Origin of the sequence: Caballeronia sp. BR00000012568055, from assembly GCF_029439455.1 — a bacterium.
Classification (GTDB): domain Bacteria; phylum Pseudomonadota; class Gammaproteobacteria; order Burkholderiales; family Burkholderiaceae; genus Caballeronia.
Genome location: NZ_JAQFVG010000301.1, coordinates 57,672 through 113,515 on the forward strand (window position 1 = coordinate 57,672; position 55,844 = coordinate 113,515).

A 55,844-nucleotide genomic window follows, 5' to 3' on the forward strand; every position below is an offset into this window, starting at 1 on the left:
CAACAAGCAGGATGGCACGGTACTGGAGCGGCAAGAGCAGAAGCTCAAGAAGCCGGCCATGTACAAAGTGGTGCTGCTGAATGACGACTTCACGCCGATGGAATTCGTCGTGATGGTCGTGCAGGAATACTTCAATAAGGATCGTGAGACTGCGACGCAGATCATGCTGAAGGTTCATCGCGAAGGCAGGGGAGTTTGTGGGGTCTACACGCGTGACATTGCGTCGACCAAAGTTGAGCAAGTCGTTAGCCATGCACGGCAGGCGGGGCATCCGCTGCAGTGCGTGATGGAGGAAGCATGATTGCCCAGGAACTGGAAGTCAGTCTGCACATGGCGTTTATGGAAGCACGTCAGGCGCGGCACGAGTTCATAACGGTTGAGCACTTGCTGCTCGCCCTGTTGGACAATCCGACCGCGGCTGAAGTGCTACGCGCCTGCGCAGCCAACATTGAAGATTTGCGTCAGAACCTGCGCAATTTCATTCATGACAACACGCCGACCGTGCCCGGCACGGACGACGTCGATACTCAGCCGACGCTTGGTTTCCAACGCGTGATTCAGCGCGCGATCATGCACGTGCAATCGACGTCCAATGGCAAGAAGGAAGTGACCGGCGCGAACGTGCTGGTCGCGATCTTCGGCGAGAAGGATTCGCACGCGGTGTACTACCTGCAGCAGCAGGGCGTGACGCGTCTGGATGTCGTGAATTTCATTTCGCATGGCATTGCGAAGACCAGCGGTGGCGACGCCGCCAAGGCGAGCAGCGAAGCGAATCCGGAATCGGAAGACGCCGCTGCGCAGAAGGAAACGCCGCTTGCGCAATTCACGCAGAACCTGAACCAGCTCGCCAAGGACGGCAAGATCGATCCTCTGATCGGCCGCGAACTGGAAGTCGAGCGCGTGGTGCAGGTACTGTGCCGTCGCCGCAAGAACAATCCGCTGCTCGTCGGTGAAGCCGGCGTGGGTAAGACGGCAATTGCCGAAGGCCTCGCATGGCGCATCACACGCGGCGAAGTGCCGGACATTCTCGCGGACGCGCAAGTGTATTCGCTGGATATGGGCGCGTTGCTCGCAGGCACGAAGTATCGCGGTGACTTCGAGCAGCGTCTGAAGACGGTGCTGAAGGAACTGAAAGAGCGTCCGCACGCCATTCTGTTCATCGACGAAATTCATACGCTGATCGGCGCGGGTGCAGCTTCGGGCGGTACGCTCGATGCCTCGAATCTGCTGAAGCCGGCGTTGTCGTCGGGTCAGTTGAAGTGTATCGGCGCGACCACGTTCACGGAATATCGCGGCATCTTCGAAAAGGACGCGGCGCTTTCGCGTCGTTTCCAAAAGGTCGATGTCACCGAGCCTTCGGTCGAGCAGACCGTTGCGATTCTGCGTGGCTTGAAGACGCGTTTCGAAGAGCATCACGGCGTGAAGTATTCGTCGGGTGCGCTGTCGGCGGCGGCTGAACTCTCGGCGCGCTTCATCACGGATCGTCATTTGCCGGACAAGGCGATCGACGTGATCGATGAAGCGGGCGCGGCGCAACGCATTCTGCCGAAGTCGAAGCAGAAGAAGACCATCGGCAAGGGCGAGATCGAAGAGATCATTTCGAAGATCGCGCGCGTGCCGGCGCAGAGCGTGTCGCAGGACGATCGCAGCAAGTTGCAGACGCTGGATCGCGATCTGAAGGCGGTCGTGTTCGGGCAAGATCCGGCCATCGACGCGCTGTCGGCATCGATAAAGATGGCGCGCGCGGGTCTGGGCAAGACGGACAAGCCGATCGGCGCGTTCCTGTTCTCGGGTCCGACGGGCGTCGGCAAGACCGAAGTGGCCAAGCAGCTTGCGTTCACGCTGGGCATCGAACTGTTGCGCTTCGATATGTCCGAGTACATGGAGCGTCACGCGGTGAGCCGGCTGATCGGCGCGCCGCCGGGATACGTCGGGTTCGACCAGGGCGGTCTCTTGACTGAAGCCGTCACCAAGAAGCCGCACTGCGTGCTGCTGATGGATGAAATCGAGAAGGCGCATCCGGATATTTACAACGTGCTGCTGCAGGTGATGGACCACGGCACGCTGACGGATAACAACGGACGCAAGGCCGACTTCCGCAACGTCATCATCATCATGACGACGAACGCGGGTGCGGAAGCGATGGGCAAGGCGGTGATCGGTTTCACGGCGAAGCGCGAGTCGGGCGATGAAATGGCCGACATCAAGCGCATGTTCACGCCGGAGTTCCGCAATCGTCTGGACGCGATCATCAGCTTCCGTTCGCTGGACGAGGAAATCATCCTGCGCGTGGTCGACAAGTTCCTCATGCAGCTGGAAGATCAACTGCACGAGAAGAAGGTCGATGCCGTCTTCACCGACGCGCTGCGCAAGCATCTCGCCAAGCACGGTTTCGATCCGCTGATGGGCGCACGTCCGATGCAGCGTCTGATCCAGGACACGATCCGTCGTGCACTGGCCGACGAACTGCTGTTTGGCAAGCTGCTGAATGGCGGTCGCGTGACCGTCGATGTGGATGCCGAAGACAAGGTTCAACTGACGTTCGACGAGAATCCCTCGCCGCCGCGTTCACCGAACCCTGAGACGATCGAAGTAGATTGATGCATCAATAGGTAGTCACAAAAACGGCGCGAACTTTCTGGTTCGCGCCGTTTTCTTTTGTGCGCGCCGCTCGCAAGCGGCGCGCATTGCACGCTCAACCAGTTCGTTTCGGCACGGTCGCGCCGAGCGGAATCGGCGCGTTCATATACGCATTGAGCTTATTGCGCACCCACGGTGACGGATCGCCGATCGACGAGACGATGCCGGTCGTCGAACCGCCGCCGAGCAGCATCGAGAAGATGCCGCGTAACGGGAAGTCGCCGTAGAGCGGCTGAGAGATGTCGAACGGCGTATCGCGGATAAACATGTCCTGCACCGTTGCTCCGCCGTAATACGGTTGCCAGTTCGTCGGGAACGTAAAGGCCAGCAGCGTCGGATTGACGTTGCGATAGTCCGTGCCGATCGCGCTATCGCCGAGAATGCAACTGCCGCCTGTGCCCCAATGCTGGCTGTCGAAGTCGGCGTTCACCTGATCCGATGTGGTCGGAATGTGGCTCGCCGGAATCTGCCACGGCATCACCGGCAGCTTCAGCGCGCGGCTCAGACCTTGCACGAAGTCGAAAAAGCGCTGCCATTCGCGCGGGCCATAGCAATAGCCGTTGAGGTATCCGCGCTGGGTGAAGTCATCGGCTTCGTAGCGGTCGATCGCCAGAAAATCGGGCTTGTTGTCGCCGCTGTAGACGCCCAGGCTGGTGATGTAGTCGGCGGTCAATTTGGCGTTGTCGGCGGGTTCGGTGCCGCTGTTGTAAATCCATTCGGACGCGCCAACGCCCCACAGATTGACCTGCCATCCGAACGTCACGCTGGGCGCGACCGTGCGCGTGAGCCAGTTGACCGCCGCGACATAGCCCTTGATATCTTCTGTGATCGAGTTGGGGATCGTGTTCTTCACGCTCCAGTGATCGAGCGCAGTCTGCAAGGGCGCGCGCACCGGCATCTTGTAGGTCGCGCCGAAGCCGCCTTGCTGACACGCGCCCAGAAAATCCGGATTCACGATGAAACCTGCCGGCACCGGATGGCCCGCCGAATTCGAGTTCGCGATGTTCAACGCGAGAATGTAGTTGGCGAAACTGTGCGCGTGCGCGTCGGCGTTGGCGAGGATGGTCGGTGTATCGCCGAGTGAGAGGTTGCAGGTGTACGAGATCGGTACGGGCAGCACCGTTTGCCCCGGCAGACTCGTCTCCACCGAGCGCGCCAGCGCGATCAGCGACCGGGTGTTGGTGTCATCGGTCAGATACTGGTTCGCGTCGCCTGCGCCGTCGAATCCCGCATAAACGAAGATGGCCGATGCACGCGCGGCGATCACATCGGCGCCATTGTTGGGCGTGAGATCCACGCATCCGCCGAACGACATGAACGAGGGAAATCCCTTCACGTTGAGATTGGCGGATTTTTCGATAGCGACACTAAGCGTCGCGCCGCCACCGGTCGGCACCGTGAATTGCGCAGGCGCGTTAGGCACGTAGACCGTGCCGCTCACGAGGAACGGCGGCGCGGACACCGAATAGTTGCCGGGCTTGACCGGCATGCCGAAGTCCGTCTTATACGTTTCGACGGAAATGGTCCGCGCGTAACTCATCGCGCTGCTCGAAAGCGTCACAGTGATCTGTTGAGGCAAGGTGGTATCCGTGCTGACGGAGATCGGCACGGATACGAAGCCGGTCGTGTTGGCCGGCGTGCGCGTGACTTGCGCGTCCGAGACCGTCACCGTTTGGAGCGTGCCTTCGAGCTTGACGTTCGGCACGTTGAACGCGTAAGTGTTGTTGTTCAGATTGATCGGATCGATCTTGATCGATGCCGTGCCACTGGCGGGGAGTTGCCGCAGTTTCGTCGTCTTATTAGTCGGACTGCTGAACGATGCCAGCGTCTTGCCGCTGCTCGTATCCGTGACTGCGACGTTGAGCGTCGCCGTTTCGAGGCCGCTCAGATTGCCGATGGCGATATCGAGCGCGCTGCTGCGCTGAACCGTGCCGAAAGTGACGTTCACTGTCGTGCTTCCTCCCGTCGCCAGCGAGAACGTAGTGGGCGCGATGACGAGCGGCGCGATCACGGTCAGATCGCTTGTCTGCACGTTACTGCCGGTAACCTGATAGTCACCCTGCGGAAGCGTCACGGAAGTTGCTTTCCCGTAGGTCAATGGAACTACGGTTTGCTGTGAACCGCGAATGAACGTGATCTGCGGCGCGATACTCTGCAAGGCCGGATCGGGCGCAGCGGCGCAGTTGACGGTCACTGTGCCGTTGACGTTCGGTTCCTGATCGGCCGCGATGACGAAAGACTGAAGGTACGTGTTCGCGTTCTGCGTCAGATCGCCGTTTATGCCAATGGTGATGTTGTCGGTCGAGCCCATCGTATGCGGTGAAGCGAATGTGATCGTGGCCGTGACCGAATACAGATTCGTGCCGATGGCCGTCGACTCCGCCGTCGCGCTCGTCCCGACCCAGGGTTGGACGGTCGCGTAGATATCAGTCCCCGTTACCGCTGCGGGCGCATTGAAGGTCATCTTCAGATAGCTTTTTACGCTGACCTTGCTGCCGTCGTCATAGCGAAGATTGGAAACAACCATGTCACCGTAATACTGGGTCGCACCGGCTGCGACAACGGCATCGTATTTGATATTCATACATCCTCCGAAATCGGTTTTCGAGATTCAATTCACGAGCGATTTAAAACATCAGGATAACGAAATGAATGGGCGAGCCAACGACTCACGCTTTCCAAGCGAGACTGGACTAGATGGAAGATGCCGCGTGGATGCGGCAGACCGCGTGATGCATGTGGTGCGAACCTTCAAAAGGCGCGCGTTTCATGCATCACGTGATTCAAGTATTAGCCGGGCAATTGGAAAATAAAAGGGCGCGTCCTCATTTTCAGAGCGTTTGATTTGGATTTTAAGAACCGCTCAGAAGAAGGCCTAACTATTATTGCGCGCCTCAATTACGCAAAAGTTTATCGTTGATCGGATATGGCACGTGAGCGCTTCATTCACTATCGATCAATGCTTGCCGGTACTTCCAAACCCACCCGCGCCACGCTCGCTCGCCTCGAAGTCATCGACGATATTGAACTGCGCCTGCACCACCGGCACGATCACCATTTGCGCGAGCCGTTCCATCGGGTTCAGCGTGAACGCGGTCTCGCCGCGATTCCACGTCGAGACCATCAGTTGCCCTTGATAATCCGAATCGATCAATCCGACCAGATTGCCGAGCACGATGCCGTGCTTGTGGCCGAGGCCCGAGCGCGGCAGGATCAGCGCGGCATAGCCGGGATCGGCGAGGTGGATGGCGAGGCCCGTCGGCACGAGCACGGTCTTGCCGGGTTCGATCACCAGCGCTTCGTCCAGGCACGCGCGCAGGTCGAGGCCCGCGCTGCCGGGCGTGGCGTAGGCGGGCATAAAGTCGCGCATGCGCGCATCGAGAATCTTGACGTCGAGTTTCATGGTTGAGATGTCATTGGCCGAGTTCGAAGGCTTCGGCCAGCAGTTGATAAGAGCGCGTACGCGCGGTGTAGCTGCCGGCGACCGAAATCACGATCAGTTCGTCGGCTTGAAATTGTTCCTGTAGCGCGTGCATCTGCGCGGTCACACGCTCCGGCGTGCCGATGATGCTGCGCGCCTTCTCATGCGCAATCACCGCGAGTTCACGCTCGCCGTACGTGCGATGAATGCTTTGCTCGACCGATGGAATCGGCTTGTTCAAGCCGTATGCCATCTGCACGCGACGCAGATCGACCGCGCGTTCCAGCGCTTCGGCTTCTTGATCGGTATCTGCGCAGATCACGAACACGGCTGCCGCGAGATACGGCTTCTCTTCGTGCCCAGCCACGAACCGTTCACGATACGCCTCCGCCACCCGATGCCCGTACTGTGCGTTGATAAAATGCGCAAACGCGAATCGAATGCCGAGTTGCGCGGCGAGCAGGCCGCCGAAGTCGCTGGAGCCGAGCATCCACAGTTCGGGGCGCGTATCGATTTGCGGCTGAAGGAGCACGCCGCGCGCGAGGGAATCGTCGGGAAGCTTGCCGTCGAACAGGGCGATGAGTTCGGCCACTTGCTGCGGAAACATATCGCCGCGATTGTACGAACCCGCCGCGACCGCCTGCGCCGTGCGCATATCGCCGCCCGGCGCGCGTCCGACTCCCAGATCGACGCGATTCGGAAACAGCGCTTCGAGCATCAGAAACTGCTCGGCGACTTTGAACGACGAGTAGTACGGCAGCATCACGCCGCCCGAGCCGATTCGAATGCGCTTCGTCAGACTGCCGATGCGCGCGAGCATCACCTCAGGACACGGATTCGACACGCCGTACAAGCCGTGATGCTCCGCGCACCAGTAGCGCGTGTAGCCGAGATCATCGGCGAGTTGGGCGAGATCGAGCGTCGCGGCGATGGCGTCCGCCGTCGTGTGGCCGTGGATGACCGGCGTCTGATCGAGAACGGATAGCTTGGTCATGAGAGCAGCGTGCCGCCGGTTTTCGGCGCCCGTTTGGCGATTTCCGCGATCAACACGCGCGCCAATTCCAGCTTGTCGGCGCGCGGCAGCGACGTGCTGCCCGAGGCTTCGAACAGCACGACTTCGTTATCGTCCTGACCGAAGGTGAGTGGGCCGAGATTGCCGATCAACAGCGGCACGTTCTTGCGCTTGCGTTTCTCTTCGCCGTGTACATCGAGGTCGCCGCTTTCCGCCGCGAAGCCGACGCAATACGGCGGATTCGGCAGCTTCGCGACGCTCGCCAGAATGTCCGGATTCTCGACGAAGCTGAAAGTCGGCAGCGAGCCGTCGCCGGTCTTCTTGATCTTGTGCTCGGCGACGTAATCCACGCGCCAGTCCGCGACCGCCGCGACGGCGATGAAGATATCGGCATCGGGCGTGGCGGCCATGACGGCATCGTGCATCTGCTGCGCGGTTTGAACGTCATCGCGATACACGCCCCACGGCGTCTCCAGCGCGACTGGACCGGCGATCAGATGCACGTCCGCGCCGGCCTGCGCCGCTGCACGCGCCAGCGCAAAGCCCATCTTTCCCGACGAACGATTGGTGATGCCGCGCACCGGATCAAGCGGTTCGAAAGTCGGGCCTGCGGTAATCAATACGCGCTGTCCGCGCAGCAGCTTCGGCGAGAAGAACGCGCAGATCGCTTCGAACGCGGCTTCCGGTTCGATCATGCGGCCATCGCCGACTTCGCCGCACGCCTGCGATCCCGAATCCGGCCCGAGCACTTCGACGCCGTCTGCGCGAAGCTGTGTCACGTTGCGTTGCGTCGCCGGGTTCTGCCACATCTGGCGGTTCATCGCGGGCACCACGAGCAGCGGACAATCGCGCGCGATACACAACGTGGAGAGCAGATCGTCGCATCGGCCTTGCGCGAGCTTGGCCATGAAGTCCGTCGATGCCGGCGCGATCACGATGGCATCCGCCTCGCGCGACAAATCGATATGCGGCATGTTGTTCGGCATGCGCGCATCCCACTGCGACGTGTAGACCGGACGCCCGGACAGCGCCTGCATGGTCACGGGCGTGATGAACTGCGTGGCCGCTTCGGTCATCACGATCTGCACGGTCGCGCCTGCTTTAATCAGCAAGCGCGTCAGCTCCGCGATCTTGTAGCAGGCGATGCCGCCCGTCAGTCCCAATACGAGATGTTTGCCGGCGAGTTCCAACTTGCCTCCGTCGCAAAAGAACACGGCTCCGAGTGGAGCCGCGTTGATGTCACTTAGCTTACTTCGAACCGCGGCGTACGCGCCGCAGTTCATCGAGAATCAGCAACACCGCGCCGATAGTGATGCCCGTATCGGCGAGATTGAACGCGGGCCAGTGCCACGCGTTGACGTGAAAGTCGAGAAAGTCGATCACATGGCCATAAGCAATCCGATCGATCACATTGCCGATCGCGCCGCCCATGATGAGCGACAACGCCGTGCAGAACATGCGCTGTCCCGAATGCTTCTTGAGCAGATAGCAAATCACGATCGCCGCGACTACGCCCAGCGCCGTAAACGCCCAGCGCTGCCAGCCACCAGCCATCGCCAGGAAACTGAAGGCCGCGCCTTTGTTGTAGACGAGGATCAGGTTGAAGAAGGAGGTCAGCGCGTGCGGTTCGCCGTAAGCGAACACCTTTTGCACCGCGATCTTCGTCAACTGATCGAACAGAATCACGATCAGCGCGACGCCGATCCACGGAGCGAGCGACCCGGATGCAGCGCTGGAAGTTTGCTTGGTAGCCATCGATCGAGCCATTATGCTGCGCCTCGTGTTTCACCGGCGCCGAACAGGTTGGAGAAGCAGCGGCCGCACAAGCCCGGATGCTCGGCGTGCGAGCCGACGTCCGCGCAGTAGTGCCAGCAGCGCTCGCATTTCAGATAGCCCGATGCGTTCACATCGACGCCTTCTTCCGCTTCGCCCGCGACTTGCTGCACTTGAGCCGATGAGGTGATGAGCACGAAGCGCAATGCATCGCCGAGGCTGGCGAGGGCGTCGTAACGTGCGCCGCTTGCCCGCACCACGACTTCCGCCTGCAAGGACGAGCCGATTTGGTTAGCCGTGCGCGCTTCTTCCAGCGCCTTGGTGACGTCGCTGCGCGCGTTGCGGATCAGCGTCCACTTGTCGAGCAACTCGCCGCCATTGGCGATATCCGGATACTCCGCGTACACCTCGGTGAAGATGGTGTCCTGACAGGGCTTGAGCACCTTGTACGCCTCTTCCGCCGTGAACGACAGATACGGCGCGACCAGACGCAGCAAACCATGCGCGATATGGAACAGCGCGGTCTGCGCGCTGCGGCGTTCGCGCGAATCGGCCTTGGTCGTGTAGAGACGATCCTTCAGCACGTCGAGATAGAAACCGCCGAGATCTTCCGAGCAGAACGTCGCAATCTTCGCGACCACCGGATGGAACTCGTACTTCTCGTAGTGGGCGAGGGCATCGTCCTGCAGGTTGCGTGTGAGCGCGATGGCGTATCGATCGATTTCGAGCCATTCGGACACCGGCACCGCGTTCTTTTCGATATCGAAGTCCGACAAATTCGCCAGCAAGAAGCGCAGCGTGTTGCGGATACGGCGATACGTCTCCGTCACGCGCTTGAGAATTTCTTCCGAGATCGCCAGTTCACCGGAGTAATCCGTCGATGCGATCCACAAGCGGATGATTTCCGCGCCCAAGCGGTTCGCCACTTCGTGCGGATCGATGCCATTGCCGAGCGACTTCGACATCTTGCGGCCTTCGCCATCGACGGTGAAGCCGTGCGTGAGCAGCGCGTCGTAGGGCGGACGGCCATCGAGCATCGATGCGGTCAAGAGCGACGAGTGGAACCAGCCGCGATGCTGGTCCGATCCTTCGAGATACAGATCAGCCGGGAATTGCAGCGAATCCTTGTGCGAGCCGCGCAACACATGCCAGTGCGTGGTGCCGGAATCGAACCACACGTCGAGTGTGTCGCGATTCTTTTCATACATGTTGGCGTCATCGCCGATCAATTCGCGCGGATCGAGCGATTGCCACGTTTCGATGCCGCCTTGTTCGACGCGCTTCGCCACTTCCTCCAGCAATTCCAGCGTACGCGGATGCAGCTCGCCGGTTTCCTTGTGGACGAAGAAGGCCATCGGCACGCCCCACTGACGCTGACGCGACAACGTCCAGTCCGGGCGATTCGCGATCATGCTGAACAGACGCTGCTTGCCCCACGCCGGATAAAACGCGGTGTTTTCGACGCCTTCCAGCGCGGTTTCGCGCAGCGTCTTGCTGCCGTCGTTCGGCTTCACGTCCATGCCCGCGAACCACTGCGAGGTCGCGCGATAGATGATCGGCGTCTTGTGGCGCCAGCAGTGCATATAGCTGTGTGTGTACTGCTCGGTCTTCAGCAGCGAACCGGCTTGTTCCAGCGCCTCCACGATCTGCGGATTCGCCTTCCAGATCGACAGCCCGCCGAACAGCGGCAACGATTCGATATAACGGCCATCGCCCATCACCGGATTGATGATGTCCGAATCCACCATGCCGTGCGCCTTGCACGACACGAAGTCTTCCACGCCATACGCCGGCGACGAGTGCACGATGCCCGTGCCGCTTTCCGTCGTCACGTAATCGCCGAGATAAACCGGCGACGTGCGCTTGTAACCCGGATGCGCCGATGCCAGCGGATGATGAAAGCGCACGTTGGCAAGCTTTTCACCCGTGGTCTTCGCGATCACTTCGCCGCTCAGGCCATAGTTCTTCAGGCAATCTTCGACGCGTTCCTGCGCAAGAATCAGCAAACCGCGCGGGGTATCGACGAGTGCGTAGACGATTTCCGGATGAACGTTCAGCGCCTGGTTGGCGGGAATGGTCCACGGCGTCGTCGTCCAGATCACGATGCCGCCTTCCTGCTTCGGCAGCGCGTTCAAGCCGAAAGCCTGCGCAGTCTTTTCCGGCTCCGCGAATGCGAACATCACGTCGATGGTCGGATCGGTCTTGTCCTTGTATTCGACTTCCGCCTCGGCCAGCGCCGAGCCGCAGTCGAAACACCAGTTCACCGGCTTCAGGCCGCGGAACACGTAACCCTTTTCCATGATCTTGCCGAGCGCGCGGATTTCACCGGCCTCATTGGCGAAGTTCATGGTCTTGTACGGATTGTCCCAGTCACCCAGCACGCCCAGACGGCGGAAACCGAGCTTCTGCTTTTCGATTTGCTCGCCCGCGTACGCACGCGCCTTCTGCATCACTTCGATGGCGGGCAGCGACTTGCAGAACTGCTTTTCGATCTGGATTTCGATCGGCATGCCGTGGCAATCCCAGCCCGGCACGTAGACCGCGTCGAAGCCCGCCAGATTGCGCGCCTTGACGATCATGTCCTTGAGAATCTTGTTCACCGCGTGGCCGAGGTGAATGTCGCCGTTCGCGTACGGCGGGCCATCGTGCAGGATGAACTTCTTGCGGCCCTTCGATGCCGCGCGGATCTTCTCGTAGATCTGCTTGTCCTGCCATTCCTTGACCCACGCGGGTTCGCGCTTGGGCAGGTCGCCGCGCATGGGGAACGGCGTATCGAGCAAGTTGACGGGGTATTTCGCGGAGGCTTTCTCTTTCTTGTCGCTCATGGGTGACTCAAGTGAATTCGATGTGACGGCGCTTGATGATCGCGCGCGATGATACGAAGGGCGAAGGCAGCGGGCGGCGCGCTTTTTTCAAAGCGGCACCGCGCGCTCACCTAATTCGATCGGTGGCCGAAATGGCGAAACCGGTGGCGCGGCTGCCCGTGTTGCTCGCAGGCGGCAGGCCGAAATACGTGCGCGCATCGTCCACATCCTTGGCGATGGCGCGGCCGAGCGTTTCGAGGTCCACGTACTTCGCCTCGTCGCGCAGCTTCTTCAGGAATTCGATACGCACGAGCTTGCCGTACGCGTCGCCGTGCCAGTCGAGCACAAAGGTTTCGAGCAGCACGCGGCCGGAATCATCGACGGTCGGGCGCAGGCCGAGACTTGCGACGGCGGGCAGCGGTTCATCGGCGAGACCGTGGACGCGCACGATGAAAATGCCCGCCAGCGCCGGCCGCTTGTGCGCGATCGGCATATTGAGCGTGGGGAAACCGAGATCGCGGCCGAGCTTCGCGCCATGCACCACGTGGCCGCTGATGACATACGGACGGCCGAGCGCAACGTGCGCCGCATCCAGATCGCCCGCCACCAGCGATTCCCGCACCGACGACGACGAAATACGCGTGCCGTTCGGATGCGCGACGGTCGCCATCTGTTCGACTTCGAAGCCGTATTGGTCGCCCGCGCTTTTAAGCGATGCAAAGTTGCCCGCGCGTTTCGCGCCGTAGCAGAAGTCGTCACCGACCATCACCCAGCGCGCGTGGAGACCATCGACGATCACGTTCTTGACGAACGTATCGGGCGACTGACTGGCAAATGTCTTGTTGAAATGCTCGACCACCACGCGATCCACACCATTCGTGCGCAGCGCTTCCAGCTTGTCGCGCAACATGGCGATACGCGGCGGCGCGCCGGCCGGATTGAAGAACTCGCGCGGATGCGGCTCGAAAGTCATCACGCAGACGGGCAGGCCGCGTGCATCGGCGGCGGCGCGCACGCGGGCGAGCAGCGCCTGATGGCCGCGATGGACACCGTCGAAGTTGCCGATGGTCAGTGCGCAGGGCGCGCGACTTTCGGCATTGGGCAGGCCGCGAAAGACTCTCACGATAGGCGTTGGTTCGTGGGAAGACGTGATGATGCAAAGCGTTAGATTATAAACGTTCGCACTCGTTGACGGGCGCGCGCAGCCCCGCCGCGTACTTTGGCACGATTTTCGCCGTGCCCGAATGATAAAATCCGCGGATGAAAAAAATCGTCATTCTGATCTCCGGACGCGGGAGCAATATGGAGGCGGTCGTGCGTGCCTGCGCGCGCGACGGCTGGCCGGCTCGCGTCTGTGCGGTCATTTCCAACCGGCCCGATGCCGCCGGTTTAGCGTTCGCGCAGGCGAACGGTATCGACACAGCGGTGGTGGATCATCGTGAATTCGACTCACGCGAATCGTTCGATGCTGCGCTTGCGCGTGAAATCGATCGCTTCGAGCCGGATCTGGTGGTGCTCGCGGGCTTTATGCGCGTACTCACCGATGGTTTCGTCGAGCATTACGCGGGACGCATGCTGAATATCCATCCGTCGCTGCTGCCGCTGTTTCCGGGGCTGCGCACGCATCAGCAGGCGCTCGATGCAGGCGTGCGCGTGCATGGCGCGACCGTGCATTTCGTCACGCCTACATTGGATCACGGGCCGATCGTCGCGCAAGGCGCGGTGCCGGTCATCGCGGGCGACGACGCTGCGGCGCTGGCCGCGCGTCTGCTTCATATCGAACACATGATTTATCCGCGCGCGGTGCGCTGGTTTATCGAAGGGCGTTTAACTGTCGAGGGCGAACGTGTCGCCCTTACGCCGTCTGAGCCGCAATGGCTCTTTGCCGACTTTGCCGGGGAGGGCGCATGAGGCTGCATGGATTTCTGATCGGACAAACTGAAACGCTGCTGGCGGATGTACTCCGCTTTGCAGGCCCGGCCGACGCCGCCACCAGCCGCTTTTTCCGCGCGCATCCGAAGCTCGGGCACAGCGAGCGCGGCGTGATCGCGGAAGCGGTGTTCGCGGTGCTGCGCCGGAAAATGGAGTTTTCGCATCTCGCGGAAAGCGGCAGCGGCAATCAAGCGCGTCGTCTGGCGCTGCTCGGGCTGATGCAAACGGCCGGTCTCAACGCGCTGAAACCCTTCGTTTCCGCCGATGAACATCAATGGCTCGCGCAGGTATCGAAGATCGATCCGGCGAGCTTGCCGGTGCGCGTGCGCACGAACCTGCCGCAGTGGATCTATGACGCGATGGGCAAGCGCTTCCAGCCCGAAGAACTGGCGCAGCTCGCCGCCGCGCTGAACTATCCCGCGCCGCTGGATCTGCGCTCGAATCCGATCAAGGCGGATCGCAAGGTTGTCATCAAGGCGCTGACCGAAGCGGGGATTGATGCGGGCGAAATGCCGTTCGCGCCGTTCGGCATCCGCGTGGACGGCAAGCCGGCGCTCACGCGTCTCGCGCCGTTCCAGGAAGGCTGGATCGAAGTGCAGGACGAAGGCAGCCAGCTTCTCTGCTCGCTGATGGCTCCGCGCCGTGGCGAAATGATCGTCGATTTCTGCGCGGGCGCGGGCGGCAAGACGCTGGCGCTGGGCGCGATGATGCGCTCCACCGGCCGTCTCTACGCCTTCGACGTCTCCGATCGTCGTCTCGCCAAGCTCAAGCCGCGTCTCGCGCGCAGCGGCTTGTCGAACGTGAATCCGGTGCTGATCGACAGCGAACACGATGCCAAGATCAAGCGCCTCGCGGGCAAGATCGACCGCGTTCTGGTCGATGCACCGTGTTCCGGTCTCGGCACGCTGCGTCGCAATCCCGACCTGAAGTGGCGTCAATCGCCGGATTCGGTCGCGGAACTCACGCCCAAGCAGTTGTCGATTCTCACCAGCGCCTCGCGTCTGGTGAAAACCGGCGGCCGTCTCGTCTACGCGACCTGCTCGATGCTGGAAGCGGAAAACGAAGGCGTCGTGAAGCAGTTCCTCGACACGCATCCGAACTTCCGCGTGGTGCCCGCGCGCGAGGTGCTGGCGGAGCAGCGTATCGAACTGGATACGGGCGATTACCTGTCGCTGTGGCCGCACAAGCACGGCACCGACGGCTTCTTCGCCGCCGTGCTGGAACGCGTGGCCGAGCCGAAAGCAGCGAAAGAAGCAGAAGCAGAACCCGCAGCCGAGTAAGCCGATTAAGTCGACCTGACATGCAGAACCGCTTCCTCGCCGATTCCTACTCACGGCTCGCACGCGATTTCGGCGAGCCGGAAGTGATCTGGCAGGTTGCGGTGCTGATCGGATTGCTGATCGTCGCGTACTGGTGCGCGCGGATTCTGCGCCGAAAGCTCGACGCCCGCCGCCAGTCTTGTTTCGACGCCGTGCGTTTCGGCGCGGAAAGTCTCAACAAGGCGCTGTTTCCGCTGCTCGGCATGGTGTTCGTGAGCATCGCGCAACTCGCGCTTGCGCCGTTCATCCACACGGCGTTTCTGCGGCTCGCGCTGGTGCCGCTGTGCGGTATCACGGTCATCTACATGATGTTTTACGTCGCGCGGCGCGTGTTCAGCCGCGGCGGCAGCGAGCACGAAGCAGGCGCGCTGCTATATCTGTTCGAAAAGCTCGTCACGGTGATCGTCTGGGTGGTGATGCTTTTCACCGTCATGGGCATTCAGGACGATGTCGTGCGTTGGATGTCCAGCGTGCGATTCAACTTCGCCAACGCGCATATGACGCTGCTGTCGCTGGCGTCGGGCGTGTTGTGGGTCTGCATCACGCTGATCGTGGCGATGTGGGCGGGCGCGGCACTCGACGATCGCCTGATGCGCGCGCGTTCGCTCGATGCAAATCTGAAAGTGGTGCTCGCCCGCGTCGCCCGCGCAGCGATGATTCTCGCAGCCATTCTCATCAGCCTGTCGATCGTCGGTATCGATATAACAGTGCTGGGCGTGTTCGGCGGCGCGCTGGGCGTGGGGCTGGGTTTCGGCTTGCAGAAGATAGCCAGCAACTACGTGTCGGGCTTCATCATTCTGCTGGACCGCTCGCTCAGGCTCGGCGACATGATCAGCGTGGCCGGTAGCCAAGGCACCGTCACGCAGATTCGGACACGCTATACGGTCGTGCGCGGACTCGACGGCATCGAAACGTTGATTCCAAACGAAAAGCTCATCACCGATGTGGTGCAGAATCATTCGTCGTACCTGACGCGCGGCAACGCGAAAATCGCCGTACAAGTCAGTTACAAAAGCGATGTGGAACGCGCGATGCAATTGCTCGTCGAAGCTACAGAGGGCGTCGAACGCGTGTTGCAAGATCCGGCGCCCGCCGCGTTGCTCGCTAGTTTCGGCTCGGATGGCGTTAATCTTGAGCTAAGTTTCTGGATCGAGGACGCTGCCAAAGGCACGGGCGGCGTAAGGTCGCACGTCAACCGCGCCGTTTGGCGGTTATTCTGCGAAAACGGCATTGAAATCCCCTACGCGCAACGCGAAATAAGGATTGTCGGCGGCAACGCCGAAACCCGTGCCGATTCGGTATTTACTGCCGAAAATCGCGGCGATGGTGCCGCATCAGCGGTCTGAGCGTGCGGGAAAGCGCTCAATTCGCTGATTTGGCCGGTGAATCAACACCAATTCGGGACGTCAGATTTTTCTCGTTTAGGTAAGATTCAAAAAATTTCACCTTTAGGACAACGACTTGGAACGCATGCAGTAGAATGCGTTCGAACTCAGACGCACAGCTTTCAGGTGCCCAACAAGTCGTCCAAGGTCATTTTTGACCCGCCATTTTTTCCGAATTTCCCAGCTACACAGGTAAATTGCCTTGCTGAATTCATCCCTTGATTTTCTCGCCAACGGTTTGCTGAACGCTTCCTGGTGGCAGATTGTGCTCTTTACGCTGGCGATGACGCACGTCACCATCGCGGGCGTCACGATCTATCTGCACCGTTGCCAGGCGCATCGCGCGCTGGACCTGCATCCGATCGCGAGCCATTTCTTCCGCTTCTGGCTGTGGTCCACCACGGGCATGCTGACCGGCCAGTGGGCGGCAATCCATCGTAAGCATCACGCCAAGTGCGAGACCGAAGAAGATCCGCACAGCCCGCAAACGCGCGGCATCTGGAAGGTGCTGCTCGAAGGCGCGGAGTTGTATCGCGCGGAAGCGAAGAACGAAGAAACGCTGCGCAAGTTCAGTCACGGCACGCCGAACGACTGGATGGAACGCAACATCTACACGCGTTACCCGATTCTCGGCATCAGCATCATGATGGTGATCGACGTTGCGCTGTTCGGCATCGTCGGGCTGTCGGTGTGGGCGGTGCAGATGATCTGGATTCCGTTCTGGGCAGCAGGTGTGGTGAACGGTCTGGCGCACTGGTGGGGTTATCGCAACTTCAACTCGCCGGACGCGAGCACCAACATTTTCCCGCTCGGCATTCTGATCGGCGGTGAAGAACTGCATAACAACCATCACACGCACGCGACGTCGGCCAAGCTGTCGAGCAAGTGGTACGAGTTCGATATCGGCTGGATGTATATCCGCATGATGTCGGCGGTCGGTCTGGCGAAGGTCAAGAAGGTCGCGCCGACGCCGAAACTCGCCGCGAGCAAGTCGGTGCTGGATCAGGACACGCTGCAAGCCGTGCTGTCGAATCGCTACGAAGTGATGGCGCGTTACGGCAAGACGTTGAAGGCCGCGTATGCACAGGAATTGGCCAAGCTGAAGGACGCCGGCGCGCGTGAGAAGTACCAACTGATGCACGGCGCGCGCAAGTGGTTCCACAAGGACGAAGACGGCCTGAACGAACCGCAGCGCAAGCAATTGCCGGAACTGTTCTCGGACAATCAGCGTCTGCGTACATTTATCGAACTGCGCAAGGATCTGGCGGCGATGTGGGATCGTTCGAATGCATCGCGCGAAGAGTTGCTGGTGAAGCTGCAGGACTGGTGCCATCGCGCTGAAGAAAGCGGCATCAAGGCGCTGCAGGATTTCGCGATGCGATTGCGACGCTACGCCTGACGCGCGTAATCCGTTAAAATTTGATGACGTCACAAGACCCCGCTCTGGCGGGGTTTTTGTTTTTGTGCGGCCGATTTCGCGTTTCGTTGGAATGACTTAAAAGCTGGGGACAGGGACATGGAAGCGATCAGGAGCGTCGAGTACGACCGGCCGCAAGGCCTGACGTGCGGAGTGGGCGAGGCGTGGGCGAGGGTGCCCGATGCGCCATCGCTCGAACGCAAGCGCGAATTGAAGGAACGCATTCGCGCGCTGCTGAAGCGCGAAGAGGCGGTGCTGGTCGCGCATTACTACGTCGATGCCGAACTGCAGGAACTCGCCGATGAAACCGGCGGCTGCGTCGCCGATTCGCTCGAAATGGCGCGTTTCGGGCGCGATCACGCAGCGAAGACGCTGGTGGTCGCGGGCGTGCGCTTTATGGGCGAGACATCGAAGATTCTGAGTCCGCACAAGCGCGTGCTGATGCCCGATCTCGATGCTACCTGTTCGCTCGATCTCGGCTGTCCCGTCGATGAATTCTCCGCGTTCTGCGATCAGCATCCGGATCGCACGGTCGTCGTGTATGCGAACACGAGCGCGGCGGTGAAGGCGCGCGCGGACTGGATGGTGACATCGTCGATCGGTCTGGAAATCGTGGCTGATCTGCATGCGCGCGGCGAGAAGATTCTGTGGGCGCCGGATCGGCATCTGGGCGGCTACATTCAGAAGAAGACCGGCGCGGACATGCTGATGTGGCAAGGCTCGTGTCTCGTGCATGACGAGTTCAAGGGCATCGAACTGGATTTGCTGCGTAACGAATATCCGGATGCCAAGATTCTCGTGCATCCGGAGTCGCCGGAAGGCGTGGTGCAATTGGCCGATGTGGTCGGCTCGACCACGCAATTGATCGATGCCGCCGTGAAGCTCGATGCCAAGCGTTTTATCGTCGCGACGGATTTGGGCATTTTGCACAAGATGCGGCTCGCCGCGCCCGGCAAGACGTTTATCGAAGCGCCGACCGCCGGCAACAGCGCGACGTGCAAAAGCTGCGCGCATTGCCCGTGGATGGCGATGAACGGCCTCGCCAATCTCGCCGACGTGCTCGAACGCGGCCACAACGAGATCCACGTCGATCCGCAGATCGGCGAGCGTGCGCGCTTGCCGATCGATCGTATGCTGGACTTCGCCGCGCGTCACAAGAAGCGCGTGCAGGCGAGCGGCGATCTGGCGAAGGACACCAGACTATTTTCGAACGTAGGAGCCGCGTAATGTCCCTGTTCGAAGAAATCCGCGCGCAATACGGCGAAGCGTTCGATGCGGCGCTCGCCCGCAATGTCGTCGATGCGCGCGAAGAAGACGTCGGCACCGGCGATCACACCGGGCGTCTGGTGCCGGCTGAGGCGCATCGCACGGCGCGGATTATCGTGCGTGAGGATGCGGTTCTGTGCGGCGCGCCGTGGTTCGATGAAGTGATGCGCCGTGTCGATCCGTCGATCGAAGTCGAATGGCAATACGCGGAAGGCGCGCGCATGACGGCGAATACGCCCGTTGTGTTGCTGCATGGTCCGGCGCGTTCGCTGCTCACCGCCGAGCGCAACGGCCTTAACTTTCTGCAATTGCTTTCGGGCGTGGCGACCTCGACGCGCCGTTATGTCGATACGATCGAAGGCACTAAAGCGCGCATTCTCGATACGCGCAAGACGCTTCCCGGCTTGCGGCTCGCGCAGAAGTACGCAGTGCGCGTGGGCGGTGGCGCGAACCAGCGGCTCGCACTGTACGACGGCATTCTGATCAAGGAGAACCACATCGCGGCTGCGGGCGGTGTGGGCGCGGCGATGGATGCGGCCATCGCGCTCAATTCGGGCGTGCCGATTCAAATCGAAGTGGAAACGCTGGAGCAACTGGAAACCGCGCTGGCGCATCGCGCGGAATCGATTCTGCTCGACAACTTCACGCTCGATGCCATGCGCGATGCCGTGCGCATCACCGCTGGCCGCGCATTGCTCGAAGTTTCGGGCGGCGTGAACTTCGACACGGTCCGCGCGATTGCCGAAACCGGCGTGGACCGCATCTCGATCGGCGCGCTGACGAAGGACGTCCGCGCCACCGATTTTTCGATGCGGCTGATCTAAACGCTTCTTCGACGCGCAGCCGGCGGCATCAGCACCGTCGGCAGCGCTTTCGGCAAACTATCCGGCCAGTCGCGGCTGAAATGCAGCCCGCGACTCTCGCGCCGCGAGCACGCGCTTTCCACGATCAGCGACGCCACATCGACCAGATTGCGCAGTTCCAGCAGATCGCGGCTTACTTTGAAATTCGCGTAATACTCGTGGATTTCGTCACGCAGCAGCGCAATCCGATGCTGCGCGCGCGCCAGTCGCTTGTCCGTCCGCACGATGCCCACGTAATTCCACATCAGCCGGCGCAACTCGTCCCAGTTGTGCGCGACCACGACTTCCTCGTCGGGATCGGAGACGCGGCTCTCGTCCCAATCCGGCAGTTCGGCATGACAGCCCTTCGAGTATCCGTCCGCTTCGATCGCCTGCGCCGCCGCGCGCCCGATCACCAGACATTCGAGCAGCGAATTGCTCGCCAGCCGATTCGCGCCGTGCAAGCCCGTGTAAGAGGTCTCGCCGACCGCATACAAGCCCGCGCGATCTGTCCGCCCCGCGAGATCCGTGATGACGCCGCCGCACGTGTAATGCGCGGCGGGCACGACCGGAATCGGCTCTTTGGCGATATCGATGCCGAATTCCTGGCAACGCGCGAGGATCGTCGGGAAATGCTCTTCGAGGAACGCGCGCGGCTGATGGCTGATGTCCAGATACACGCAATCGATACCGCGCTTCTTGATCTCGAAGTCGATCGCCCGCGCGACGATATCGCGTGGCGCGAGTTCGGCGCGTTCGTCGTGGGCGGGCATAAAACGCGTGCCATCGGGCAGACGCAGCACGCCGCCTTCGCCGCGCACGGCTTCGGAAATCAGGAACGACTTCGCGTACGGATGGAACAGGCAGGTCGGATGGAACTGGATGAACTCCATGTTCGCAACGCGGCAGCCCGCGCGCCAGGCCATCGCGATGCCATCGCCGGTCGCGGTGTCGGGGTTGGTCGTGTAGAGATAGACCTTGCCTGCGCCACCCGTCGCGAGCACGGTATGCGGCGCTTGAATGGTCACCGTGCGGCCCGAATTCACATCGAACGCATAAAGCCCGTGACAGCGATGCCCCGGCAACCCGAGCCGATCCGACGTAATCAGATCGATCGCATAGTGATCCTCGAGCACGGTGATATTCGGATGCCGGCGCACGCGCTCGGCCAGCGTCGTGACAACGGCGTGTCCTGTCGCATCCGCCGCATGAATGATCCGCCGATGGCTATGTCCGCCTTCGCGCGTCAGATGGAAGCCGAGTTCGGCGGCAGAATCGCGCGTGAAGGGCACGCCTTCGTCGATCAGCCATTCGATCGCCGCGCGCCCGTTCTCGACGATAAACCGCGTCGCGGCTTCATCGCATAATCCGCCGCCCGCGATCAGCGTATCGCTCACGTGATTGTCGATGCTGTCCGACGAGTCCAGCACCGCCGCGATGCCGCCTTGCGCCCAATCGCTCGCGCCGACGCTCGCCGCGCGCTTGGCGAGAATCACAACGCGCCGCGTCTCCGCCAGATTCAACGCGACGCTCAAGCCCGCAAGCCCGCTCCCTACGATCGCAACATCGAAGTTCATGCCGCCGTTTCTCCGTCCGTGTGTTTCTTATTTCGAGATAGCCGGCAAGCATAACGCGCGTGAACATCGCGTGACAGGAAAAACCCCCGCACGATCGTGTGCAAAGCGTGGGAAAAGCGCGCGCAAAAACAAAAAGCCCCGCGCGAGGCGGGGCTTTTTGCGTCTTCTTGCTGAACTACAGGCACTCAATAATCAAGATTTACTTGATCTTGGTTTCCTTGTAGTCAACATGCTTGCGGGCGACCGGATCAAATTTCTTGATCAGCATCTTTTCCGGCATGTTGCGCTTGTTCTTGGTGGTCGTATAGAAGTGACCCGTGCCTGCGGTCGACTCCAGCTTGATCTTGTCGCGTGCGCCTTTGGCCATGTGCGTGCTCCTTAGATTTCACCGCGTGCGCGCAGGTCTGCGAGCACGGCGTCAATACCGTTCTTGTCGATCAGGCGCAGCCCGGCGTTCGAAACGCGCAGACGCACCCAGCGATTTTCGCTTTCAACGAAGAAACGGCGGTTCTGCAGATTCGGCAGGAAACGACGCTTGGTCTTGTTGTTTGCGTGGGAAACGTTGTTGCCCGACATCGGGCCTTTCCCAGTAACTTGGCATACGCGTGCCATACGACACTCCTAAAGCATGTTGAGTCTGAAGCCGCACGCTCAAAATAATTTCGATGCCTCAATTCGCCGATTGCCCATCGGTGATTGGCAGCACGGTTATGCCAATGAGGACTGCGTGGACCCAGAACTGGTGGGTTGAGAAAAGCAAACGAGGATTCTAGCAGGAAAAACGCTGCATTATCAATCCTTTTTGGTCTTGTTCCTACTGACTGCGGCCCTTTACAGCAAGCCCCTCCGCGCGAACGAACACACCTCGTTATAGGCCACGACAATGTGATCCAGCAATCTCACGTCGATAACCGCGAGCGTGTCCTGAATCGACTTGGTCAGTGCGCGGTCGCTTGCGCTCGGTTCGACGCCGCCGGAAGGGTGATTGTGCGCCACGATCACGCCGACCGCGTTGACCGCCAGCGCGTGACGGGCGATTTCCTGCGGGAACACGGGCACGCGCGTGATCGTGCCCTGCGCCTCGTCGCGGACATCGATTAACTGGTGGCGCGCATCCAGATACAGTCCGACGAATACCTCGCGGTTCAGCGCGCCGATCCTGAAGCGCAAAAAATCCTCGACCGCGCCGGGCGAATTGAGCAGCGGCGCTTCGCGCGCCTTTTCCGTCAAGGCGCGGCGGCAGAGTTCGGTCACGGCAAGCAAAGTCGCCGCTCGCGCCTCGCCGACGCCGCGCTCGCTCTGCAACGCATTCGCCGATGCATCCAGCAGGCGGCGCAGCGAGCCGAAGCGCTTCAGCAGCGAATTCGCGACATCCACCGCCGTTGCGCCTGCGACGCCCGTGCGCAGGAAAACTGCCAGCAGTTCCGCATCCGACAGCGCCGCCGCGCCGAGTTTGAGCAGCCGTTCGCGCGGGCGTTCGGCGTGATTCCAGTTCGAAATCGGTACGACAGGAGCGTCAGGTTCCGGCGACGGTGTGTCGTTGGAACCGAAAGCGAGCAGGCGCAATTCAACGTTCATCGCGCGCTCCTGTGAACTTTTGTCGCGCGATGCGGGAATCTGGCACCCATTCCACGTAACGCGACACTTCGCAACTGTGTCTTACAATAGCGGTTTGGCGTCCGGCCCGGATCGGGACCACGGGCGCTGCGCGGTGCGCTGCATCCTGCCAGCTGGCCGCCCCGTAAAGCACGTATCGCGCATCGCAATTACGCTTTGCGTTTCCGACTGAACCGCCACATCCAATACTCATGAGCATCATCGATATCTCCGAGGTGAAACCCGGTTCGCACGTCACGCTTCATTACCGGCTCGCACTTGCCGATGGTGCCGACATCGTCAATACGTTCGCCGATAAGCCCGCGACGCTCCTGCTCGGCGCGGGCCAACTGGCCCCGCCGCTGGAAGAAATTTTGCTCGGTTTGAAGGTCGGCCACCATTCGACCTTTCGGCTAATGCCCGACCAGGCGTTTGGTCCGCGCAACCCGGAACTGGTGCAGCGCGTGTCGCTGGCGACGCTGCACGAAAACAGCATGATCGGCGAGGATTTTTCTCCCGGCGATCTCGTCGAATTCAACGCGCCCAACGGCGGGCGCTATGCGGGCGTGCTGAAGGAAGTTGGCGAAACGTCCGCGCTTTTCGACTTTAATCATCCGCTTGCCGGCCAGGCACTGGCCTTCGAAGTGAAAATCATCGGAATTCTGTGAGCCATGAGCCTGACTGAAAGCCTCAACGAAGTGCAGACCGACGTCGAAATCCTGCTGGCCCAGCCGCGCGGTTTTTGCGCGGGCGTGGACCGCGCCATCGAGATTGTCGAGCGCGCGATCAAGCTGTTCGGCGCGCCGATCTACGTGCGCCACGAGATCGTGCATAACGCGTACGTGGTCGAAGACCTGCGCAAGAAGGGCGCGATTTTCATCGAAGATCTCGCCGATGTGCCCGAAGGCGCGACGCTGATTTTCAGCGCGCACGGTGTATCGAAAGCGGTGCGGGGCGAGGCGGAAGGGCGCGGTTTGCGCGTGTTCGACGCGACGTGCCCGCTCGTCACCAAGGTGCATATGGAAGTGGCGAAGATGCGTCAGGACGGCTTCGATATCGTGATGATCGGCCACAAGGGTCATCCGGAAGTCGAAGGCACGATGGGGCAGTCGGGCGAAGGCATGCATCTGGTCGAAGATATCGGGGACGTGCAGAAGCTGGTGCTGCCCGATCCGTCGCGTATCGCGTATGTCACGCAGACCACGCTTTCGGTCGATGACGCCTCCGCCATCATCGATGCGCTGAAGACCAAATATCCGTTGGTCAAGGAGCCGAAGAAGCAGGACATCTGCTACGCGACGCAGAATCGTCAGGACGCGGTCAAGTTCCTCGCGCCGCAATGCGACGTGGTGATCGTGGTCGGCAGCCCGAATAGCTCGAATTCGAGCCGTCTGCGCGAAGTGGCCGAGAAACGCGGCATTCCCGCCTATATGGTCGATTCGCCAGCGCAGATCGATCCGAAATGGGTGGAAGGCAGGAAGCGTATTGGCGTGACGGCGGGTGCGTCGGCGCCGGAAGTGCTGGCGCAGGCGGTGATCGCGCGCTTGACGGAACTGGGCGTGAGCAGCGTGCGTTCGCTGGAAGGTATCGAAGAGACGATCGCTTTTCCGTTGCCGCGCGGACTTTCCTTGCCGCAATAAAGTTAGACGAAGCTCTCGAAAAAAGCGCCTGCGGGCGCTTTTTTTGTGTCCGTCGCTCAACGCGGAACCCTTTAAAGCCGATATAGACAAAAGTCGTAGGCACTGTTTCGGGGCACGCGATTCACTTAGGGGTTTGCCCTTGTTTAGGCCGCGCAAACGTCAACGCACAGCGTCTCTAAAAACACCTGTTTCCGTTATGGTGCAACTACTGCACAAAATCGAATCGCAACCCGGTTGCGCTATTCGCGAAAAATCGGTCAAAAACAGGGGTTGCAATGCTGGAAAACCCCGCCACGCAAGAATATTGCTCGTCTCAAATTTAGCGTTACAATGCGCCCGTCTTGAGCCAGGACTGCTCTGACGCACGTGTTTTTCGAGGGGCAGGAGACCTATTTGATGCGATTCAAGTTTGCTTACGCCGTGTCCATCGCGGCTGCGGTTGCAATGGCAACGGCATGCGGCAAGAAGGACGAAAGCGGGGCGAGCACACAGGCATCGGCGACGAATACGGCGCCAGCGTCTGCTGCGCCCGCAGCTCCCGCGGCGAGTGAAGCAACGGTCGTGAAGATCGGCCACGTCGCGCCTTTGACGGGCACGCAGGCGCATCTTGGAAAGGACAACGAAAACGGCGCGCGTCTGGCGCTGGAAGAGATCAGCGCGCAGGGTTTGACGATCGACGGCCATTCGATTCATCTGGAACTCGACAGCCAGGACGACGCCGCCGATCCGCGCACCGGCGAAGAAGTCGCGCAGAAACTGGTCGATGACCACGTGGTCGCGGTGATCGGCCACATGAATTCGGGCGTGTCGATTCCGGCATCGAAAATTTATAGCGATGCGGGCATCGCCGAAATTTCGCCTTCGACCACGAATCCGCAGTACACGAAGCAAGGCTACAAAACGACGTTCCGCGTAGTCGCCACCGATGCGCTGCAAGGCCCGGTACTCGCGAACTACGCATTGAAAACGCTGCACGCGAAGAAAGTCGTCGTGGTGGACGACTCAAGCGCCTACGGCCGGGGATTGGCCGACGAATTCAGTAAAACGATGCAGGCCGGCGGCGTGAAGATCGCCGCACGCGAACAGACCACGGAAAAGGCCCGCAATTACAAGGCGATCCTCACGAAGATCAAGCGTATCCAGCCGGACGTGGTGATGTACGGCGGCATGGACGTGACGGGCGGCCCGTTCGCGAAAGAAGCGGCGGCGCTCGGCATCAAGGCGAAGATTCTGGCGGGCGATGGCGCGTGCACGAGCCAGCTTCCGGATCTCGCCGGCGATGCGGTACAGAACGTCGTCTGCTCGGAAGCGGGACTGGCGCTGGCGAAGATGGATAAGGGCGCGGACTTCGAGAAGAAGTACGAAGCACGTTTCCATCAGCCGGTGCAGATTTACGCGCCGTTCACTTATGACGCCATGTATCTGATTGTCGATGCCATGAAGCGCGCCAATTCCGTCGAAGCGGCCAAAGTGCTCGCCGCGATCGCCACGACCGATTTCAACGGTCTGACCGGGCATATTGCATTCGACGATAAAGGCGACCTGAAAGCCGGCACCATCACGCTTTACGACTTCAAGGACAAAAAGAAGGACGTGCTGGACGTGGTCAAGCAATAAAAGAGCAATGAGAGCAGTGTGGGCGGCGTCCATCCAAGACGCCGTTTTCGTATCCGTCCGGTGACGTTCGCCGCTTCATCCGGCGGCGGGCGGTCAATCGGGCGCTTAACCTTTACCGGTTTTTTCATCAGTACGCGCAGTGCCGCATAGATTTCACTTCACATCGGTTTATCGGTCGGTGATAAAGGCGAAGTCGAAACGCACGGGGCTAAGGAGCTTTAGATGGATATTTTCATCCAGCAGATCATCAACGGTCTGGTGCTTGGCAGCGTCTACGCCATCATCGCACTGGGATACACGATGGTGTACGGGATTCTCGGCATCATCAACTTCGCGCACGGCGACGTGCTGATGGTAGGCGCAATGGTCGCTTTGTCGGCCATCGGCGTGATGCAGAATCACTTTCCCGGCTTGCCCGGACCGATCATGCTGACGATCGCGCTGATCGTTGCAGCATGCGTGTGCGCGGTGGTGGGTTACACGATCGAGCGCGTCGCTTACCGGCCGCTGCGTAAAGCGCCGCGTCTCGCGCCGCTGATTACCGCCATCGGCGTGTCGATTCTGCTGCAGACCGTCGCGATGATGATCTGGGGCCGCAATCCGCTGGCCTTCCCGCAGCTCCTGCCGACCGATCCGCTGAACGTCATCACCGCCGGTGAGAACAATCCGGGCGCGGTGATTTCGATGACCGAAATCGTCATCATCGTGGTTGCGTTCCTCGTCATGGGCGGCCTGCTGCTGCTCGTGCACAAGACCAAGCTCGGCCGCGCGATGCGCGCCATCGCCGAGAATCCGGGCGTCGCCTCGCTGATGGGCGTGAACCCGAACTTCGTGATTTCCGCGACCTTCATGATCGGCTCGGCGCTCGCAGCGCTGGCAGGCGTGATGATCGCCTCCGAATACGGCAACGCGCACTTCTACATGGGCTTCATTCCGGGCCTGAAGGCGTTCACGGCAGCGGTGCTGGGCGGGATCGGCAACCTGGGCGGCGCGATGGTCGGCGGCGTGCTGCTCGGTCTGATCGAACAGTTGGGCGCGGGTTATATCGGCAATCTGACGGGCGGCGTGTTCGGGTCGAACTATCAGGACGTGTTCGCCTTTATCGTGCTGATTATCGTGCTCGTGTTCCGTCCGTCGGGTCTGCTCGGCGAACGTGTCGCGGACCGCGCTTAAAGATTTGAGGAGCCAATCAACATGACTTCGATTCAACCGATTGAGCCGTCCACGACGCTCATCCCCGAGAAAAACGCGACCAAGTCGCTGATCGTCGGCATCATCGTCGCGGTCTTCGTGATCGCCGCACCGATGGTGATCGGCGCGGCAGGCGGCAATTACTGGGTCCGCGTGCTCGACTTCGCCATGCTTTACGTGATGCTGGCGCTGGGCCTCAACGTGGTGGTCGGCTTTGCCGGTCTGCTCGATTTGGGCTACATCGCGTTCTATGCGGTCGGCGCTTACGTTGCTGCGTTGCTGTCTTCGCCGCAGTTGACGACGCAGTTCGAATGGATCGCGCATCTCGCGCCGGGCGGGCTGCATGTGCCGTTCCTTATCATCGTGCCGATCGCGATGGCGCTCGCGGCCACGTTCGGCGTGCTGCTCGGTGCGCCGACGCTGCGTCTGCGCGGCGACTATCTGGCGATCGTGACCCTGGGCTTCGGGGAAATCGTCCGGATTTTCATGAACAACCTCGATCGTCCGGTCAACATCACCAACGGTCCGAAGGGCATCACGACGATCGATCCGGTCACCATCGCGGGCTTCAATCTGTCGCAGACGCACGAGTTCTTCGGACTGAAATTTCCGTCCGTCTACATGTATTACTACCTGTTCGTGCCCGGCGCGCTGCTGGTGATCTGGGTGTGTACGCGCTTGCAGCACTCGCGTATCGGCCGCGCATGGGCGGCGATCCGCGAAGACGAAATCGCCGCCAAGGCGATGGGCATCAACACGCGTAACGTCAAGCTGCTCGCATTCGCGATGGGCGCATCGTTCGGCGGTCTGTCGGGCGCGATGTTCGGCGCGTTCCAGGGCTTCGTATCGCCGGAATCGTTCACGTTCTGGGAATCGATCGTGGTGCTGGCCTGCGTGGTGCTCGGCGGCATGGGCCATATTCCGGGCGTGATTCTCGGCGCGGTGCTGCTGGCCGTGTTCCCCGAATTCCTGCGCTCGACGATGGGTCCGCTGCAGAACGCCATCTTCGGTCACCAGATCGTCGATACCGAAGTCATCCGCCAGTTGCTGTACGGCCTGGCGATGGTGCTGATCATGCTGTATCGCTCGGAAGGTCTGTGGCCGGCTCCGAAGCACGAAGACAAGATCGCGAAGATCGCACGCCGCGGCAATAAAAAGCCGGTGCGCGCTTAAAAGCGGGGAATCCAGAACATGAGCGATATCAAACAAACGCGATTGTCCGTCAAGGGCGTCAACAAGCGATTCGGCGGTTTGCAGGCGCTGTCGGATGTGCGCCTCGAAATCAAGGAAGGCGAAATTTACGGTCTGATCGGGCCGAACGGCGCGGGCAAGACCACGTTCTTCAACGTGATTACCGGTCTCTACACGCCGGACTCGGGCGAGTTCAAGCTCGATGGTCAGAACTACACGCCCACCGCGGTGTATCAGGTGGCGCAGGCGGGCATCGCGCGCACGTTCCAGAACATTCGTCTGTTCGGCGGCATGACCGCGCTGGAAAACGTGATGGTCGGCCGTCACGTTCGCACCAAGCACGGTCTGATCGGCGCGGTGTTTCAGACGCCCGCCGAGCGACGCGAGGAGCGCGAGATCAAGGAACGCGCGCTCGAACTGCTCGAATATGTCGGCGTGCTGCAATACGCGGATTACACGTCGCGCAATCTGTCGTACGGTCACCAGCGCCGTCTGGAAATCGCACGCGCGCTGGCGACCGATCCGAAACTGCTCGCACTCGATGAACCCGCCGCGGGCATGAACGCGACGGAAAAAGTCGAACTGACGCGACTGCTCGACAAGATTCGTTCGGACGGCAAGACGATTCTTTTGATCGAACACGATGTGAAACTCGTGATGGGATTGTGCAACCGCATGACGGTGCTCGATTACGGCAAGGTGATCGCCGAAGGTCTGCCGCAGGACGTGCAGAAGGACCCGAAGGTGATCGAGGCATATCTGGGTGCGGGGGTGCATTAAATGTCGACCACGAACGCGATGTTGAAGGTCAAGGGTTTGCAGGTGAATTACGGTGGCATCCAGGCAGTGAAGGGTGTCGATCTGGAAGTCGGACAGGGCGAACTGGTCACGCTGATCGGCGCGAACGGCGCGGGCAAGACCACGACGATGAAGGCCATCACGGGTCTGAAGCCGTACTCGGGCGGTGATATCGAGTACATGGGGCAATCGATCAAGGGCGTTCCCACGCACGAGTTGCTGAAGCGCGGCCTGGCGATGGTGCCGGAAGGCCGTGGCATTTTCGCGCGCATGTCGATTCTCGAAAACATGCAGATGGGCGCGTATCTGCGCAACGATAGCGACGGCATCCAGAAGGACACGGAGCGCATGTTCGGCTTCTTCCCGCGTCTGAAGGAACGGGCATCGCAGTACGCAGGCACGTTGTCGGGCGGCGAACAGCAGATGCTGGCAATGGCGCGTGCGCTGTTGTCGCGTCCGAAGCTGCTCTTGCTCGATGAGCCGTCGATGGGCCTCTCGCCGATCATGGTCGAGAAGATCTTCGAAGTGGTGCGGGAGATTTCGAAGGAAGGGCTGACCGTGCTGCTGGTCGAGCAGAATGCGCGGCTGGCGCTTCAGGCGGCCAATCGCGGTTACGTGATGGATTCGGGCACGGTCACCATGACCGGCGATGCGAAGACGATGCTGGATGATCCGAAGGTGAGGGCGGCTTATCTGGGCGAGTAAGTGCTTTTCGATGCTCGTAAAAAAACCGGCTTTTCAGCCGGTTTTTTTATGCAAGCCGCTTCCCCAGACTCACCACCTCGTCCATCCGATACCCCAGCTTTTCATAAAACCCACGCAGCTCGGTCTTGAACGACATGATCTGCAAATTCACCTTCGGACAGCCGAGCGTCGCCAGCGTGTCTTCGACATGCCGCATCAGCGCGCTGCCGAATCCGCGCCCTTGCAACGCAGGCGCGACCGCAAGCGAATACACCCATCCGCGATGCCCGTCGTAACCGCACATCACCGTGCCGATCACTTCGTCGTCCATCACGCCGACGAAGAACAACTCCGGCTGCATCTTCATCTTGTTGGCGATGGACAACGCCGGATCGCGCTGTGGCCGCGATGCGTCCGCGTACTCGGGAAACACATCGCGCCATAGCGCGATCACGGCATCGTGATCGCCTGCATCGAAGGTGCGGATGATCACAGCGAGTCGAGCACGGAACGCAGCATCGCCATCATCTGGTCGATCTCGTTCTTCGTCACGTTCAGCGCCGGCATGAAGCGCAGCAGATTCGGCCGCGCCGCGTTAAGCAGCAAGCCATCCGGCTGCATCAGACGCGCCTTTTCGACGATCTGCGGGCCCTTGTCGCTGTCGAGCAGCAGCGCGCGCAGCAGACCTTCGCCGCGCTCGCCCTTGTAGCCGCGCTCAGCCGACAGCTTGAGCAATTCGGCCTTCAGATATTCGCCTTTCTCGCGCACGCCTTCCATGAAACCCGGCGCGACGAGCTGCGAAATCACCGAGTAACCGACTGCCGTCATCAACGGGTTACCGTTGTAGGTGCCGCCCTGATCGCCCGGTTCGAAGCACGCGACATCGGCCTTCGACAGCAGCGCCGCCAGCGGCACGCCACCGCCGATACCCTTGCCCAGCGTCATGATGTCTGGCTCCACGCCCGACAACTCATACGCGAACAAGGTGCCCGCGCGACCGCAACCGCTCTGCACTTCATCGACGATCAACAGCAGGTTGTGCTTCTTCGTCAGTTCGCGCAGTTGCTGCATGAATTCGCGCGTGGCGGGAATCACGCCGCCTTCGCCCTGAATCGGTTCGAGCATGACGGCGACCGTCTTCTCCCCGATCAGCTTTTCGACCGACGTGATATCGTTCAGATCGGCCTTCGGGAAGCCCGGCACTTGCGGGGCGTAGATCGTGTCCCAGCCTGCCTTGCCGCTCGCCGACATGGTCGCGATGGTGCGGCCGTGGAAGCTGTGATCGAAGGTGATGATTTCATACGCGCCGTTGCGGAATTTCTTGCCCCACTTGCGTGCCAGCTTGATCGCGCCTTCGTTGGCTTCCGCGCCGCTGTTGGCGAAGAACACCTTGTCGAAGCAGCTATGTTCCGTGAGCAGACCAGCGAGCTGTGCCATCGGTGCGTTGTAGAACGCGGGCGACGGGTTGATGAGCGTGCGCGCCTGCTTTTCCATCGCTTCGATCATGCCGTCGTTGCAGTGGCCGAGCGAGTTCACCGCCCAGCCCTGGATAAAGTCGAGATAGCGCTTGCCGGTGTTGTCGTAGAGCCATGAACCCTTGCCGTGCGTGAACACGATCTCGGGGCGGTTCGTGATGTACATCAGCGAATCAACGGGGTACTCATTGAAATTCATGACAGCGGGCTCCACGAAGGCAAAAGAGGCGAAAGAGGAAAAGGGTGCGAAAAAAACAAAAGCCACGGAATGTCCGTGGCTTCATTTCGTGCGCTTCAATCAACCGAACCATGAGCGCGAAAGCATGACGAGCCAGCGGCATCCCTAGGGGAGCGGCGAGCGGCGACGTCGAAGTGCGTTCAGGTTCGGGTTCATTCGCGAAGAATACGTTATGTGGTTCCTGCGTGTAAACCATGCACGCGGATTTTTTGTCCGCGTGCACGACACTCGCATTTTTAAACCGGATGTGCGAGATCTGCTGCGCTGGTGAACGAATCCGCATAGAACTCGTCCTCCGGCAGACGATGATGCTGCGTGAAATCGCGCTGCGCGGATTCCACCATCACCGGCGCGCCGCACGCGTACACCTGATAAGCGCTCAAGTCTGGCAGATCCTCGATGACAGCACGATGAACGAAGCCCGTGCGGCCCGTCCACGCGTCGTCCGCGTCGGGTTCGGAGAGTACCGGCACGAATTTGAAGTTCGGAATCTCGCGCGCCCATTGCTCGGCGAGTTCCATCATGTACAGGTCTTTCTTGCGGCGGCCGCCCCAGTACAGCGACATCGGACGATTGAGGTTCTTGAACACCGCATGTTCGATGATCGCCTTGATCGGCGCGAAGCCAGTGCCGGAAGCGAGCAGCACAATCGGCTTATCCGATTCGTCGCGCAGGAAGAAGGTGCCGAGCGGGCCTTCGAAGCGCAGGATATCGCGCTCTTTCATCGCGCCGAACACGTGGTCGGTGAACGTGCCGCCGGGCATATGACGGATATGCAACTCCACCGGACCTTCGTGATGCGGCGGGCTTGCCATCGAATAGCTGCGGCGTTTGCCGTCCTTCAGAATGAATTCGATGTACTGCCCCGCGAGATATTGCAGGCGCTCGTTCGCGGGCAGTTGCAGCTTCAGTTCGATGACATCGTCGGCTTTCCGCTCCAGCGCGTTGACGCGGCAGGGCAGCTTTTTCACCTGCACGCCGCCGACGCCCGCGACTTCGCGGACATCGATGGTCAGATCGCTTTGCGCGGTCGCGCAGCAGAACAAGGCCATGCCGCGCGTTTTCTCGTCGTTTGAGAGCGCGGAGGACGAATGCGGCGCCTGCTCGATTTCGCCCTGCACGACGCTGCCCTTGCACGAGCCGCACGCGCCGTTCTTGCACCCGTACGGCAGGCCGATACCCTGGCGCAGCGCCGCGGTCAGAACCGGCTCATCCGGTTCCACTTGAAACTGCCGGCCGCTTTGCCGGAGCGTTACGTTAAAAGCCATAGATCGATTTCTTGCGATGATGAATAGGCCGCCCGATGACACCGAGCGCTTCCCTGACGTGGCGGATAGAATGCAACGCATGATCGCCACTCGAATTCTTCGCCGCCCGCGCGTGCTGATCGTCGGATGCGGCGATATCGGCATGCGCGCGCTGCCGCTTCTGCAAGCTCGGAACAACGCACCGCGCGTGATCGCGCTGACGCATCACCCGGAACGCGCGAAGCAGTTGCGCGAGGCCGGCGCGTTGCCGATCGCCGGTGATCTCGACGATCGCAGAACGCTGCGGCGGCTGATCGGCGTCGCGCGAAACGTGGTGCATCTCGCGCCGCCGCCACGCGACAGTGCCCACGATACCCGCACGCGCGCATTGATTGCGACCTTGCGCGGCAAGCATCGTTCGGTTGCCCGAAGCACTTCCGGCGCGGTGATGCGTCAGCGCACAGTACGCGGCTTTCTGCGCGGATACGCGTCCGACGCGCATCGCGGATTGCGTGATCCGTCGCGGCCGAGCCTTGGCAGAATATCTTTCATTGTACCCGAGCGGTCTTTTCGCTTCGTCTATGCGAGTACGACCGGCGTGTACGGCGATTGCGGCGGCGCGTGGATCGATGAAACGCGGCCGGCGCGGCCGGAGAACGAACGCGCGCGGCGACGCGTATCGGCGGAAAAGCAGTTGCGCGGCGCGGGAGCGCGCAGTGGATGGCGCGTGTCGATCGTGCGGATTCCGGGCATTTACGCGGGCGATCGATTGCCGCTGGCGCGTATCGAACGAAGCATGCCGGCGCTCGTGCAAAGCGACGACGTCTATACGAATCACATTCACGCCGATGATCTCGCCGCGATCATCCTTCGTACGCTCGCACGCGGACGCGCGCAACGCGTGATCAACGCGTCCGACGACACCGACTTGCGCATGGGCGATTACTTCGACCGCGTCGCGGATGCGTTCGGTCTGCCGCGCGTACCGCGCATCACGCGCGACGAAGCGCAGGCGCGGCTGGAGCCGATCACGCTGTCGTTCATGCGCGAATCACGCAGGCTCGCCAACGCGCGGCTGAAGCGCGAACTGGGCTACACGCTGCGCCATCCGACCGTAGACGACTTCCTGACAAAGCGTTAAATCAGCGCGGGAATGGTTTCCAGCAGCACGAAGCACATCAGCGCACCGATCAGCGCGCCGATGAGATTCGGCGAGTATTTGTGACGGATACGCATCGAAACCGCCAGAACCCCGATCAAAGCGGCGCACAGCGCCACAAACACAACCAGCGCGACATTCATGTGGGAAACCATGATGCCCTCCTGCTTTTTTGATAGTCATTTTTGGTATCCGTAAGACCAGTATATGACCGTCGAAAGCAGAAGGCATGCTGCGTCGCAACGCTGCACACCAAGGACTTTCACCAATTTGCAAGCTCAATGCGCGTCGATAAAAGCGGCCACGTCGGCGACTACCGGCGAGTCTGTGCGCTGCGCCGCCAAAAACGCCGCGACGATGCGGCTGTGCCCCAATCCCCCGTAGCGTTTCACTTCGACGCGGTCGTCATGGGCGCGCAGGGCATCGGCGAAACGATCGCTGTTGCGCGGATCGACCACTTTGTCGGCGGTGCCGGTGACGAGGAGCATCGGCGGTTCGTGGCCGGTGATGACGTCGATCGGCAGGGCTTGCGCGCGCTGGGCTTCGGGGAAGATTTCGTCCATGTGCGGTTCGGGCGGAATCATCGCGTACGGACCGGCGAGACCAATCATGCCCGCCAATTTTTCGTTCGATAAACCTTGCACCTTCAGATAGCGCGGATCGGTGGCCAGCATCGCGGCGATATGCGCGCCTGAAGAATGTCCCATCACGAAGATGCGATGCGGATCGCCGCCGTAGTCGCTTGCGTGGTCGTAGGCCCAGCGCACGGCTGCGGCTGCATCGTCGAGAAAAACGGGGAAGCGGATTTCCGGGAACAGGCGATAGTCCGGCGTCACGGTCACCACGCCGCGTGCGGCCAGGGCTTGCGCGATATCGCGTGAATCCGAGCGCTGGCCTGCGCGCCAGCTTCCGCCGTAAAAATACACGACGATCGGGCGCGGCGCGTTTGTCTTTGCTTCCGGCGTGTAGACATCGAGCCGCTGACGCCAATGTTCGCCATACGCGATGTCCTCGGCCGTCTGCGCCCGCGCAATCTCCGCAGCGCCCGCGACGCACATGACCAGTCCCGCCTGAATGAAGCGCCGTCTCTGCATGGTTGCATCGACCTTACGAGGAGAATCGGATGGAAGTGGGCTACTTCTCGCGCAGTGCGGCGAGGTCCGCTTCGTCGAGCCAGCGCCATGCGCCTTCGGCGAGCGAATCAGGCAAAGCATAACCGCCCATCCTTTCGCGATGCAGTTTCTCCACGCGGTTGCCCGCCGCCGCGACCATCCGCTTGACCTGATGGTATTTGCCTTCGAGCACGGTGAGTTCGAGCGAATGGTCGTCGCGACGTTCGGCGGCGAGCGCCGCGCTCGGCTTCGATTCGCCGTGCAGCAGCACGCCATCGCGCAGTTTGGCGAGTTGCGCGTCGTCGAGCGGATGGCGAACGGTCGCGAGATAGACCTTCGGCACCTTCTTTTTCGGCGAGGTGTACGTGTGCACGAACGCGCCGTCATCGGACAGCAGAAGCAGGCCGGTGGTGTCCTGATCGAGCCTGCCGACCGATTGCACGCCGCGTTCGGCAAGCTGCGGCGGCAGCAAATGAAACACGCTCAGATGATGCTGCGGATCGCGCGAGCATTCGTAACCCGCAGGCTTGTTCAGCGCGATATACGCCTTCTCGCGATACATCCAGCGCGCGCCATCGACGTCGAATTCGGGCGGCGGCGTGAGCGGAATATCGGCGTGCGGATCGGTGCGTGCTTCGCCGCCGATGCTCAGACGGCCTTCGGCGATCATGCCGCGACACTGGCGGCGCGACCCGAAGCCTTGGGAGAAGAGGAGGGTTTCGAGGTCCATCGGATGAGCGGAGTTGAAGCGCGCATTTTATCGTGCGCGCAGGCTCCGCTCATCGGCGAGTCATTGCATGTCGAGTCGGCCGTACACGCCGTCCGCTTCGAAGTTCGGTCCGGCCGCAAAAAACAGCGTGTTCGATGGCTGCGCGTTCAGGTTGTTGCCGAACTGCATGCCCCACAAGCCGCGCTGCGCAAACGGGTTGCCGTCCGTATTCAGCAACTGGCCGACGAACGCGCCGGTGGTGGAATCGAAGGCGTTCACCGTGCCGTCGCCGAAATTGCCGATCAGGATATCGTTGCTCAGTGTGCCGAAATTTCCCGGCGCCAGCGCTATGCCCCACGGCGCGTTGAGCGAGTTGTTCGACGCGAGACGCTGGATCAGATTGCCGTCGAAATCGAATACATCGACGAAACCATTGCCTGCGCCGGGCACGTCGTCGTGCGCGTCGGCATCCTGCTTGGCATAGGTCACGTAGATTTTCGAGCCGATCGTCTGGATGCCGAACGGTGCGAAGCCGTTAGGAAGCTGCGAGTCCTTGAAGCCGCCTGGGACGGTCATCGGCGTGAAGGTGCCGTTGAAGACATCGATCTTGTTGTTGTGGAAATCGGTCGCGTAAAGCCGGTGTCCTGCATTCGTCGATGCAATCGCCAGTCCCTTGTAGACCGCGCCGGACGCGCTCGAATCGATCACGGTGAAGGCGTGCGTCATATCGACGGCGGGCGCCCACGCGGTGATCGAACCACCTTCGCCCGCAAACAAAAACGCCGCCGCGCCCGACTTGCCGTTGCGCGCGATCACCAGATCCGGCCCGTTGCTGAAGACGATGCCCGTCGGATTCGCCGGTCCCGTGGTGGTCGGCGGGATCGATACGACCAGCGTTTGCACGACGCCGTTGCCATCGTAGAGCGTGGCGGTTTGCGTGCCGTTGTTGGCCACCCAGACGAAGCCGTTCGGATTGAAGGCGACGCCCCACGCGTTCTTCAGATTCGCGTCGGTATGCGGCGCGGTGATCGCGCCGTCCGATACGACAATGGTCGCTTTGAAGCGCGTCGCGTTGACGTGCATGTTGTCGCTGCTGTTGTGATCGGAGCCGCCGCAGGAAACCAGTCCTGCGGTGACCGCGACGAGCGAGACCGCGTAACGCCAGAATCCGCGCTGCATGATGGTGACTCCTTCGACGCGTGCGCGCCGTCAGGTTGATCGTCACCGTAAAACGGGCGCGAGGAATCGCTTATTCCGATACCAACGCGCCCGAACGCTACGCGATTCCGGGCGTCAGTGCGCGTCGCCGCGGCCTTTCATTACCGTCGGGACGCCTAAGCCGAATAGCGTGTAATTGGCGCGGTCGGAATCGCTCGATGTCGTGTGGCGATGGCTGACGCTCCAGCGGCCATCGAAGGTCATGGCGGGCGTCACCGGCTGGGGAATGGCGCTGGCCTGGCGGAAGTATTCGGTGTTGGCTTCGGTTTGAACGACCATCGCCTGACGCAACGCGGTCTGCGACTGCGGATTGCGCGGTTCGAGCGCGACCGCGCGGCGCGCATTGCGGATGGCGCACGACGGTTCCTTGTTCATCGTGCAGGTGCGGGCCGTGGCGAGCGCGCTGTCGCGGGCGCGTTCCTGGCGCGACAACTCGGCGGCGAGTTGCTGGATTTCCGGACTGCGCGATTCGTTGGCGCGCAGCGTGCGCATGTGGCGGCGCGCTGAGGACAGATCGCGCGAGGCGAGCGATTGCTGGACTGCGGCGATGGTGCGCGCGACGGCGGGGTTCGGGGTTTCGGGTTGGGCTTCGGCGACTTTTTGTGGCTTGGGCGGTGTGGCTGCGGCGAGCGTGGTCGTGCTGTGTGTGGCGGCGGTGGCTTTCGTCGCTGCATTGGCAACGATGGCCACGGGCGCTTTCGGCGCTGCGTTCGCGGTGGTTTGCGCGGTGGGCTGAGCCACGGGCGCGACGACATGCGGTGCCGCTGCGACTGTCGTATTGTGCGTCGGCGCGACGTTCGCGGCGGTTTGCGCGGTGGGCTGGGCCACGGGCGCAACGGCCTGCGATGTTGCTGCGACCGTTGCGCTATGCGCTTGCGTGGCAGGAGGCGTTGCCGCTGCGATCTTCGCGGGCGGCTGCGGCGGTGCTGTGACGATAGGAGCGGCGACGACCGGTTCGGGCGTCTTCGCAGCGGCCACGATCGCTGGCTTAGCTGGCGCCGGGTTGCTCTTCACCGATGTCGATGGACGCGTTTCCGCCATCGCAACTGTCGGCGCGACATGCTTCGGCGCTGCGACCGCTGGTTTCGTCTCAGCGACGATCACACGCGGCGCTTCCGCTTTCGGCGCGGCGGCAATCGGCGGCGTAATCGTCGCCGGCTCTGGCCGCGCGCGCGTCAGTTCCTCGCGGCGCGTCGTATCGGCATCATTCACGGATGCGCTCTTGTCGCGGATCGCGCCCGCTGCGGCGATCGTCGTGTCCTTCACCGACGCACCGCCGAAGTCGTACTGCGTGTACAAATATCCGCCCGCCGCCAGCCCCGCGACCACGCTGCCGACCAGCATCGCCAGCCCCTTGCGCGCGGGCTTGCGTGCCGGACCGGACAGCAGTTCATCGCCCGGTTCGACCAGACTCGGATACGACGTCACCATGCGGCGGCGCGCCATGCGCGTGAGCCAGCCGGTATCGCGCAGATCGACGACATCGTCGAGTTCATCGCCCTCCGGCTCGACGGCCGCCGCGCGCGCATGCGATGCCGCCTCGGCCTTGCTCGTGAAAATCGCCCCCTGGCGATCCGCGCCGCAGTTGGGGCACGTGTCTTCCTCGGCGCGCGAAATCGTGTTGCAGCGGCTGCAGATCACCGAGTCGAGCGTGAGTGAATATTCTGGTCGATTCATGTCGCACCCATTTTCGATTTATGGCCCGGCGCGTCGCGCGAGCGGGTGTCACGACATCACGGATAGTCCTTAGCAACCCGAAATGGCTGCCGCACCTGGCTGCATCCTCGCGATGCCCCACACGCCGGCACTCCTGAATGTCGATCGGAGGCCTATTTTTGCGACGCGAAATGAAAGCGTCTACGCGATTGCGCACATTCGCGGAATGATCGAATTAGGGGAAACGAGTAGGGGATGGTGATAGTTCGAGGTGCGCAAACGTTTGGCGTAGGCCGTTTGGCTGACTGGCTGCCGGTGGCGCGAGAAGGAAAACTTGCGTCTCCGATAGACGAGGGAGCCAAGATGAGGGGCAGGGAATTTCAATGGATGTCGCGACTATTGCTCATATCGCTTCCCGTCTTCATGGGCGCGGTCGAACACATGTTGCGCGTTGCGTTGCATCAGCCAGATCACGCAGCGTTTTTTCCGATATCGCTGGCAGCGGCTGGCGTCAGCTTGGACGTGGCAGTGACCGTCGTGCCACGCGCAATTCGACGCGGTCTGTTCGAGTCGTATTTATCCACTCGTCAACATCAGGCGATATTTATCGCAAAGTTAGGAGTTTTCGCCTCGCTCGGCGGCACGCTTTTATGGCTATATCTACTGATGGCGTCTTTCAGCAACGAGGTAAGCGCAATCTTGCCGCTGCATCCGTATCGAGACGCTGTGCTCTACTATCTTTTCTCTTCTTTGGTGACTGAATGGAACACTTGGGCGAATGGATCCTGAACTTCTTGCTTGGATTTCTGCGCGACTATTGGATGACATTGCTCCCGTGGCCGGTGCTGCACTTCATAGCTGATCCGATCTTCAGGCGCATGGATGCGCGAATGCGGTTGGAGGAAGAAGAGATGCGAAGAAGGAAGGCTATCGAGGAGAGCGCCGAACTCAAACGTGCCGGTAGTTCTCTTGACCCTTCTCACGCTGACTGAGGAACCCAAATAAGGAACCCCAAGCGCAAAAAAGCCGCTCAACGAGCGGCTTTTTCACATCAGAAGCTTTGGTGCCCAGGGCCGGAATCGAACCGGCACGCCTTGCGGCGGGGGATTTTGAGTCCCCTGCGTCTACCAATTTCACCACCTGGGCAACTGAGTCCGCGATTATGGCGCAAAACTTAGTCGCGGGCAAGTCCACGCGAATTTACTGGCTCAGATACGTGAACGCCCCATTCTTGACGATGCCCATCACGCTGGCGCGCTGATCCAATCCGACGTGATCGCTGGCGCTGGTGTTAACGACGCCGTTCGGCACCACCAGTTCATGCGCATGCTCAAGCTCCGAACGCAGCGCAACGCGAAACTCCTTGGTCCCCGGTTTGGCCGTCTTCAGCGCCCGCGCCACTGCATCCTGCAAACGCGGATACACGCCCGCCGCGTCGCCGGCAAACTGCGTGACCGAACCCTTGCCGTACTGTGATTCGTACGCATCGACGAAAGATAAAGCTGCCTTCTTCGACGGATGATCCGTCGGCAAGGTCCGCGCCACCACTACCGGCTGCGTCGGAAAGAGCGTGCCTTCGACGTCCTTGCCGCCGAGCTTGATGAACTCCGGCGTGGCGATGCCGTGAGTCTGATAGATCGCGCCCTTGTAGCCGCGCTCGACCAGCGTGCGCTGCGGCAGCACCGTCGGCGTACCCGCGCCCGCGATCAGCACCGCATCCGGATGCGCCGACATCAGCTTGAGAACCTGCCCGGTGACGCTCGCATCGGTCCGGTTGAAGCGCTCACTCGCCACCACTTTGATATGCCGCAGCTCCGCGAACTTGCTGAACTCGTTGAACCAGCTATCGCCGTAACTATCCGCAAAGCCGATGAAACCCACCGTCTTCACGCCGTGATTGGCCATATAACGCGTCATGACATCGGCCATGGCGCGGTCGGTCTGCGCCATCTTGAACGCCCACACTTTCTTGCCTTCCTGCGGCTCCACCACCGATGCCGAGCCGATCAGCGTAATCATCGGTGTCTGATTCTCGGCGACGGGATCGAGCGCGGCCATCGCGGCGGGCGTGATATTCGGACCGACGATCACATCGACATGATCTTCGCTGATGAGCTTGCGGATATTGCGCACCGCCGCGCCGGGATCGGAGCCATCGTCGAGAATGATGTATTCGGCGTTCTGCCCGGCGATGGTCTTCGGCCACATCAGCATCGCGTTCTTGCTGGTGATGCCGATCGCCGCTGCCGGTCCCGTGCTCGACAAATCGATCCCAACCTTCAATTGCGCCTGCGCGCCGACAGCAAAAGCAGACAAAGCGAGGCCGGCAGCAAGCCGGCGTGTGAGCGTCGACAACTTCATCGAAAAGATCCCCTGAAATTTATAGTTCGTAGCTTTCGTGATCGCCGGACAGCGCCTGTTCGATCAGCTTCCGATTCAGCGACGGCGACAGCAGTTCGACCAGCGTATACACATAGCTGCGCAGATACGCGCCTTGCTTGAGCGCCAGCCGCGTCACATTCGTGCCGAACAGATGCCCGACCGGCATCGCGCGCAAGTGTCGATCGCGCTCCGGATTGAAGGCGATATCCGCCATGATGCCGACGCCCAGCCCAAGCTCGACGTAGGTCTTGATGACATCCGCATCGATGGCTTCGAGCACGATATCCGGCGTCAGATTGCGCAGCGCGAACGCGTGATTGATCTTCGTGCGCCCGGCGAACGCCGCTTCGTACGTGATGAGCGGGTACTGCACGAGATCGTCGAGCGTGAGAAGCTTGCGCTCCAGCAGCGGATGATCGGGCAGCATGACGGCGAGGTGCTGCCACTGAAAGCAGGGCAGCGACACCAGTTCCTTATAGTTGGCGATGGCTTCCGTCGCGATGGCGATATCCGCCTGATCGTGAATCACCATCTCGGCGACCTGCGTGGGACTGCCTTGCAGGATCGAAAGATGCACCTTCGGAAAGCGCTTCTTGAATTCCGCGATGGCGGAAGGCAGCGAATAGCGCGCCTGCGTGTGCGTCGCAGCGATGACGAGATTGCCCTGATCCTGCGCCGCGTAATCCTTACCGACGCGCTTCAGGCTTTCGACTTCCTGCAAGATTTTCTCGACCGACGCGAGGATGATGCGCCCCGGTTCGGTGAGCGAGCGCACGCGCTTGCCGTGCCGCGTAAAGATCTCGACGCCAAGCTCATCTTCCAACTCGATGATCGCCTTGGACACGCCCGGCTGCGACGTATACAGCGCCTTCGCAGCCTCCGTGAGATTGAAGTTCTGCCGAACGGCCTCGCGCACGAATCGGAACTGGTGCAGGTTCATATATTACTCAACCGCATATAAAAGTAATTTTTCAGTCGTTTGCAATATATAGCAGGTTCTTTACTATCAGTCCAATTTTTCCAATATCCATATCTGTTTTTGTGATTTGCAAATGAGCGAACCGTCTGAACGGCGCGCGCCGCAATGAATCTACGGATATTCGATGGACGAGACGCATCGCGCGGCCAGGGCGCGGTGTCTAACAAAACTTGGGGCCCCCCACATGTACCAGTACGATCAGATCGACCAACGAATCGTCGACGAACGTGTCGCGCAGTACGCCGACCAGGTCCGCCGCCGTCTCTCGGGCGAATTGAGCGAAGAAGAATTCCGTCCGCTGCGCCTGCAAAACGGTCTCTATATGCAGCGTCATGCGTACATGCACCGCATCGCGATTCCGTACGGCAATCTGCGCAGCGATCAGATGCGCGTGCTGGCGACCATCGCGCGTGAGCACGATCGCGGTTACGGGCACTTCTCGACGCGTACCAACATTCAGTTCAACTGGATCGAACTGGAAGACACGCCGGAAATTCTGCGCAAGCTGGCAAGCGTGCAGATGCACGGCATCCAGACTTCGGGCAACTGCATCCGCAATATCACGGCGGATCAGTTCGCGGGCGTTGCACCGGACGAGGAAATCGATCCGCGTCCGTGGGCGGAAATCATGCGCCAGTGGTCCACGTTTCACCCCGAATTCGCATGGCTGCCGCGCAAGTTCAAGATCGCGGTGTGCGGATCGGCGGAAGATCGCGCGGCGGTGCAGATTCACGATCTGGGCGTGTACTTCAAGAAGAACGCGCAGGGCGAAGTCGTCGCGGATATTCTCGCGGGCGGCGGGCTCGGCCGTACGCCGATCATCGGCGCGATTATCAAGCAGGATTTGCCGTGGCAGCATTTGCTGACCTACTGCGAAGCCGTGCTGCGTGTGTATAACCGCTACGGCCGTCGCGACAACATCTATAAGGCGCGGATCAAGATTCTCGTGAAGGCGCTGTCGCCGGAGAAGTTCTCGAAGCAAGTCGAAGAGGAATGGCTGCATCTGAAGGACGGTCCTTCGACGCTCACGCAGGAAGAAGTGGATCGCGTGTCGCAGTTCTTCGCGCCGCCGGTCTACGAAAAGCTCGCGGATACCGATGCCTCGTATGAAAAGCATCTGATCGATAGCAAGCCTTTCGCGCGCTGGGTCGAACGCAACGTGCGTCCGCACAAGGTGCCGGGCTATGCGGCGGTCACGCTGTCGCTGAAGCCGACCGGCATTGCACCGGGCGATGCCACCGACAAGCAGATGAACGACGTCGCCGACATTGCCGATGAGTTCTCGCTCGGCGAAATCCGCGTCTCACACGAACAGAATCTGATTCTCGCCAACGTGAAGAAGCGCGATCTGTTCGCCGTGTGGGAACGCGCGAAGGCAACGGGTTTTGCGGCATCGAATATCGGCTTGTTGACGGACATCATTTCGTGCCCGGGCGGCGATTTCTGCTCGCTGGCGAACGCGAAGTCGATCCCGATCGCGCAGGCCATTCAGGAGCGCTTCAACGACGCCGACTATGTCTACGATCTCGGCGATCTGTCGCTCAACATCTCGGGCTGCATGAACGCGTGCGGTCATCACCACGTCGGCAATATCGGCGTGCTGGGTGTCGATAAGGACGGCTCGGAGTGGTATCAGGTGACGCTGGGCGGCGAGCAAAGCTCGGGTGCCGATGGCGCGCGTCTGGGCAAGGTGATCGGACCGTCGTTCTCGGCGAACGAAATGCCGGACGTGGTGACGAGCGTGATCGATACCTTTGTCGAACATCGCGCGGAAGGCGAGCGTTTCATCGAAACGTTCAATCGCGTCGGCATGACGCCGTTCAAGGAGCGCGTGTACGCATCGCGCCAGGCCCACGCTTGAGGATTTGCAGATGACGTTGATTATCAAAAACCGCGCAGTCGTCGAAGACAGCTTCGTTGTGATCCGTGCCGCCGAAGACGGCGTGCTGCCCGCAGTCGATGCCTTGCCCGCTGACAAGATCATCGTGCCGTTCGCGCTGTGGAAAGAGCACAAGAGCGCGTTGGTTGCATCGCGTTCGAAGGAAGATTTGGGCGTGTGGCTCGCACCCGACGATGAACCCGCCGATATCGTGCCGGATTTCGGCAACGTGTCCGTGATCGCCGTCGATTTCCCGGTGTTCCGCGATGGCCGCGGCTTCTCCATCGGCCGATTGCTGCGTGAGCGTTACGACTGGACGGGCGAATTGCGCGCCATCGGCGATGTGCTGCGCGATCAGGTGTTCTTCCACTATCGCTGCGGCTTCGATGCCTTCGCCGTGCGCGCCGACAAGGACATCAACGACGCGCTGAACGCCTTCACCGAGTTCAGCGAGCTGTATCAAGGCGCGAACGATAACCCGGAACCGCTGTTCCGCCGCCGTGCAGCGGTGAACGCGGCACTCGGAGCGTAATAGATGACTTCCGACTTGCAAGCCAAGGTTGAACGCCTCGATGCGCTGCTCGATTCGATTGCAGCGCGCCACGAGAACGTCAAGCTAGCCAGCAGCCTCGCCGCCGAAGATATGGTGCTTACGCACGCCATTCTGTCGCGCGGTGTGAAGATCGGCATTTTTTCGCTGAACACGGGCCGTCTGCATGCCGAAACGCTCGGCATGCTCGATACCGTCAAAGCGCGCTATGGCTACGACATCGAGCAATTCCATCCGCAGCAAGATGCCGTCGATGCCTACGTGCGCGATCACGGCCTCAACGCGTTCTACGAAAGCATTGATTTGCGCAAAAGCTGCTGCCATATCCGCAAGGTCGAACCGCTGAACCGCGCGCTGTCGGAGGTATCGGCGTGGGTGACGGGGCAGCGTCGCGAGCAGTCGGTGACGCGTGCGGAATTGCACGAGGAAGAGCAGGACGAAGGACGCGGCATCGTCAAGTTCAACCCGCTCGCGGACTGGACTGAAAGCGACGTGTGGGATTACCTGAAGCAGTTCGATGTGCCGGTGAATCCGCTGCATGCGCGCGGTTATCCGAGCATCGGCTGCGAGCCGTGCACGCGCGCCGTGCGCCCTGGCGAAGATAGCCGCGCGGGCCGCTGGTGGTGGGAATCGCGCGATACGAAGGAATGCGGTCTGCACATCACGAATATCAAGGTCGTCGAAGAAGCGCCAAGCTCAGCGATCTGAACGCAACACACCCTGTCATTGAACGCATCGTCAACTTGGAAACTGCATGACGCTGCATAAAAAAGGATCGACGAATATGAGCACCACGCTCGACTCCAACGTCACCGCCCCGATCGTCAATCAGGCGAACCGGATGGACCATCTCGACTGGCTCGAAGCCGAGTCGATCCATATCATCCGTGAGCTTGCCGCTGAATGCAGCAAGCCCGCGCTGCTGTTTTCGGGCGGCAAGGATTCGGTCGTCGTGCTGCATCTGGCGCTCAAGGCGTTCGGTCTGGGCGCGGGCCGCAAGACGCAACTGCCGTTTCCGCTCGTGCATATCGACACGGGTCACAATTTTCAGGAAGTGATCGATTTCCGCGATCGCCGCGCGGCCGAGATCGGCGCGGAACTGGTGATCGGTCATGTGGAAGATTCGATCAAAAAGGGCACAGTGCGTCTGCGTCGCGAAACGGATTCGCGCAATGCCGCGCAGGCCGTGACGCTGCTGGAAACCATCGAGCAATACGGCTATACGGCGATGATCGGCGGCGCGCGCCGCGACGAAGAAAAGGCGCGTGCGAAAGAGCGCATCTTCTCGTTCCGCGATGAATTCGGTCAGTGGGATCCGAAGGCGCAGCGCCCGGAATTGTGGAGCATCTATAACGCGCGTCTGCACAACGGCGAACATCTGCGCGTGTTCCCGATTTCGAACTGGACCGAACTCGATGTGTGGCAATACATCGCCCGTGAAAAGCTCGAACTGCCGAACATCTACTACGCGCATGATCGTGAAATCGTGCGTCGCAATGGTCTGCTGGTGCCGGTCACGCCGCTGACGCCGGTGCGCGATGGCGAAACGTCGGAGATCGCGCAGGTCCGTTTCCGCACGGTCGGCGATATCAGTTGCACCTGCCCCGTTGCCAGCGATGCCGATGACGTCGAGAAAATCATCGCCGAGACGGCGGTGACGGAAATCACGGAACGCGGCGCGACGCGTATGGACGATCAGGCCTCGGAAGCCGCGATGGAACAGCGCAAGAAGCAAGGTTATTTCTAAGCCACGCCCAAGGAAACGAGAGAAATGAGCATCTATCAAGCTGAAGACCTGGGCGTGTTGCGCTTCATCACCGCGGGTTCCGTCGATGACGGCAAGAGCACGCTGATCGGCCGTTTGCTGTATGACAGCAAGGCGGTGTTGTCGGACCAGTTGTCCGCGATTTCGCGCGCCAAGAACAAGCGCACCGTCGGCGATGAAATCGATCTGTCGCTGCTGACGGATGGTCTCGAAGCCGAACGCGAGCAAGGCATTACGATCGACGTCGCGTATCGCTATTTCGCCACGGCGAAGCGCAAGTTCATCATCGCCGATACGCCGGGCCACGAGCAGTACACGCGCAACATGGTGACGGGCGCATCGACGGCGCATGCCGCGATCATTCTCGTCGATGCCACGCGCGTCACGTTCGAAAATGGCGAAGCGCAATTGCTGCCGCAGACCAAGCGCCATAGCGCGATCGTCAAATTGCTCGGCTTGCAGCACGCGATCGTCGCTATCAACAAGATGGATCTGGTCGAATACAGCGAAGCGCGCTTCAACGAGATTCGCGATGCGTATGTCGCGCTGGCGCGTCAGCTCGGTCTGAACGATGTGCGCTTCGTGCCGGTATCGGCGCTGAAGGGCGACAATATCGTCAGCGCCAGCGAGCGCATGCCGTGGTACGCGGGCGAACCGCTGCTCGATCTGCTGGAATCGCTGCCGGTCGCGCAGCCGAACGATCAGGCGCTGCGTTTCCCGGTGCAATGGGTCGCGCGTCAGGACGGCTCACAAGCCGACGATTTTCGCGGCTACATGGGCCGTGTCGAAGCCGGCGAAGTGCGCGTCGGCGATGCGCTGACCGTGCTGCCCGCTGGCCGTGCCGCGACGGTGGCCGAAATTATCGCGCCGGTGCCGGGTGGCGTCGCGCCGGTGGATCGCGCATTCGCGGGGCAGACGGTGACCATTCGCCTGACCGAAGACGTGGATGTATCGCGTGGGGACACGTTCGTGCCGGCATCGCAAAAGGTCGAGCCCGCCAAGAAGCTCGAAGCCGATCTGTGCTGGTTCGATGAAGAACCGTTGTCGCCGCAGCGCAAGTATCTGCTGAAGCAGACGACGAACACGGTGTTCGCGCGCATCGGCGCGGTCAAGCAAGTGCTCGATGTGCACACGCTGTCGCATTCGGTGGATCGCGGCACGCTCGAGATGAACGATATCGGCCGCGTGGCGCTGACGCTGCAAAAGCCGATCGTCGCCGATGAGTACGACACGCACCAGGGCACCGGCGCGTTCGTGCTGATCGACGAGGCGACGCATCATACGGTTGCTGCGGGTATGATCCGTTCTGTCGCGGCTTAATCGACGGATCGTTTATGGGCAAGGTCTATCTGATCGGAGCAGGGCCGGGCGCGGCGGATCTCATCACCGTGCGCGGCATGCGTCTGCTCGAGCAGGCCGATGTGGTGCTGCACGACGCGCTCATCGAACCGGCCATGCTCGACTACGCGCCGAATGCCAAGAAAATCGCGGTCGGCAAGCGCTACGGACAGCGATCGACGGCGCAGCATTTCATCAACAAGCAAATCGTCGATGCGGCGCTGGAGCACGGCATCGTGGTGCGCTTGAAGGGCGGCGATCCGATGCTGTTCGGTCGCGCGGATGAAGAGATGCGCGCGCTGGAAGCGGCGGGAATCGAGTTCGAAGTGGTGCCGGGAATTACGGCGGCGTTGGCGAGTGCGGCTGCGTTGCAGCGGTCTTTGACCTTGCGCGGTGTGTCACGCAGTGTCGCGCTGGCAACCTACAGCCGCGCTGCCGACAGCGATGAAATTCGCGAGCACGCCAGCGCGGATTCGCTCGTGTTTTACATGGGGCGTGACAGCGCGCCGGAAATCGCCAAGCAATTGATCGATGCAGGACGCGCGGGTTCGACGCCTGTGGCGATCGTTGAAGCGTGCAGTACGCCGCGTGAGCGCATGCTGACGTTGACGCTGGCTCAAATGGCCTTGGGCGAAGCGCAGGAATGGCTCGATCCGACGCAGCCGAGTTTGCTGATGATCGGTGAGGCGTTTCGCGAGCGGGTTTCGTCAGTGAAGCCGAAGGTGCATCTCAAAGGGATGATGGCGGCTTGAGGGTTTTAGCATTGTTAAATGCAAAAAAGCGCATCGGAGTCGATGCGCTTTTTTGTTTAAAGCCGCCGTTTCAGAACTCGACCGGCTTGATCTTCCTTTTCTTCGAATTCGTAGCGAGCAAGGTATCCAGCGTCGCAATCGATTTTGCTTTGCAGCCGAGTGCGGTGGCGAGATGCAGCGCATCGCCAGCGCGGAGTCCCGTCGATGCGTCGAGCGTAAGCAGTGCCGCCTGATAAAAAACTGGCGGCTCGATAGGAGTCAGTTGCAGATCGGCTGCACACATCCGCTCGAACGCACGCCATACGGAAGCCGCTTGTTCCCGCGTAAGCTGACCAGTCCGTTGCTTTATACCCAATGCGCTGGCGAACTCGGTTACGCACCAGGTGCCGGAGATCAACTCTTCGTCTGTCGATGCATGCCATCGTGCGACCGCTGCCGTCATGGGTTCCGGCGCACAGAGCGCGACCAGCACGCTCGTATCGACATAAATCATCAGTAGCGTGCTCCCTGACGGACTTCTTCCATGACCGATTCGCCCATCGGCAGCGCATCGCGCATCGTTGCGAGCTCGGCAGCGAACGCACGGCGATCCCATTTCGCAGGACGAAGACAAATTCCGCCACCGACAGTCAAGCTGGCGCGCACCTGATCACCTTCTGAAAGTCCGCTGTGCCGAAGATAGTCCGCCGGGATGCGTACCGCGAGACTATTGCCCCATTTGGAAATGATTAGGTTCATATTGCCGCCGTCGGATATACGTTGATGTATATCCATTATAGACATCGATTCTGGCGATGAACACTCGCGCTCGACAAGCGTCAATTGACGGGCAGGGGAAGCCAATTCGCGCACCTCACTAAGATGATGGAAAGTCGAATCCATCATAAAGCGGGCGCTAAAACGCGAATACTCGGCCGAACGGCCAAAAAAGAGAGATCAGGAAACCTGCCGCAAGCAATACTCAGCGACCGCATCGAGCACGGCGTCATCCTCGCCGACAGGAACCGCGCAGTCGATAACGACCTCAGGATGCGCCTCCCGGCACTTATTCAGCACCAGAGGCAAATCCCGCCGCACATGCCCGCCTTGCCCAAAAAACACTGGCACCACGGTCACGGCATCGCAGTCTTCATCATCGACTAAGGAAGCCACCGCAGCGGGCAAATCCGGCTCCATCAACTCAAGAAACGCCAGCACGACCGGCTGCTCGCCACGCGTTGCACGCAGCTTCACCGCCAATCGTTCGAACGGCTCTTTCCACCGCGCATCGCGCGCGCCGTGCCCGAACAGAACGATGCCGTGCTTGCCCATTGCGTTCTCCTAATGCCGCTCCACCCACTTCAACCCGAGCAGGCCGACAGCCAGATACGCCAGCGCCGGCGCGGCAGCGGTAATCGGCGCGGGCCACGTATTCAACGTGCCGATATGCGAGAACAGCGTATTGAACAACTGAAAACTCATACCGATCATGATCCCGCCGAACACCTTCACGCCGACCACGCCCGCGCGCGTGTGCAGATACGCGAACGGCAGCGACAGCACCAGCATCACGAACACCGCGAACGGATACAGAATCTTGCGCCAGAACGCGATCTGATACCGCTGCGTATCCTGATGATTCTCGGTCAAGTGCTGGATATAGCGGAACAGATTGAACATCGACATGCGATCCGGCGACACCAGCAGCACCGACAGAATCTGCGGCGTCAGTTCCGAGCGCAGCGAATAGCTTGGCAGCGTGGTCTGCTTCGCGTTGTAAATGGGATTGAGCGCGTCGTCGGGATTCAGCGCTTGCGGCGCGGCATCGACGAGTTGCGTGTCCGTCACATCAGTGAGCTTCCAGTGGCCCGGCGGCTCGAACACACCGCTCTTTGCAATCCGCACGTTCTGCAAGCGGAATTTCGAATCGAACTCATAGATGCGCACGTTGGCAATCGTCGTATCCGGATTGAGCGTGCCGACGTTGACGAAGCGCGTCACCTGCTCGCCGTTTTCCTTTGCGGTCAGCGTGTCTTTCACCCACACGCCCGACTGAAAATTCGACGATACCGACGACCCCAGCGCTTCCAGCCGCACGCGCTCCGAAAGCTGATCCGAGTAAGGCCCGATCACTTCGCCGATGAGATACGTCACCAGCACCATCGGAATACCGATCTTCAGAAGCGAGCGCAACGCCGCGCCCGTGGACAAACCGGACACGCGGAAGATGGTGAACTCGGACGCGGCCGCCATCTGCGCAAACACATAGATAGCGGAAATCAGCGCTGCAACCGGAATGATTTCGTAAAAGCGCGAAGGCGTCTGTAGCGCGACGCGCAGCACCGCCAGCGTGAACTTGTAGTTGCCGTGCCCAACCGTGTTCAACTCGTTGATCAAGTCAAAGAAGAAGAACAGTCCCGAGAACGCAAACAGAATAAAGATGAACGCGAGATAGATCTGACGCGCGAAATATCGTTCGTAAATGCGCATTGCGTCAGGCTCCCTTCGACCGCGTGAACATCGACAAAGTAATAAGCGGCCGGTTGCGCACGCGCAGCCAGAAGATGAACGCGACAATCAGCGCCACCACCACATGCAGTCCCACCAGTCCGACGCCGAACGACATCTTCCCTTGTTCGATCCACGACTGCACCACATTCAGCAGATTCGAATACGTGAGGTAGATCAGCACGGCCATCACCAGATTGATGGTGCGGCTGCGTCGCGGATTCTGGTACGACAGCGGAATGGCGAGCAGCATCAGATTGATGGCGATCAGCGGCAGACCCATGCGCCACGCGAATTCCGCAAGATTTTCCTTGGTCGGATTCGCCAGCAGCGCGGGCGTGGAAATGCCGGTGGTGGTCGGCGTATTGATCACCTGATGATTCATGATCTTGACGCCGTATCGCTCGAATTCGGTGATGCGGAAGTTCGGCTGTCCCGGCTCGCCGTCATAGCGCCGGCCGTTCTCCAGCACGATAAAGCGATCGCCATCGCTGCGCGTTTCGGTATGGCCGTTCTTCGAGACGATCACGTTGACCTTGCCGTTTTCCGTGCTCGTCACGAAAACGTTCTCCACGTGCCCCTGATCCGGCGACATCTTCTCGATAAAGAACACACGATTGCTCGCCGGCGATTCGCGGAACTGTCCCGGCGCGAGCAGCGACACTTCATCGCGCTGCTGAAAGCGTGCCTTGATCAGTTTGCTCTGCTGATTCGACCACGGCCAGCCGACGAACGCGAAGAAGACGATCAGGATGATGATCGGCGTGGAGAAGGTCGCGATCGGCTTGATGAGTTGCGTCTGACTCACGCCCGAGGCGAGCCACACGACCATTTCCGAGTCGCGATACCAGCGCGTCAGCACGAAGAGAATGGACACGAACAGTGTCACGATCAGCATGACCGCGAGATAGCCGATCACGGTGAGTCCGATCAGCACCACGACGTCTTTCGGGTCGACCTGACCCTGCGCCGCGAAGCCGACGATGCGGATCATCATGGTCGTGAGCATGATCGTGAGCAGCACCATGAATACGGCGCCGGCCGTATACGCGAGTTCGCGCTGCAGAGAGCGTTCGAAGATCATTGATTTTTGCTTTGTGCCAGCGGGGATGCGGAATGAAACACGCACATTGTGGCAGACGGGCGGGGCATGTCGCTTACCCTCACGCCGCGTGCCGGTGACCGCCGCGGAAAAAATAGCGGATAATTGCGGCTTTCATCCTTCAGCCTAGATTTTATCCGAGGATAAGCGCGATGGACTTTAGCATAAAAGCCTGTGATTGGAGCAAGGGCGAGGCAAATGGTTTCCTTACCGGAAAGTCAGATGCAATCGTGCTCGGCATCTTCGAAGCGCAGACGCTCACGGGCGCCGCGCGCGATATGGATGTCGCGACCAAAGGACTGATTTCGCGCATCGTGAAAGCCGGCGATATGAGCGGGCGTGCGGGCACCACTTTGTTGATTCCCGAAGTGACGGGCATCGGTGCATCGCGCATTCTGTTGGTCGGGCTTGGTAAGCAAGACGCCTTCAATCAGAAAGCATACGGTGAAGCCGTGCGTGCCGCATGGCGCGTGATTCTCGGCGCGAAGATCGGCCAGACCACGTTCACGCTCGCTCAATTGCCCATTCAGGAGCGCACCGGCGACTGGGCCGTGCGTGCCGCCATTCTTGCGCTGCGCGAACTCACGTACAAGTTCACGCAGATGAAGAGCAAGCCCGACAACGGCGCGCGTTCGTTGAAGAAGATCGTCTTCAGCATCGATTCCGCCGATGAGAAAGCCGCCAAGGTCGCCGTGAAGCAGGGCGTCGCCATTGCCAACGGCATGGACCTGACGCGCGATCTTGGCAACTTGCCGCCCAACATCTGCACGCCGACCTATCTCGGTCAGACCGCGAAGAAGCTCGGCCGCGACTTCAAGCTCAAGGTCGAAGTGCTCGGCCAAAAGCAGATCGAAGCGCTGAACATGGGCTCGTTTCTGTCGGTGGCGAAGGGGTCGGTGGAGCCGCCGCAGTTCATCGTCATGCATTACAACGGCGCGGGCGAGAGCGCCAAGGGCAAGAACGCGCCCGTCGTGCTGGTTGGCAAAGGCATCACGTTCGATACGGGCGGCATCTCCATCAAGCCCGGCGAAGGCATGGACGAGATGAAGTACGACATGTGCGGCGCGGGTTCGGTGTTCGGCACGCTGCGCGCGGTCGCGGAAATGGGCCTCAAGCTCAACGTTATCGGCGTGATTCCGACCTGCGAGAACATGCCTGCGGGCAACGCGGTCAAGCCGGGCGATATCGTGACGGCGATGAACGGCACGACCATTGAAGTGCTGAACACGGACGCGGAAGGGCGTCTCATTCTGTGCGATGCGCTGACCTACGCCGAACGTTTCAAGCCGGCCGCCGTGGTCGATATCGCCACGCTGACGGGCGCGTGCATCATCGCGCTGGGGCATCACAACACGGGCCTGTTCTCGAAGGACGATGCGCTCGCGGGCGAGTTGCTGGACGCATCGCGCGAAGCGGTGGACCCGGCGTGGCGCTTGCCGCTCGACGACGAGTATCAGGAGCAGCTCAAGTCGAATTTCGCGGATCTCGCGAATATCGGCGGACGTCCGGCGGGCAGCGTGACGGCGGCATGCTTCCTGTCGCGCTTTGCGACGGCTTATCCGTGGGCGCATCTGGATATCGCCGGGACCGCGTGGAAGAGTGGTGCCGCGAAGGGCGCAACGGGCCGTCCGGTGCCGCTGCTGTCGCAGTTCCTGATCGACCGCGCCGGCGCATGATCCACGGAAATATGCACGCATGACGCGTATCGACTTTCACACGAATGTCGGCGATCCGCTCGCCTACGCCTGCCGCCTCGCGCGCAAGGCGTACGCGAGCGGCACGGCGCTGATCGTGCTGGCGGAACCGCGTCGTCTTGCCGCGTTCGATGAACAGCTCTGGACCTTCCAGCCGCTCGAATTCGTGCCGCACTGCCTGGCAAAAAGCCCACACGCGCAAGACACGCCGGTCGTGCTCACCTCCAATCTCGACGATGCGCCGCATCATCAGGTGCTGGTCAATCTCGGCGCGCCGGTGCCTGCGCAGTTCGCGCGCTTCGAGCGTCTGATCGAAATCGTCGGTGGCGATGAAGACGAGCTTGCGTCCGGGCGCGAGCGTTTCCGTTTTTATCGCGATCGCGGTTATGCGATCGAAACGCACAAGCAAGGCGGTTGAGCGAACATAGTTTGCAACGCTGACGCGCTAAGGTTCGCCGATAAAACCGGAGACATCGCACATGACGCAAAAGCCCGATTCCTTCGATGCATCCATTCCCACGCTGACCGACGTCGTCGTGCCCGGCAAGCCGGAATACGCGCGCGCGCCGTCCGCCGATCACGCCGCGATGGAATACGACGCCGCGCAAGTGGCCGAGCGCGTGCGTGGCCGCGTCACGCAGCTGCTGAACGGCGAAGCGCGCGCGATTATCGAAGCGCGCGTGCAGGAAGTGCTGCGCGAGCATTCGGCCAAAATCGTCGCGGATATCACGCGGGAAGTCGCGACATCGCTGGAAGGGCGCATGCGCGTGTGGATCGGCGAAGCGGTGGAAGAGGAATTGCGCCGTCAGCGCGAAGCCTGAGGTTTATCGAGCGACAAAATCCAGTCGGCGAGCGCGAGCGCCTGATCGTGCGTGACTTGCGTGTTCGCGGGCATCGGCACCGGCCCCCAGACGCCCACGCCGCCTTCGACGATCTTGCGCGCCAGTTGCTTCTGCGCGCCGTCCACATGCGCGTATTTCTGCGCGACGCTGCCGAACGACGGCCCCATGAAATTGCGCGATACCGAATGGCAGCTCATGCAGTTATGGCTTTGAGCGAAGGCGAGCATCGACGGGGGCGGGTTTTGAACGTCTTGCGCGTGCGCCGAAGCCCAGCCGATCATCAGCACGATTCCCGCGACGACGCTTTTTATCTTCGTGTCCATTCCGGTCTCCCGACGCTCGCGCGCTAAGAGTACACGGAGAATGGGCGGAGGGGCGCTCGGTAGCGCCCCTTATTGTTGCAAAAAGCGGTTGCTAAAAGCGGTTGCTAAAAATTTAGCCGGTCACCGCGCCCTTGTTCGCCGGCCCTGCCAGCGCAGCGAATTTCGCCAGCACGCCACGCGTGTACTTCGCCGCAGGCTGCTTCCACGCCGCGCGCCGCTTCGCGATTTCCGCATCGTCCACGTTCAGTTGCAGCAGCAGCTTATGCGCGTCGATGGTGATGGAGTCGCCTTCCTGCACCAGCGCGATGGTCCCGCCCGCGAACGCTTCCGGCGCGACGTGGCCGACCACCATGCCCCACGTGCCGCCCGAAAAACGGCCATCGGTAATCAGCCCGACCGACTCGCCCAGTCCCTTGCCGATAATCGCGGAAGTCGGCGCCAGCATCTCCGGCATGCCCGGGCCGCCGACCGGCCCGAGATAGCGCAGCACGACCACATCGCCTGCCTTGATTTTGTCGGCGAGAATGGCGTCCATCGCGCTTTGCTCGTCGTCGAATACGCGCGCGGGTCCGGTGATGACCGGATTCTTCAGGCCCGTGATCTTCGCCACCGCGCCGTCTTCCGCGAGATTGCCGCGCAGAATCGCCAGATGGCCTTCCTTGTACAGCGCCTGCTCGATCGGGAAAATCACCTTCTGATCCGCGCGCGGCTTGCTCGGCACGTCCTTCAGTTCTTCCGCGATCGTGCGTCCGGTAATCGTGATGCAATCGCCATGCAGCATGCCCGCATCGAGCAAAATCCTGAGCACTTGCGGAATGCCGCCGGCCTTGTG

At 60.9% G+C, this 55,844-nt stretch carries 55 protein-coding genes and 1 tRNA gene (2 of these 56 cut by a window edge); 27 read left to right on the plus strand and 29 right to left on the minus strand.

The annotated features are described in order from the left end of the window. Positions 1–301, plus strand: partial view of an ATP-dependent Clp protease adapter ClpS gene (gene clpS / locus P7F28_RS19555; protein ID WP_014190611.1) — the 3' portion only. Its footprint begins 14 nt before the window's first position; only the last 301 of its 315 coding nucleotides appear in the window; the start codon falls outside the window, past its left edge; the stop codon is at positions 299–301. Next, positions 298–2,601, plus strand: a complete 2,304-nt coding sequence (gene clpA / locus P7F28_RS19560) for an ATP-dependent Clp protease ATP-binding subunit ClpA (protein ID WP_277186238.1) — start codon at positions 298–300, stop codon at positions 2,599–2,601. Before clpS ends, clpA begins: the two co-directional genes overlap by 4 nt. A 94-nt stretch (positions 2,602–2,695) precedes the next feature. Here clpA and P7F28_RS19565 read toward each other — a convergent pair whose 3' ends face one another. From P7F28_RS19565 to P7F28_RS19595, 7 genes are all read right to left on the minus strand, one after another. Continuing rightward, positions 2,696–5,224, minus strand: coding sequence for a hypothetical protein (locus tag P7F28_RS19565; RefSeq protein WP_277186239.1), 2,529 nt, complete (start codon positions 5,222–5,224; stop codon positions 2,696–2,698). Between the two features lie 372 nt (positions 5,225–5,596). Then, positions 5,597–6,043, minus strand: coding sequence for a dUTP diphosphatase (gene dut, locus P7F28_RS19570; RefSeq protein ID WP_277186240.1), 447 nt, complete (start codon positions 6,041–6,043; stop codon positions 5,597–5,599). Between the two features lie 10 nt (positions 6,044–6,053). Beyond that, positions 6,054–7,055, minus strand: a complete 1,002-nt coding sequence (locus tag P7F28_RS19575; protein ID WP_277186241.1) for an LLM class flavin-dependent oxidoreductase — start codon at positions 7,053–7,055, stop codon at positions 6,054–6,056. Further along, positions 7,052–8,263 (minus strand): bifunctional phosphopantothenoylcysteine decarboxylase/phosphopantothenate--cysteine ligase CoaBC, encoded by a 1,212-nt coding sequence (gene coaBC, locus P7F28_RS19580; protein WP_277186242.1) that lies wholly within the window; start codon positions 8,261–8,263, stop codon positions 7,052–7,054. Before coaBC ends, P7F28_RS19575 begins: the two co-directional genes overlap by 4 nt. Positions 8,264–8,321: 58 nt before the next feature. Then, positions 8,322–8,840: a signal peptidase II gene (gene lspA, locus P7F28_RS19585; protein WP_277186243.1), complete on the minus strand. Its 519-nt coding sequence runs from the start codon at positions 8,838–8,840 to the stop codon at positions 8,322–8,324. Then, on the minus strand, positions 8,840–11,671 hold the full coding sequence (gene ileS, locus P7F28_RS19590) for an isoleucine--tRNA ligase (protein WP_277186244.1): 2,832 nt from the start codon (positions 11,669–11,671) through the stop codon (positions 8,840–8,842). Before ileS ends, lspA begins: the two co-directional genes overlap by 1 nt. Before the next feature lie 106 nt (positions 11,672–11,777). Then, positions 11,778–12,773 (minus strand): bifunctional riboflavin kinase/FAD synthetase, encoded by a 996-nt coding sequence (locus tag P7F28_RS19595; RefSeq protein WP_277186245.1) that lies wholly within the window; start codon positions 12,771–12,773, stop codon positions 11,778–11,780. A gap of 137 nt (positions 12,774–12,910) precedes the next feature. On the opposite strand from P7F28_RS19595, the gene purN reads away from it, so the two are divergent. The 6 genes from purN (at position 12,911) to nadC (ending at position 19,793) form a co-directional block, all read left to right on the plus strand. Further along, on the plus strand, positions 12,911–13,561 hold the full coding sequence (gene purN, locus P7F28_RS19600; RefSeq protein WP_277186246.1) for a phosphoribosylglycinamide formyltransferase: 651 nt from the start codon (positions 12,911–12,913) through the stop codon (positions 13,559–13,561). After that, on the plus strand, positions 13,558–14,862 hold the full coding sequence (locus tag P7F28_RS19605) for an RsmB/NOP family class I SAM-dependent RNA methyltransferase (RefSeq protein WP_277186247.1): 1,305 nt from the start codon (positions 13,558–13,560) through the stop codon (positions 14,860–14,862). The genes purN and P7F28_RS19605 overlap by 4 nt, the downstream gene beginning before the upstream one ends. Positions 14,863–14,882: 20 nt before the next feature. Further along, a complete protein-coding gene (locus P7F28_RS19610; protein WP_277186248.1) occupies positions 14,883–16,247 on the plus strand; it encodes a mechanosensitive ion channel family protein in 1,365 nt (454 codons plus the stop codon). 241 nt (positions 16,248–16,488) lie between these two features. After that, positions 16,489–17,685, plus strand: coding sequence for an acyl-CoA desaturase (locus P7F28_RS19615; protein ID WP_277186249.1), 1,197 nt, complete (start codon positions 16,489–16,491; stop codon positions 17,683–17,685). A 117-nt stretch (positions 17,686–17,802) separates the two neighbouring features. Further along, a complete protein-coding gene (nadA, locus tag P7F28_RS19620) occupies positions 17,803–18,930 on the plus strand; it encodes a quinolinate synthase NadA (RefSeq protein WP_277186250.1) in 1,128 nt (375 codons plus the stop codon). Then, positions 18,930–19,793 (plus strand): carboxylating nicotinate-nucleotide diphosphorylase, encoded by an 864-nt coding sequence (gene nadC, locus P7F28_RS19625; RefSeq protein ID WP_277186251.1) that lies wholly within the window; start codon positions 18,930–18,932, stop codon positions 19,791–19,793. Before nadA ends, nadC begins: the two co-directional genes overlap by 1 nt. Here nadC and nadB read toward each other — a convergent pair. From nadB to radC, 4 genes are all read right to left on the minus strand, one after another. Next, positions 19,790–21,388: an L-aspartate oxidase gene (gene nadB / locus P7F28_RS19630; RefSeq protein WP_277186252.1), complete on the minus strand. Its 1,599-nt coding sequence runs from the start codon at positions 21,386–21,388 to the stop codon at positions 19,790–19,792. The genes nadC and nadB overlap by 4 nt on opposite strands. 199 nt (positions 21,389–21,587) lie before the next feature. Further along, on the minus strand, positions 21,588–21,755 hold the full coding sequence (rpmG, locus tag P7F28_RS19635) for a 50S ribosomal protein L33 (RefSeq protein ID WP_014190626.1): 168 nt from the start codon (positions 21,753–21,755) through the stop codon (positions 21,588–21,590). Positions 21,756–21,766: 11 nt separating this feature from the next. After that, positions 21,767–22,000: a 50S ribosomal protein L28 gene (gene rpmB, locus P7F28_RS19640; RefSeq protein ID WP_008351171.1), complete on the minus strand. Its 234-nt coding sequence runs from the start codon at positions 21,998–22,000 to the stop codon at positions 21,767–21,769. 219 nt (positions 22,001–22,219) lie between these two features. Continuing rightward, a complete protein-coding gene (radC, locus tag P7F28_RS19645) occupies positions 22,220–22,966 on the minus strand; it encodes a DNA repair protein RadC (protein ID WP_277186253.1) in 747 nt (248 codons plus the stop codon). A 230-nt stretch (positions 22,967–23,196) separates the two neighbouring features. Here radC and P7F28_RS19650 point away from each other — a divergent pair, with 230 nt between their 5' ends. The 7 genes from P7F28_RS19650 (at position 23,197) to P7F28_RS19680 (ending at position 30,126) form a co-directional block, all read left to right on the plus strand. Continuing rightward, positions 23,197–23,652 carry a peptidylprolyl isomerase gene (locus P7F28_RS19650; RefSeq protein ID WP_277186254.1) on the plus strand — a complete coding sequence of 152 codons (456 nt, stop codon included), beginning with the start codon at positions 23,197–23,199 and terminating at the stop codon, positions 23,650–23,652. Positions 23,653–23,655: 3 nt separating this feature from the next. Next, positions 23,656–24,624, plus strand: coding sequence for a 4-hydroxy-3-methylbut-2-enyl diphosphate reductase (gene ispH, locus P7F28_RS19655; protein WP_277186255.1), 969 nt, complete (start codon positions 23,656–23,658; stop codon positions 24,622–24,624). 396 nt (positions 24,625–25,020) lie between these two features. After that, the gene (locus tag P7F28_RS19660) at positions 25,021–26,241 is read left to right on the plus strand and encodes a branched-chain amino acid ABC transporter substrate-binding protein (RefSeq protein WP_277186256.1); all 1,221 of its coding nucleotides are present in this window, start codon (positions 25,021–25,023) and stop codon (positions 26,239–26,241) included. A 222-nt stretch (positions 26,242–26,463) separates the two neighbouring features. Further along, positions 26,464–27,414 (plus strand): branched-chain amino acid ABC transporter permease, encoded by a 951-nt coding sequence (locus tag P7F28_RS19665; RefSeq protein ID WP_277186257.1) that lies wholly within the window; start codon positions 26,464–26,466, stop codon positions 27,412–27,414. A 21-nt stretch (positions 27,415–27,435) separates the two neighbouring features. Continuing rightward, entirely contained in the window at positions 27,436–28,605 is a 1,170-nt protein-coding gene (locus P7F28_RS19670) for an ABC transporter ATP-binding protein (RefSeq protein WP_277186258.1), read from the plus strand. 18 nt (positions 28,606–28,623) lie between these two features. Then, the gene (locus P7F28_RS19675) at positions 28,624–29,403 is read left to right on the plus strand and encodes an ABC transporter ATP-binding protein (protein ID WP_277186259.1); all 780 of its coding nucleotides are present in this window, start codon (positions 28,624–28,626) and stop codon (positions 29,401–29,403) included. A gap of 18 nt (positions 29,404–29,421) precedes the next feature. Beyond that, the gene (locus tag P7F28_RS19680) at positions 29,422–30,126 is read left to right on the plus strand and encodes an ABC transporter ATP-binding protein (RefSeq protein WP_277186312.1); all 705 of its coding nucleotides are present in this window, start codon (positions 29,422–29,424) and stop codon (positions 30,124–30,126) included. Positions 30,127–30,172: 46 nt separating this feature from the next. On the opposite strand, the gene P7F28_RS19685 is transcribed toward P7F28_RS19680, so the two are convergent. From P7F28_RS19685 to P7F28_RS19695, 3 genes are all read right to left on the minus strand, one after another. After that, complete coding sequence (locus P7F28_RS19685; protein ID WP_277186260.1) at positions 30,173–30,598, minus strand: GNAT family acetyltransferase; 426 nt, start codon at positions 30,596–30,598, stop codon at positions 30,173–30,175. After that, entirely contained in the window at positions 30,595–31,779 is a 1,185-nt protein-coding gene (locus tag P7F28_RS19690; RefSeq protein ID WP_277186261.1) for an acetylornithine transaminase, read from the minus strand. Before P7F28_RS19690 ends, P7F28_RS19685 begins: the two co-directional genes overlap by 4 nt. 275 nt (positions 31,780–32,054) lie before the next feature. Beyond that, positions 32,055–33,086, minus strand: coding sequence for a CDP-6-deoxy-delta-3,4-glucoseen reductase (locus P7F28_RS19695; RefSeq protein WP_277186262.1), 1,032 nt, complete (start codon positions 33,084–33,086; stop codon positions 32,055–32,057). Positions 33,087–33,165: 79 nt separating this feature from the next. Between P7F28_RS19695 and P7F28_RS19700 the strand changes: the two genes are divergently transcribed. Then, entirely contained in the window at positions 33,166–34,206 is a 1,041-nt protein-coding gene (locus tag P7F28_RS19700) for an NAD-dependent epimerase/dehydratase family protein (RefSeq protein WP_277186263.1), read from the plus strand. On the opposite strand, the gene P7F28_RS19705 is transcribed toward P7F28_RS19700, so the two are convergent. From P7F28_RS19705 to P7F28_RS19725, 5 genes are all read right to left on the minus strand, one after another. After that, positions 34,203–34,379 (minus strand): hypothetical protein, encoded by a 177-nt coding sequence (locus tag P7F28_RS19705; RefSeq protein WP_277186264.1) that lies wholly within the window; start codon positions 34,377–34,379, stop codon positions 34,203–34,205. The genes P7F28_RS19700 and P7F28_RS19705 overlap by 4 nt on opposite strands. Positions 34,380–34,502: 123 nt before the next feature. Beyond that, positions 34,503–35,318 (minus strand): alpha/beta hydrolase, encoded by an 816-nt coding sequence (locus tag P7F28_RS19710; protein ID WP_277186265.1) that lies wholly within the window; start codon positions 35,316–35,318, stop codon positions 34,503–34,505. A 40-nt stretch (positions 35,319–35,358) separates the two neighbouring features. Then, the gene (locus P7F28_RS19715; protein WP_277186266.1) at positions 35,359–36,066 is read right to left on the minus strand and encodes a pseudouridine synthase; all 708 of its coding nucleotides are present in this window, start codon (positions 36,064–36,066) and stop codon (positions 35,359–35,361) included. A 60-nt stretch (positions 36,067–36,126) separates the two neighbouring features. Next, positions 36,127–37,224 carry a TIGR03118 family protein gene (locus tag P7F28_RS19720; protein ID WP_277186267.1) on the minus strand — a complete coding sequence of 366 codons (1,098 nt, stop codon included), beginning with the start codon at positions 37,222–37,224 and terminating at the stop codon, positions 36,127–36,129. 114 nt (positions 37,225–37,338) lie between these two features. Further along, positions 37,339–38,940, minus strand: a complete 1,602-nt coding sequence (locus P7F28_RS19725) for a hypothetical protein (RefSeq protein ID WP_277186268.1) — start codon at positions 38,938–38,940, stop codon at positions 37,339–37,341. 276 nt (positions 38,941–39,216) lie between these two features. Here P7F28_RS19725 and P7F28_RS19730 point away from each other — a divergent pair, with 276 nt between their 5' ends. Both P7F28_RS19730 and P7F28_RS19735 read left to right on the plus strand, forming a co-directional pair. Beyond that, the gene (locus P7F28_RS19730; RefSeq protein ID WP_277186269.1) at positions 39,217–39,708 is read left to right on the plus strand and encodes a hypothetical protein; all 492 of its coding nucleotides are present in this window, start codon (positions 39,217–39,219) and stop codon (positions 39,706–39,708) included. Beyond that, a complete protein-coding gene (locus tag P7F28_RS19735) occupies positions 39,681–39,911 on the plus strand; it encodes a hypothetical protein (protein WP_277186270.1) in 231 nt (76 codons plus the stop codon). Before P7F28_RS19730 ends, P7F28_RS19735 begins: the two co-directional genes overlap by 28 nt. A gap of 69 nt (positions 39,912–39,980) precedes the next feature. Here the strand turns inward: P7F28_RS19735 and P7F28_RS19740 are convergent. The 3 genes from P7F28_RS19740 to P7F28_RS19750 form a co-directional block, all read right to left on the minus strand. After that, positions 39,981–40,065, minus strand: a tRNA-Leu gene (locus P7F28_RS19740). Positions 40,066–40,119: 54 nt separating this feature from the next. Then, positions 40,120–41,280 carry an ABC transporter substrate-binding protein gene (locus P7F28_RS19745; protein WP_277186271.1) on the minus strand — a complete coding sequence of 387 codons (1,161 nt, stop codon included), beginning with the start codon at positions 41,278–41,280 and terminating at the stop codon, positions 40,120–40,122. Between the two features lie 19 nt (positions 41,281–41,299). Further along, on the minus strand, positions 41,300–42,241 hold the full coding sequence (locus P7F28_RS19750) for a CysB family HTH-type transcriptional regulator (RefSeq protein WP_277186272.1): 942 nt from the start codon (positions 42,239–42,241) through the stop codon (positions 41,300–41,302). Positions 42,242–42,464: 223 nt separating this feature from the next. Here P7F28_RS19750 and P7F28_RS19755 point away from each other — a divergent pair, with 223 nt between their 5' ends. The 6 genes from P7F28_RS19755 (at position 42,465) to cobA (ending at position 48,564) form a co-directional block, all read left to right on the plus strand. Continuing rightward, a complete protein-coding gene (locus tag P7F28_RS19755; protein ID WP_277186273.1) occupies positions 42,465–44,141 on the plus strand; it encodes a nitrite/sulfite reductase in 1,677 nt (558 codons plus the stop codon). Positions 44,142–44,151: 10 nt separating this feature from the next. Further along, the gene (locus P7F28_RS19760; RefSeq protein ID WP_277186274.1) at positions 44,152–44,691 is read left to right on the plus strand and encodes a DUF934 domain-containing protein; all 540 of its coding nucleotides are present in this window, start codon (positions 44,152–44,154) and stop codon (positions 44,689–44,691) included. A gap of 3 nt (positions 44,692–44,694) precedes the next feature. Further along, a complete protein-coding gene (locus P7F28_RS19765; protein ID WP_277186275.1) occupies positions 44,695–45,417 on the plus strand; it encodes a phosphoadenylyl-sulfate reductase in 723 nt (240 codons plus the stop codon). Positions 45,418–45,493: 76 nt separating this feature from the next. Beyond that, positions 45,494–46,456, plus strand: a complete 963-nt coding sequence (gene cysD, locus P7F28_RS19770; RefSeq protein ID WP_277186276.1) for a sulfate adenylyltransferase subunit CysD — start codon at positions 45,494–45,496, stop codon at positions 46,454–46,456. A gap of 24 nt (positions 46,457–46,480) precedes the next feature. Continuing rightward, positions 46,481–47,794, plus strand: a complete 1,314-nt coding sequence (locus P7F28_RS19775; protein WP_277186277.1) for a sulfate adenylyltransferase subunit 1 — start codon at positions 46,481–46,483, stop codon at positions 47,792–47,794. A 14-nt stretch (positions 47,795–47,808) separates the two neighbouring features. Next, the gene (gene cobA / locus P7F28_RS19780; protein ID WP_277186278.1) at positions 47,809–48,564 is read left to right on the plus strand and encodes a uroporphyrinogen-III C-methyltransferase; all 756 of its coding nucleotides are present in this window, start codon (positions 47,809–47,811) and stop codon (positions 48,562–48,564) included. A 70-nt stretch (positions 48,565–48,634) separates the two neighbouring features. Here the strand turns inward: cobA and P7F28_RS19785 are convergent, their stop codons facing one another. The 5 genes from P7F28_RS19785 to lptF are packed head-to-tail and all read right to left on the minus strand — an operon-like array spanning position 48,635 to position 52,135. Further along, positions 48,635–49,057 carry a type II toxin-antitoxin system VapC family toxin gene (locus P7F28_RS19785; protein WP_277186279.1) on the minus strand — a complete coding sequence of 141 codons (423 nt, stop codon included), beginning with the start codon at positions 49,055–49,057 and terminating at the stop codon, positions 48,635–48,637. Further along, positions 49,057–49,449 (minus strand): AbrB/MazE/SpoVT family DNA-binding domain-containing protein, encoded by a 393-nt coding sequence (locus P7F28_RS19790; RefSeq protein WP_277186280.1) that lies wholly within the window; start codon positions 49,447–49,449, stop codon positions 49,057–49,059. The genes P7F28_RS19785 and P7F28_RS19790 overlap by 1 nt, the downstream gene beginning before the upstream one ends. Before the next feature lie 51 nt (positions 49,450–49,500). Further along, positions 49,501–49,875, minus strand: a complete 375-nt coding sequence (locus P7F28_RS19795; RefSeq protein ID WP_277186281.1) for a sirohydrochlorin chelatase — start codon at positions 49,873–49,875, stop codon at positions 49,501–49,503. A gap of 9 nt (positions 49,876–49,884) precedes the next feature. Then, entirely contained in the window at positions 49,885–51,033 is a 1,149-nt protein-coding gene (lptG, locus tag P7F28_RS19800) for an LPS export ABC transporter permease LptG (RefSeq protein ID WP_277186282.1), read from the minus strand. Between the two features lie 4 nt (positions 51,034–51,037). Beyond that, on the minus strand, positions 51,038–52,135 hold the full coding sequence (lptF, locus tag P7F28_RS19805; RefSeq protein WP_277186283.1) for an LPS export ABC transporter permease LptF: 1,098 nt from the start codon (positions 52,133–52,135) through the stop codon (positions 51,038–51,040). Between the two features lie 170 nt (positions 52,136–52,305). Between lptF and P7F28_RS19810 the strand changes: the two genes are divergently transcribed. The 3 genes from P7F28_RS19810 (at position 52,306) to P7F28_RS19820 (ending at position 54,668) form a co-directional block, all read left to right on the plus strand. After that, on the plus strand, positions 52,306–53,829 hold the full coding sequence (locus P7F28_RS19810; RefSeq protein WP_277186284.1) for a leucyl aminopeptidase: 1,524 nt from the start codon (positions 52,306–52,308) through the stop codon (positions 53,827–53,829). A 19-nt stretch (positions 53,830–53,848) separates the two neighbouring features. After that, a complete protein-coding gene (locus P7F28_RS19815; protein ID WP_277186285.1) occupies positions 53,849–54,265 on the plus strand; it encodes a DNA polymerase III subunit chi in 417 nt (138 codons plus the stop codon). A 61-nt stretch (positions 54,266–54,326) separates the two neighbouring features. After that, positions 54,327–54,668, plus strand: coding sequence for a DUF2486 family protein (locus tag P7F28_RS19820; RefSeq protein ID WP_277186286.1), 342 nt, complete (start codon positions 54,327–54,329; stop codon positions 54,666–54,668). On the opposite strand, the gene P7F28_RS19825 is transcribed toward P7F28_RS19820, so the two are convergent. Continuing rightward, the gene (locus tag P7F28_RS19825; RefSeq protein ID WP_306805952.1) at positions 54,653–55,012 is read right to left on the minus strand and encodes a c-type cytochrome; all 360 of its coding nucleotides are present in this window, start codon (positions 55,010–55,012) and stop codon (positions 54,653–54,655) included. The genes P7F28_RS19820 and P7F28_RS19825 overlap by 16 nt on opposite strands. A 112-nt stretch (positions 55,013–55,124) precedes the next feature. Beyond that, on the minus strand, positions 55,125–55,844 hold the end of the coding sequence (ilvD, locus tag P7F28_RS19830) for a dihydroxy-acid dehydratase (RefSeq protein WP_277186287.1). It continues 954 nt past the right edge of the window; 720 of the gene's 1,674 nt are visible here — the last part of the coding sequence; the start codon falls outside the window, past its right edge; the stop codon is at positions 55,125–55,127.

What these genes read in the sequence shown, in the direction of transcription:
- P7F28_RS19825 (WP_306805952.1), bottom strand. Translation starts at nt 55,012, where the DNA reads ATGGACACGAAGATAAAAAGCGTCGTCGCGGGAATCGTGCTGATGATC.
- P7F28_RS19675 (WP_277186259.1), top strand. Translation starts at nt 28,624, where the DNA reads ATGAGCGATATCAAACAAACGCGATTGTCCGTCAAGGGCGTCAACAAG.
- cobA (WP_277186278.1), top strand. Translation starts at nt 47,809, where the DNA reads ATGGGCAAGGTCTATCTGATCGGAGCAGGGCCGGGCGCGGCGGATCTC.
- P7F28_RS19700 (WP_277186263.1), top strand. Translation starts at nt 33,166, where the DNA reads ATGATCGCCACTCGAATTCTTCGCCGCCCGCGCGTGCTGATCGTCGGA.
- nadA (WP_277186250.1), top strand. Translation starts at nt 17,803, where the DNA reads ATGGAAGCGATCAGGAGCGTCGAGTACGACCGGCCGCAAGGCCTGACG.
- P7F28_RS19575 (WP_277186241.1), bottom strand. Translation starts at nt 7,055, where the DNA reads ATGACCAAGCTATCCGTTCTCGATCAGACGCCGGTCATCCACGGCCAC.
- P7F28_RS19785 (WP_277186279.1), bottom strand. Translation starts at nt 49,057, where the DNA reads ATGATTTATGTCGATACGAGCGTGCTGGTCGCGCTCTGTGCGCCGGAA.
- P7F28_RS19775 (WP_277186277.1), top strand. Translation starts at nt 46,481, where the DNA reads ATGAGCATCTATCAAGCTGAAGACCTGGGCGTGTTGCGCTTCATCACC.
- radC (WP_277186253.1), bottom strand. Translation starts at nt 22,966, where the DNA reads ATGAACGTTGAATTGCGCCTGCTCGCTTTCGGTTCCAACGACACACCG.
- P7F28_RS19815 (WP_277186285.1), top strand. Translation starts at nt 53,849, where the DNA reads ATGACGCGTATCGACTTTCACACGAATGTCGGCGATCCGCTCGCCTAC.
- P7F28_RS19725 (WP_277186268.1), bottom strand. Translation starts at nt 38,940, where the DNA reads ATGAATCGACCAGAATATTCACTCACGCTCGACTCGGTGATCTGCAGC.
- nadB (WP_277186252.1), bottom strand. Translation starts at nt 21,388, where the DNA reads ATGAACTTCGATGTTGCGATCGTAGGGAGCGGGCTTGCGGGCTTGAGC.
- rpmB (WP_008351171.1), bottom strand. Translation starts at nt 22,000, where the DNA reads ATGGCACGCGTATGCCAAGTTACTGGGAAAGGCCCGATGTCGGGCAAC.
- clpA (WP_277186238.1), top strand. Translation starts at nt 298, where the DNA reads ATGATTGCCCAGGAACTGGAAGTCAGTCTGCACATGGCGTTTATGGAA.
- lptG (WP_277186282.1), bottom strand. Translation starts at nt 51,033, where the DNA reads ATGCGCATTTACGAACGATATTTCGCGCGTCAGATCTATCTCGCGTTC.
- cysD (WP_277186276.1), top strand. Translation starts at nt 45,494, where the DNA reads ATGAGCACCACGCTCGACTCCAACGTCACCGCCCCGATCGTCAATCAG.
- P7F28_RS19735 (WP_277186270.1), top strand. Translation starts at nt 39,681, where the DNA reads ATGGAACACTTGGGCGAATGGATCCTGAACTTCTTGCTTGGATTTCTG.
- P7F28_RS19690 (WP_277186261.1), bottom strand. Translation starts at nt 31,779, where the DNA reads ATGAATTTCAATGAGTACCCCGTTGATTCGCTGATGTACATCACGAAC.
- lspA (WP_277186243.1), bottom strand. Translation starts at nt 8,840, where the DNA reads ATGGCTCGATCGATGGCTACCAAGCAAACTTCCAGCGCTGCATCCGGG.
- P7F28_RS19715 (WP_277186266.1), bottom strand. Translation starts at nt 36,066, where the DNA reads ATGGACCTCGAAACCCTCCTCTTCTCCCAAGGCTTCGGGTCGCGCCGC.
- P7F28_RS19765 (WP_277186275.1), top strand. Translation starts at nt 44,695, where the DNA reads ATGACTTCCGACTTGCAAGCCAAGGTTGAACGCCTCGATGCGCTGCTC.
- P7F28_RS19745 (WP_277186271.1), bottom strand. Translation starts at nt 41,280, where the DNA reads ATGAAGTTGTCGACGCTCACACGCCGGCTTGCTGCCGGCCTCGCTTTG.
- P7F28_RS19665 (WP_277186257.1), top strand. Translation starts at nt 26,464, where the DNA reads ATGGATATTTTCATCCAGCAGATCATCAACGGTCTGGTGCTTGGCAGC.
- nadC (WP_277186251.1), top strand. Translation starts at nt 18,930, where the DNA reads ATGTCCCTGTTCGAAGAAATCCGCGCGCAATACGGCGAAGCGTTCGAT.
- P7F28_RS19760 (WP_277186274.1), top strand. Translation starts at nt 44,152, where the DNA reads ATGACGTTGATTATCAAAAACCGCGCAGTCGTCGAAGACAGCTTCGTT.
- ileS (WP_277186244.1), bottom strand. Translation starts at nt 11,671, where the DNA reads ATGAGCGACAAGAAAGAGAAAGCCTCCGCGAAATACCCCGTCAACTTG.
- P7F28_RS19705 (WP_277186264.1), bottom strand. Translation starts at nt 34,379, where the DNA reads ATGGTTTCCCACATGAATGTCGCGCTGGTTGTGTTTGTGGCGCTGTGC.
- P7F28_RS19660 (WP_277186256.1), top strand. Translation starts at nt 25,021, where the DNA reads ATGCGATTCAAGTTTGCTTACGCCGTGTCCATCGCGGCTGCGGTTGCA.
- P7F28_RS19610 (WP_277186248.1), top strand. Translation starts at nt 14,883, where the DNA reads ATGCAGAACCGCTTCCTCGCCGATTCCTACTCACGGCTCGCACGCGAT.
- P7F28_RS19750 (WP_277186272.1), bottom strand. Translation starts at nt 42,241, where the DNA reads ATGAACCTGCACCAGTTCCGATTCGTGCGCGAGGCCGTTCGGCAGAAC.
- P7F28_RS19820 (WP_277186286.1), top strand. Translation starts at nt 54,327, where the DNA reads ATGACGCAAAAGCCCGATTCCTTCGATGCATCCATTCCCACGCTGACC.
- P7F28_RS19605 (WP_277186247.1), top strand. Translation starts at nt 13,558, where the DNA reads ATGAGGCTGCATGGATTTCTGATCGGACAAACTGAAACGCTGCTGGCG.
- ispH (WP_277186255.1), top strand. Translation starts at nt 23,656, where the DNA reads ATGAGCCTGACTGAAAGCCTCAACGAAGTGCAGACCGACGTCGAAATC.
- P7F28_RS19680 (WP_277186312.1), top strand. Translation starts at nt 29,422, where the DNA reads ATGTTGAAGGTCAAGGGTTTGCAGGTGAATTACGGTGGCATCCAGGCA.
- dut (WP_277186240.1), bottom strand. Translation starts at nt 6,043, where the DNA reads ATGAAACTCGACGTCAAGATTCTCGATGCGCGCATGCGCGACTTTATG.
- P7F28_RS19670 (WP_277186258.1), top strand. Translation starts at nt 27,436, where the DNA reads ATGACTTCGATTCAACCGATTGAGCCGTCCACGACGCTCATCCCCGAG.
- P7F28_RS19755 (WP_277186273.1), top strand. Translation starts at nt 42,465, where the DNA reads ATGTACCAGTACGATCAGATCGACCAACGAATCGTCGACGAACGTGTC.
- P7F28_RS19650 (WP_277186254.1), top strand. Translation starts at nt 23,197, where the DNA reads ATGAGCATCATCGATATCTCCGAGGTGAAACCCGGTTCGCACGTCACG.
- P7F28_RS19795 (WP_277186281.1), bottom strand. Translation starts at nt 49,875, where the DNA reads ATGGGCAAGCACGGCATCGTTCTGTTCGGGCACGGCGCGCGCGATGCG.
- lptF (WP_277186283.1), bottom strand. Translation starts at nt 52,135, where the DNA reads ATGATCTTCGAACGCTCTCTGCAGCGCGAACTCGCGTATACGGCCGGC.
- P7F28_RS19695 (WP_277186262.1), bottom strand. Translation starts at nt 33,086, where the DNA reads ATGGCTTTTAACGTAACGCTCCGGCAAAGCGGCCGGCAGTTTCAAGTG.
- rpmG (WP_014190626.1), bottom strand. Translation starts at nt 21,755, where the DNA reads ATGGCCAAAGGCGCACGCGACAAGATCAAGCTGGAGTCGACCGCAGGC.
- P7F28_RS19710 (WP_277186265.1), bottom strand. Translation starts at nt 35,318, where the DNA reads ATGCAGAGACGGCGCTTCATTCAGGCGGGACTGGTCATGTGCGTCGCG.
- P7F28_RS19565 (WP_277186239.1), bottom strand. Translation starts at nt 5,224, where the DNA reads ATGAATATCAAATACGATGCCGTTGTCGCAGCCGGTGCGACCCAGTAT.
- P7F28_RS19790 (WP_277186280.1), bottom strand. Translation starts at nt 49,449, where the DNA reads ATGATGGATTCGACTTTCCATCATCTTAGTGAGGTGCGCGAATTGGCT.
- P7F28_RS19720 (WP_277186267.1), bottom strand. Translation starts at nt 37,224, where the DNA reads ATGCAGCGCGGATTCTGGCGTTACGCGGTCTCGCTCGTCGCGGTCACC.
- P7F28_RS19810 (WP_277186284.1), top strand. Translation starts at nt 52,306, where the DNA reads ATGGACTTTAGCATAAAAGCCTGTGATTGGAGCAAGGGCGAGGCAAAT.
- purN (WP_277186246.1), top strand. Translation starts at nt 12,911, where the DNA reads ATGAAAAAAATCGTCATTCTGATCTCCGGACGCGGGAGCAATATGGAG.